This window comes from Streptomyces sp. NPDC029836 (assembly GCF_055574495.1).
Map to the genome: position 1 here is coordinate 1 of NZ_JBVHZI010000028.1, position 48,968 is coordinate 48,968.

The following is a 48,968-nucleotide window of genomic DNA, read 5'->3' on the forward strand; positions in this document are numbered from 1 at the left end:
ACCCTGGCCCAGATCGAACTCTTCACCAAGCCCTCCGAATACCCCACCGACGTCCACGTGCTGCCCAAACACCTCGACGAGAAGGTCGCCCGCCTGCACCTGGACGCCCTCGGCGTCCACCTCACCACCCTGCGCCCCGAACAGGCCGCCTACATCGGCGTCCCCGTCGACGGCCCGTACAAGCCCGACCACTACCGCTACTGACCGCCGTGGAGACCGTTGGCGACGAACGCGACGTACGCGAAGTGCGCGACCCCTGGCTCCCGGACCTGTTGCTGCGCACCGAACGGGACGCGCTGCTGCCGCTGTTGCGCCGCACGCCCGAAGCCTCGTACGGGCTGCGGACGGCCTGTCCCGGCTGGACGGCGCGGGACGTCCTCGCCCACTGCGCGGCGGCCCTCGTACGGATCGTGGAGGGCAGGCTGGAGGAGGGGGTCTTCCTGCCCGCCGCGAACGCCGCCGATGTGGCGGAGCGGGCGGACTGGCCCGTGCCCCGGATCATCGACGAGTTGGAACGCGGGCTCACGGAGGCCGGAGCGGCCATCGCCGCGGGCGACGGCACGCTGGACGCGGTGGCACTGGGGGAGTGGATCCACGCGGGCGACGTCCGCGAGGCGTTCGGGGCGCCCGGGGCGTACGGCGGAGGGAGCCTCGCGCTCGCCCTGCCCCTGCTCCGCACCACCAGCCGGAAGCGGGACACCCCGCGGCTGCTGGCCGACATCGACGGCCACGGGGCACCGCTGGACCTCGGCAGTACCGTGCCCGGCCGTCCTCCGGCCAGGTTCAAGGGCGATGCGGCGACGCTGATCCGGCTCTACTCCGGCCGTCCGCTGGTCGGGACGCGCTACGCGTTGGAGGGTGCGGTGGAGGCGGAACTGCTCATCTACCGGTGACCCGTGACCCGTGACCGACGACGCGCACCGGCCGGGCCGGGCCCCGCTCCGCCCTCGGGCACGAGCGGGGTCCGGCCCGGCCGGTTTCCGGGGTCGGTCCATACGATCAGCAGTCGATCAATCAGCAGTCGATCCGCACGACCTGGAAGGCCTCCGCCATCCGGCCCGAGGGCAGTCCGGCCGCCCGTGCGTGGTCGCCGAGCCAGCTGCGCAGCAGGCCGGACAGGTCGTCGAAGTGGGCGGTTTGCGAGGTGTGGATGCGCAGGGCCTCCACCTTGCGGTCGAAGACGGGCGTGACGTCGACGTACCGGTTCGGCGTGGGGCCCGTCATCAGCCACAGCTCGGGCACGATCCACGGCTCCAGGCCCTCCTCCTTGAGGAGGGACGGGTGCGCGAACGGGTTGCGGGCCTCGGGGTAGATGGCCCGCAGCGCGGCGTCACCGACCGCCCGGTGGTCGGGGTGCAGGTCGGCGATGCGGCCCCAGTTGATCTCCGGGCTCGGTATCACGGCGCGTTGGGGGCGGACCTGTCGGATCACCCGGCACAGGTCGCGGCGCAGCTCCAAGTTCGATTCGACGTAGCTGTCGGGGTAGCCGAGGAAGCGCACGTCGTCGACGCCGCTGCGCTTGGCCGAGTGGACCTGCTCGGCGCGCCGGAGATCGCCCATGGCCTGGCGCGGCAGCTGCTCGTCGTATCCGCCGGCGCCGCCGTCGGTGACGATGCAGTACGTCACCCGGGTGGCGCCCTGTGCGATCCACCGCATGACCGTCCCGCTGACGCAGAACTCGATGTCGTCCGGGTGCGCGGCCACGACCAGCAGGGATTCCGGCGCGCTGAGGTCTGTGCGATCGGTCGCGAAGTGTTCCATGCGATCAGCGTGTTGGGCGGGGACGTGGGCCGCAAGGCGGGTCCTCTGGCGTACTCGCGACATGACATCTCTACGCCATCGCGCAGCCCGGACGACCCGTCGGGCCCTCGGCCGGCCCGGCGTGGGCGGGCCCGGGCCGCCTGGCGTTTCCACGCATGGCGTGAACGCGCAACCCAAAATCAGACCGCTTGGTTCGTTTCTCTGTCACGCTTTGTCCGGGCACCCCGCTCTCCCCGGGTCCTCCCGCGGCGTGCGGAGCGGGGCGGGCCGCCCCCCTTCCGTTCCGAGTCTCGCTGCGTACTTCGCACCACAGCGTCAAGGAGGTCCCATGAGCACCCCCGTATGGATCACCGCGACCCCGCCGGCCACCCACGGCGAACTTCACGTCGGCCATCTCGCAGGACCGTACGTCGCTGCGGATGTGCTGTCCCGGTACCTGCGGGCCGAGGGCGAACCCGTCCTGTTCACCACCGGTACCGCCGACCACACCAGTTCCGTCCACGTCCGCGCGCTCCGCGCCGGCCGCAAGCCGGAGGAGGTCGCCGAGGGCTACCGGGAGGCGATCACGGCCGACTGGCTGCGCTCGGGCGTCGAGTTCGACCACATCGTGCGCCCCCGCCAGGACAAGGGCTACGGACGCTGGCTGGCGGACCTGTTCCGGCGGCTCCACGCGGAGGGCGTCATCGCCGCCCGCACCCGCCTGACGCCGTACTGCGAACCGTGCGGGCGCTGGCTCCACGGAGCGCACGTGACCGGGTCCTGCCCGCACTGCTCGGAGCCCAGCGACGGCGGCATGTGCCACGAGTGCGCCCGCCCCAATGACGGCGGCGACCTGTTGGAGCCGCAGTGCGTCCAATGCGGGTCCCCGGCCACCCCCCGACGTTGCCGCCGCCTGTACATCCCGCTGGAACCGCACCGCGAGGCCCTCGCCGACTACTGGGCCGCCACCGGCCTGCCACCGCGGCTGGCCGCGCTGTGCGAGTCGCTCGCCGAGGACGGCCTGCCCGACGTCGCCGTGTCCCACCCCGCCGGGTGGGGACTGCCGGTGCCGGTCGACGGTTTCCCCGAGCAGCGCATCGACGGCTGCTTCGAGGCCGCCGCGATGCACCTCTTCGGTCACGGCGACCGTCCCATGCCCGAGCGGGCCATCCACTTCTGCGGCTTCGGCCACGCCTTCTGTCACGCGGTCCTGCTGCCCGTCCTGCTGTTCGTCCAGGGGGTCGAGCTGCCGCAGCGCTTCTGCGTGAACGAGGCGTACGTCATCGACGACCAGGCGCTGTCCTGGGGGTCGGGGGAGAAGGCCTGGGCGCTGGACCTGATCACCGAGTACGGCTCGGACACCTTGCGCCGGCACGTCCTGCAGGCCCGTCCCGTGGCCGCCCGCACCGCCTTCCACACCGACCGACTGGCGTCCGCCCGGCGGGAGTTGGACGAGAGCTGGAACAGCTGGTTGGCGCGCCTGTTCGTCGCCGTAAGGGAGGAGTGCGCCGGCCTGGTTCCGCCGGCGCTGCCCGGCGGCGCCGGTTGGGAGGTGCTGGAGCGCCGGCTGCTGCGCGGGGTGGAGGACCTGCGCGAGGCGTACTCGCCCGAGGCGTTCGACCCCCGCAGGGCGATGGCCCTGCTCGACGAGATGGTCCGGTCGGTCTCCGACTTCGGTCACGTCAACGCGCACGAGGCCCACCGCCCCACCGCGGGACGCCGGCACCTGCCCGTACTCGCGGCCCAACTGGCCGTGGCCCGCGCCCTCGGCGCCTGGGCGCGGCCGGTGATGCCAGAGGGCACGGACCGGCTGGCCGCCGCGCTCGGCGTGGAGGCGGGCGGCCCGGTGTCCGCCGCCGTCCTCGTCCCACCCGCGGCGGGCACCAGGCTGGCCCCTCCCTCGGGGCCGGTGTTCGGCTTCTGACCGGGCCGGGGAACCCCGGCCGCGAACGGCACGACGGCAGTACGGCACGACGGCAGTACGGCACGTCGGCAGTACGGCACGACGGCGCACGGCGATACGGACGCCACGACACGACAGCGCCACGGCAATTCGGCACCACCGCACGACGACAGAAATCCCTTCTTCGCCGCGTGAACCCGCGCCGGTCACACGGTGGTACGGGGCGCACGAGGCCCCTGCCCGTAGGAGCTCCACGTGTCCCTGCGCGTCGCCATGCTCAGCGTCCACACCTCGCCGCTGCACCAGCCCGGCACCGGGGACGCGGGCGGCATGAACGTCTACATGGTCCAGCTCTCCCGCGCCCTCGCCGAACTCGGCCTCGAAGTCGACCTGTTCACCCGCTGTCGGGGCGAGGCCATGCCACGCTGGGCCGACCTCGGGCCCGGCGTACGGCTGCGTCACCTGGAGGCCGGTCCGCGGGCCGCGCTGCCCAAGGAGGACATGCCCGCTCTGGTGGTGCCGTTCTCGCTGGCGCTCCTCAAGGAGGAACGGCGCTACGACCTGGTCCACTCCCACTACTGGCTCTCCGGCCAGGCCGGCCGGATCGCCGCCGTCGGCTGGCGGGTGCCGCTGGTGCACACCGCCCACACCCTGGCCCGCGTGAAGAACGCCGCGCTCGCGGACGGCGACACCCCCGAGCCCGCGTCGCGGATCCGCGGCGAACGCCAAGTGATCGGTTCCGCCGACCGCCTCATCGCCAACAGCGCCGACGAGGCGAAGGCGTTGCGGGAACTGTACGGAGCGGAGTCGGCCCGGACGGAGATCGTCCGGCCCGGCGTCGACCTGCGCACGTTCGTCCCCGGCCGGGGGCGGGCGGCGGCGCGGGCCGCGCTCGGCCTGCCGGCCGACGCGTTCGTGCCCCTGTACGCGGGCCGCATCCAACCCCTCAAGGGGCCGGACGTGATGGTGCGCGCCGTCGCCGAACTGCTGCGGCAGGCGCCCGAACTGCGCCGGCGGACCATCGTCCCCGTGGTGGGCGGCAATTCGGGTGCCGGCCCGCGCGGCGACGCCTGGGAACTGGCGCGGGAGTTGGGGGTGGCCGACGTACTGCGCCATCACCCGCCGGTGCCGCCGGCGGAGCTGGCGCAGTGGTACCGGGCGGCGGACGTCCTCCTGGTCCCCTCGCGCAGCGAGTCCTTCGGCCTGGTCGCCCTGGAGGCGCAGGCGTGCGGAACTCCCGTACTGGCCTCGGCCGTCGGCGGACTGCCGACCGCCGTGCGGGACGGGCTGACGGGCATGCTGGTCCACGGCAACGACCCGGTCGAGTACGCCCGGTGGCTGCGCTGGTTCGCCGAACACCCGCAGGCACGCGTCGTCATGGGAAGAGCGGCGACGAGACACGCCCGAACCATGAGCTGGCAGACCGCAGCCGCCCGGACCCTGGACGTCTACCAGGACGTACTGCGCGCCGAACGGTCGGGACCGGCGATGAATGAGGCAGGAGCGACGGCACGCTCCTGCCTCGCCGACGCCTCTCTCCTGGAGGGTCGAGAAGGCCGGAATTCCACACTAGCAGCTCTTTTGAGTTGACCAGGAGTGCGCAAGTGTAACGTCTCCGTGAACCTCTCCCGGAATTAGGGGAATGGGGCGGGGCGTCACTTGCGCATGCCCTTTACGGATTCCCGTGCAAGGACTCCAGATCCGCCTCAGGTGCGCTACAGAAAACTGGTCCGACCGGGGTCGGCATACGACAATGGAGAGGTCTTCGAAGGAATTCCGACGGCACGGAACCGCGAGGACGCAATGGACCTTTCGCATTCCTGGAGGAATCATGTCGGCAGCGCACACCACCGCCCCGCTCGCGAACGCCCGCCACGCCACCCCCGCCCGTCGGGCCTGTACCGCCGCCGCCCGGCCGGCGGCCCGTTCGAACGGCAACGGCTGGGACTGACCCCCCGGACGGGTCCCGGGACGCGTCCGGGACGGGCCCCGCAATCGCCCCCGGTGGCCGCGGGGCTTTTCGTCGGGGCCCGACCGGAGTGTTGCGGCGGTATTTCAGGCGGTGTTCCCGGAAGCGGCCCGTGCGGTCGATGGGTGGTGAATCAATCCAGCCATCCGAGCCGCTGTGCCCGCACTCCGGCCTCGAAACGGCTCGACGCCCCCATTTCCTGCATCAACTCGGACAGCATGCGGCTCACCGTCCGCAGGGAAACCCCCAGGTTCCGGGCGACCTTCTCGTCCTTCATTCCCGAGGCGAGCATCTTGAGCGCCGCCCGCTGCTGCTCGGACAGCCCGTCGCCGCCGAGCTCCGGCGCGACGTCGTCCCCGTACGGCGTGGCCGCGTGCCAACAGTGCTCGTACAGCGCCAGGTAGGAGCGGACCAGCGCCGGCCCGCGGGCGAGGATCGCGCCGGCCGACCGGTCGTCGGGGTGCACGGGCAGTACGGCGAACTGCTGGTCGGCGATGATCATGTTCATCGGCGCCGCGGGCGAGAGCCGGATCTCGACACCCGCCTCGACTCTGCGGCGCAGCATCTCCACCGCCTCCGGCGAGGTGGTGATCCGCTGGTGGTAGAGGGCGCGGATGCGCACCCCGTTGTCGATCTGCCGGCGGTCGCGGCTGAGCACCCGGTCCGCGACCTCCCGGACCAGGGCCGTCACGTGCATCGACGCCAGGTCGTGCCGGATGACGTCCGTGATGTCCTCCAGCACCTGCTGGATCCGCCCGTAGTCGTCGATGATCTCGACCTCGACCTCGGAACCGCTCAGCGATCCCGGGCGCAGGAACTTTCCGACCAGCGTCTCCAGGGCGCTGTACGTGCGGTCGGACTCGTCCAGGTGTTCGCGCAACCGCTCGCGTTCGCGTTGCAGCATCCGCAACAGGGCGATCTCCGGGTCGATCACGGCGACCGCGTCCGGACCCGGCTGCCAGGCTCCCGACTGGAGGTCGGCGCGAGTGGCGTGGGTGGTGCCCGTCGGCACGATGAGGCCGAGCGTGATCAGCTCCGTGCGCCATCGTTCCCGTTCCTCGGGGGTCAGCCCGAGCTCCGCGAAGACCTCGTTGAGGTTGGACACCCCGCGCAGGCGCAGCTGCTGATAGAGGGCCAGCACCCTGTCGGCCGACTGGACGCCGTCCCTGCCATCGCCCGTTGCCATAGCGAAGCGACCCCCTCATCTTACGAATCGACAGTCACACTTTGGCACATGCCCGCGAGGGAGCCCCCGCTCCGCGGAAGGGGATGTGACCGGCGTCACATGACCTGCTCGGGGTGCGCGCCGGCGCCCCGGACCTGCCGGGACGGAGTGGTCCGGGGCGGCCCGATGGGGTGCGTGGGGGCGCAACTCCCGTGCGGGGAGGGGGAGAAGGGGAGGAAGTGGATCCTCGCCGGTGTCAGTCCTGTGACGCGCCGAGGCAGTCGGGGCACAGCCCCTTGAAGGTGACCTCCGCGTCGTCCATCCGCCACGTGCGCAGTTCGCCGCCCGTGGGCTTGGGGACCTCGACGCGGACGTTCTCCACGCGCCCGCACCGCAGGCAGAGCGCGTGCTGGTGCGACGGGCCGGAGACCTCGAAGACGGCCGGCAGCCCCGGGCGGTCGAACTTCGTCGCCAGCCCGGTCTCCAGGAAGTGCCGCAGCATCTCGTAGACGGCCTGGCTGGTCAGGGTGCCCAGCCGTTCGCGGGCGGTGGCCGTGATGGACTCGACGTCCAAGTGCCCGCCCGCGGCCAGCACCTGGAGCACTTCGAGGCGCGGGCCGGTGACGCGCAGCCCCACGTCGCGCAGGCGCTGGATCACCGCCTCGCGACCGGTCGACTCCTCCACGACAGCCATCGCCGCGCCACCCTCCGTCATCTGGTCCACCCAAACCTTTGGGGGCATCGTACCTCTTGCCCGCCCTGGGGGAGGGGGTGAGCGGGGGCGGTCAGGCGCGGGCCCGGCAGACCAGGAGGACGCTGTCGGTCCGCTCGTCGATGCGGTGGTGCCCGCGGTGCTCCACCCGGAGCCCCGCCGCGCGCAGGTCCGCTTCGAGACGCCGCGGGTCCACGATCCACTTCCGGGTGGTCCGGACGACCCGCTCGGTGCTCAACTTGCCGGTGCGCACGCAGTGGTAGGCGATGCCTTCGCTCATGTCGTCCAGGTCGAAGGCCTGACGGGCCACGGCCCACTCCTCGACGCCGTCGAAGCGCGGGACGGGGAACGCCCAGGTCCGCACCGGCTCCTCGGCCAGCCCCCGCGGGCGGTGCGCGGTGAAGTCCAGGGCGAGCATCCCGCCGGGTTCCAGGTGCGCCGCGATCTCGCGCAGCAGCCCGGGCCGGGCGTGCGGCGGCACCGCGGCGATCATCGCGCCGGCCAGCAGGGCCAGCCGGTACGTGCGCCGCAGTCGCAGCTCAGCCAGCTCGGCGCGGGTCGTGACCAGACGGCGCGCGACCTGGGGCCCGATCCGCCGGCCCCAGGCCCGCAGCCGCTCCAGGCCGTCGGCGTCCCGGTCGATCGCCTCGACGGAGAAGCCCTGACGGGCGAACGGGACGGCCAGCCGGCCGGAGCCGCAGCCCAGGTCCAGGACCGGGCCGCCGCAGCGCCGGGCGAGGCTCAGGTAGCGGACGATGTCCGCGCTGTGCGGGCCCAGCAGCGCGTCGTGCAGCCAGACGGCGTCCTCGGTGGCGGGGGAGACCGATTCCAGGCCGGGCAGGAAGTCCGCGGGGGCCGGTACGGCGCCGCCGGCCGGGTACGGGGCGGCCGGGTGAGCGGCCGGCGGGGCCGGGGCGGGCGCCAAGGCTCCCGCGCCCGCTGCGGGCGCGGTCGGCGCGACCGGCATGACGGGCAGGAAAGTGCCGCTCGGTGTGTGCATCGCTCCTCCAGGGGCTCGCTCGGTCCGACCGTCCGAGGGCGGTGGTCCCGTGCCGCCGGGAACGCTCCGCCGCTGGTGAAATCCTGTCCTGCGACGCAGGGTCGGGGCCAGAGCGGCGGGCTGCGTGAACACGCGATGGCGTGGATCTGCCACGCAGGCCGGGAGCGGGGAGAGGCGCTGGTTCAGGCCAATCGGCGGAGCGGGCGGCCGAGCCGGAGCGGGGTGAGCGCGGTGAAGCCGTGGTGGGTGAAGAACGGCAGGGCCGGGGCCTCCTCGACCGGGAGTCCGATCCGCTGGGACAACGCCCCGTGCGCCCGCATCCGCTCGGTGGCCGCAGCCAGCAGGGCCGTACCGACTCCTTCGCGGCGCCGGGTCGGAGTCGTGCACAGGGCGTAGACCTCGCCCTCGGAGGCGACGGGCACACCGCCCGAGACGGCTCCCAGGACGGCGCCGTCCGGACCGGCCGCGACCAGCCAACCGAGCCAGCCGGGCGCCCCGCCCGGAATTCCAATTTCCGCTCTTATGCGGGGCAGGGCGCAATGGTCCGACACCAGCCGACCCACCCGGATTTCACCGAGGGCGCTGCCGTAGTCCTCGCGAATCGCCTCGGCGAGGAGCCGGGATATCGCCGTCGCGTCACCGGGCGCTGCCGTCCGCACATCAGCCAGCAGCATTCGCTCCGCCCCTCTCGCCGCACGGGTCCTGAGCCCGCACGCGCCCAGAATAGCGGGCAATTCGAGTGGTCGGGGGCAAGGGGAAATCTACGAATTGGCTTAGTAAATAGCCGGGTTGGGGAGAACGCGGGTGGAAGCGGCGGACGGGGCCGCTTTCACGAGGTCCAACAACAGGCGACGACCGTGGGAACGATGACCGACATCGCGGCCGTCACCGCGAGCAGCCCGCGCAGGACCGCGTGCCCCGCCCGGTGCGGCGTCAGGATGCGGCGCATCCGCACCGCCGCCGACGGGCCGCCCGCCGCGAACGCCCGGCGGGGCGCGTGCCCGGCCGCCAACGCGTAGAGCGCCCTGGCCAGCGCGTCCCGCGAACAGCCGCGCAGCGCGCGGTCGTCGGCGGCCATCTCCAGCAGCAACGGCACCGCCTGCCCGCCGATCCGGGCCAGGGGCAGCCGGCGGAAGACGGTCGAGTACGCCCCCGCCGCCGCGAGCAACAGGTGGTGCCGGCCCGCGATGTGGGCCCGTTCGTGGGCGAGCGCGGCGGCCAACTCCCGGTCCGTCAGGACGTCCACCGCCCCCGAGGAGATCACGACCCGGCGCGAGCGCCCCGGCAGGCAGTACACCGCCGGGCGCGCGTCGTCCAGTACGGTCACCCCCAGCTCGGCGTCGTACCGGCCGACCAACCGCAGCAGTTCGGCGTGCCTGCCGCGGGCCCGGCGGGCCCGCACGAGTTCCCGTACGAAGCCGGTGCCGGGCAGTGCCAGGACCGCGAGCGCCGCGGTGGCGGCGAGGAACTCGCGCGCCGTCCCGTCCGCCAGCCGTTGGGCGGAGGGCGGGCTCAGGGTCAGGGCGGAGTCGATGAGCCGGTGGCTGGTCTCCGCCGGCAACAGGAGTTGGGCGGGCAGCATCGCCGTGGCGAGCGCGAAGATGGAACCGGACATGATCCACACGGCCAGGCCCAGCCGTGGCACCTGCTGGGCCCAGCGGGCGCGCAGCAGCATCCAGGGGATCAGCAGGCCCGTGATCAGGGCGAGTCCGAGGGGCGGGAGGACGTGGTGGTTCACCGGGTGCCTCCGGTCGGGCCGGCGGGGCGGTCGGGGTGGGCGGCGCGCAGGGCCTCGTCCAGGGCCGCCACGTCCTCGTGGGACATCCGCTCCACGAACCGCAGCAGGGTGGCCCTGCGGTCCTGACTGTCGCCGAGGGCGTCCTGCATGAGCGCGGCCGTGTACTCCTCCCGGCTGCGCACGGCCTCGTACATCCAGGCCCGGCCGGACTTCTCACGGCTCAACCAACCCTTGCGGTACAGGATGTCGGCCACGGTCATCACGGTGGTGTAGGCGACCTTGCGGCCCCGGTTTATGTCGTCGACGATCTCGCGGACCGAGGCGGGACGTTCCCACTGCCACACCCGGTCCATGATCTCGGCCTCCAGCTCTCCCAGCCGGCGTACGCGCATCCCTCTCGGCCCCTCCCGCTCGCGAGCGGCTCATGCTACGGCCCGCCCCCGCACCGGCCCGTACGCCGGCCGCCGGCCGGTACCGGGGGAGGGGACGGACCCCACCGCGCGCACGCCGAGCAGCCCGGTCGGCGGATGTCGCCGACCGGGCTGCTCGGTCATCAGGTGGAGCGCGGGCCCGGAGGGGCCTACGCGCGGACGAGACGGGCGATGGCCTCCGTGGCCTCGCTCACCTTCACCCGCGCGCTGTCCCCGCCCCGGGCGGCGGCCTCGACGACACACTTGCCGAGGTGCTCGTCCAGCAGGGTCACGGCGCAGGCCCGCAGCGCCGCGTTGACCGCGGACACCTGGGTCAGTACGTCGATGCAGTAGGCGTCCTCGTCGACCATCCGCTGTACGCCGCGGATCTGGCCCTCGATCCGCCGCAGACGTCTGATGACGTCTTCCTTCTGTTCTCCGTAACCGGCCACGGGCGTTCCTCAGTTGGCGGCGGCCCGGAAGCCGCGCAGACGCAGGCTGTTGCCGACGACGAAGACCGAGGAGAAGGCCATGGCCGCCCCGGCGATCATCGGGTTGAGCAGTCCCGCCGCGGCGAGCGGCAGCGCGCCCACGTTGTACGCGAACGCCCAGAACAGGTTCGAGCGGATGGTGCCGAGGGTCTTGCGGGCGAGCCGGATGGCGTCGGCCGCCGCCCGCAGGTCGCCCCGCACCAGAGTCAGGTCACCGGCCTCGATCGCGGCGTCGGTACCGGTGCCCATGGCCAGACCCAGATCGGCCTGGGCGAGCGCGGCCGCGTCGTTGACGCCGTCGCCCACCATGGCGACGCTGCGCCCCTCGGCCTGCAGCCGCTTGACGACGTCGACCTTGTCCTGCGGCATGACCTCGGCGATCACCTCGTCGATGCCGACCTCGGCCGCGACGGACTCCGCGACGGCCTTGTTGTCGCCGGTCAGCAGGATCGGGGTGAGACCGAGGGCGCGCAGCCGCCGGATCGCCTCCGCGCTGGTGTCCTTGACGGCGTCGGCGACCTCCAGCACGGCACGCGCCTCGCCGTCCCAGGCCACGGCGATCGCGGTACGGCCGGCGGCCTCCGCCTCGGCCTTGGCCCGCTCCAGGTGCGCGGGCAGCGCCATCGCCCACTCGGCGAGCAGCTTCTCGCGGCCGACGAGGACCGCGTGCCCGTCGACGACGCCCTGCACGCCGAGCCCGGGGACGTTGGCGAAGTCCTCGGGGGTGGGCAGCTTACCGACCCGGGCGCTCGCACCGGCCGCGACGGCCTGGGCGATCGGGTGCTCGGAGGCGTGCTCCAACGCACCCGCCAGGCGCAGGACGTCGCTCTCGGCGACGCCCTCGGCGGTGTGCACCTTGAGCAGGGTCATCCGGCCGGTGGTGACGGTGCCGGTCTTGTCCAGGACGATGGTGTCGACCTTGCGGGTGGTCTCCAGCACCTCGGGGCCCTTGATCAGGATGCCGAGCTGCGCGCCGCGGCCGGTGCCGACCATGAGGGCGGTCGGGGTGGCCAGGCCCAGGGCGCACGGGCAGGCGATGATCAGTACGGCGACCGCGGCGGTGAAGGCCGCCGCGAGGCCCGAGCCGGTGCCCAGCCAGAAGCCGAGGGTGGCGAGCGCGAGAGCGATGACGATCGGTACGAAGACGGCGGAGATCTTGTCGGCGAGGCGCTGTGCTGCGGCCTTGCCGTTCTGGGCGTCCTCCACGAGCCGCGCCATCCGGGCCAGTTGGGTGTCGGAGCCGATCCGGGTGGCCTCCACGACCAGTCGGCCGCCCGCGTTGAGGGTGGCTCCGGTGACGGAGTCCCCCACGGACACCTCGACCGGAACGGACTCGCCGGTGAGCATGGAGGCGTCCACGGCGGAGGAACCCTCGACGACGGTGCCGTCGGTGGCGATCTTCTCGCCGGGCCGGACCAGGAAGCGGTCCCCGACCTGGAGGTCGGAGGTGGGCACGGTGACCTCGCGGCCCCCGCGCAACACGGTGACCTCCTTGGCGCCCAGTTCCAGCAGCGCCTTCAGGGCGGCGCCGGCCTTGCGCTTGGAGCGGGCCTCGAAGTAGCGGCCGGCCAGGATGAAGGCGGTGACTCCGGCCGCCGCCTCCAGGTAGATGTTCCCGGCGCCGTCGGTGCGGGCGATGGTGAACTCGAAGGCGTGGGTCATGCCGGGGGTGCCGGCCGTGCCGAAGAACAGGGCCCACAGCGACCACAGGAACGCGGCCGTGGTGCCCACCGAGATCAGCGTGTCCATGGTGGCCGCGCCGTGCTTGGCGTTGGTCCACGCGGCCCGGTGGAAGGGCCAGGCGGCGTACGTGACGACGGGCGCGGCCAGCGTCAGGGACAGCCACTGCCAGTAGTCGATCTGGAGCGCCGGGACCATGGCCATCGCGATGACGGGCACGGCCAGGACGACGGAGGTGATCAACCGCTGCCGCAGCGGGCGCAGTTCCTCGGAGCCGTCGTCGTCCTCGCCGGAACCGGCGGGGGAATCGGAGCCGGCGTCCGCGCGGGGCGGGGTCGGCTCCTGCGCGGTGTAGCCGGTGGCCTCGACGGTGGCGATCAGGTCCGCGACGGAGATGTCGGCGTCGAAGGTGACCTTGGCCTTCTCGGTGGAGTAGTTGACGGTCGCCTCGACGCCGTCCATGCGGTTGAGCTTCTTCTCGATGCGGGCCGCGCACGAGGCGCAGGTCATGCCGCCGATGGCGAGCTCGACCTGGGCGGCGCCGGGAGTGATGGTGGTCATGAGGGCTGCTCCTCGTTCGAGCGCGGGGTGGGGGCCGGGGCCCGGTGGACGGACCGGATCCCGGCGGCCAAGTGGTTCGGGGTGGGGCCGGAGCGTCAGGCGCGCCCGGTCAGCTCGTAGCCGGCGTCGTCGATCGCGGCGGCGACGGCGGTGTCGTCCGGGTCGCCCGCCGTCGTGACCGTGACCAGGCCCCCGTCGACGTCCACGTCCACGGACAGGACCCCGTCGAGCGCGCCGACCGACGTGGTGATGGCGGTCCTGCAGTGTCCGCAGGTCATGCCGGACACGCGGTAGACGGTCGCGGTGCGGTCGGCGAGGGCCGTGGCGGTGGTGGTCGCTCCGGCGTTCGTGCCGCAGCTGCCGTCGGGGGAGCAGCAGGAAGACATGGATTTCTCCTTGATCGGTTCAAGTACCGGCCCGGATACCCTGCGGGGGTATCCGGTCTGCCTTCAGGTATACCCCCCGGTGGTATTCCGCCGCAAGGGATTCCGCAGCTTGACTTGGTACCCCCCAGGGGTATGGTGAGCTCATGAAACCGCTGGACGCGGCCTTACGTCGTACGGGAGAGCAGCCATGAACACCGGAGTGAAGACCGCCGCCTTTGCCGCCGCGCTCGCCGCGGCCTTCGGCGCCGCGTACGGGATCGGGGCGGGCGTGGGCCCCGTGGGTTCACCCGTCAAGGTGGAGCACGCGAACCACGCGCAGACCTCCGCGCCGAGCCCCCCGCCGACCGGTGCGGACGCCGGTCACGGGGGCCATGAGGAAGCCGCGGCCCAGGCCCCGGCGGCCGGTGGCCTCCAGGTGTCCGAGGGCGGCTACGCGCTGAGCCTGGACACCCCGCGCATCGAGGGGGGCCGCGGCGAGCTCCGGTTCTCGGTGAAGGACGCCGAGGGCCGCAAGGTCACCTCGTACAAGACCGAACACGGCAAGGAACTGCACTTCATCGTCGCCTCGCGCGACCTCACCGTGTACCGCCACCTGCACCCGGCGCGCGCCGCGGACGGCACCTGGTCGACGCCGGTCGACCTGCCGGCGGCCGGCGGCTACAAGGCCTTCGCCGACTTCACCCCCGCCGGCGACGGCGCGAAGGGCGTCACCCTCGGCGCCGACCTGGCGGTGCCCGGCGCGTACGCCCCGAACCCGCTGCCGACGGCGGCGAACACCGCCGACGTGGACGGCTACCAGGTCACCCTGGCCGGCACCCTCGCCCTGGGCAAGGCGGGCGAGCTCAAGCTGACGGTCACCAAGGACGGCAAGCCCGTCACGAACCTGGAGCCGTACCTCGGGGCGTACGGTCACCTCGTCGCCCTGCGCGACGGGGACCTCGCCTACCTGCACGTCCACCCCAACGAGGGCGGCCCCGGCCCCGAGGTCTCCTTCACGGCGACGGCCCCGAGCGCGGGCGCCTACCGGCTCTTCCTGGACTTCCAGCACGAGGGCACGGTCCGCACCGCCGCCTTCACGGTCGACGCGGGTACGGGATCGGCCGCCGCCGGCCCGGCCACCACGCCCGCTCCGGCCCCCGCTCCCGCGTCGGGCGCCCCCGAATCCGGCGAGCCGCACGCCCACTGACCCACCCCCGCCGCGCCGGCACTGGCCGGAGTCGGCCGGCGCGGCGCGGCATCGACGGAGGGAAGGGACCGCCGTGCACGGTTACACCGCACACAAGGACGACGTCCTCAAGCGGCTGCGCCGCATCGAGGGCCAGGTGCGCGGCCTGCAGCGCATGGTCGAGGAGGACACGTACTGCGTCGACGTGCTCACCCAGGTCGGCGCCGCCACCAAGGCCCTCCAGGCCTTCGGCCTGACCATGCTGGAGGACCACCTCCACTCCTGCGTCGCCACCGCCGTCGCCGAGGGCGGCGAGGAGGCCCGCGCCAAGGTCGAGGAAGCCTCCCGCGCCATAGCCCGCCTGACCCGCTCCTGACGGCGCAGCGCCGGGGATCCCGCCGGCCCCGGGCGTCGCACCCCCCGTACGTCCTGCCGCGGGCGGTCCGGTGGCCCCGGCGCGCGGAGTGCGTCCGTCGCGCGCGCCGTGTGGCCGGGTGGGCGCGTCCGCGGCCGGGGACGGATCCGGCCGCGGCGCGGTCAGCCCCTCGTGTGCTGGTTGAGGGTGGCCGCCAGCAGGTGGGAGTCGAGCAGGGAGACGTCCGCCGTCCTGTCCGCCCGTGCGTAGCCGGCCAGCATCCGCTTGGTCAGGACGAGGGCTTCGGGCGAGCGTCGCACGAGGGGCCTGATCCAGGAATCGATCACCTTGTCCAACCGGTCGAGCGGGGCGCTGCGGTGGAGCAGGCCGATCCGGTGGGCCGTGTCGGCGTCGAAGACGTCGCAGGTGAGCATGAGTTCGCGGATCCTGGACGTGCCGGCCTCGGAGACCAGGCGTCCCATCGCCCCGCCCCACGCCGGTGGCAGTCCGACGCCGACCTCGGGCATGCGGAAGCGACTGGTGTCCGCCGCGGCGCGCAGATCGCAGAACGCGGCGAGTGCGAGACCCGCGCCCATGACCCGTCCGTGCAACCGGGCGATGGTGACCGCGTGGGTGTTCTCCAACGCCTGGCACAGGCGGTGCGCCTTGTCGACGACGCGCCGCAGGCCCACTCCCGACGGATCGGCGGCCAACGCCTCCTGGTATTCGGTGCGGTCGGCACCCAGGCAGAAGTCCGCACCCAGCGACGACAGCGTCAGGACCCGGACGTCGGGTCTCTCGTGGAGCTCGTCGAGCAGGGTGATGAGGTCGTCGACGACCGCGGTGTCCAACGTGTCGTCCTGCCCCCAGGGGTTGAGGCGGACATGGAGCACGGGGCCGTCCTGCTCGGCGTGGATCGCCTTGGGGGCGGTCCGGACGTGCGCGGGGAAGGGGACGGGGGAGGGGGAGGAGAGGGGAGCGGGGGTCGAGTCGGTCATGCGACGGCTACGTCCAGGTTCAACAGGCGTCGGAAGGCCACGCGGGGCGCCATCGACGGAGTGCGTACGAGGGTGAGGCGGGGCAGGCGTCGGATCACCTGGTGGAGCAGGGTCTGCGCTTCGAGGCGGGCCAGCGGCGCGCCGAGGCAGTAGTGGATGCCGCCGCTGAACGCGAGGTGGCCGGGGGCGCGTGCGGGGTCGAACCGGTCGGGGTCGCTGTGCCGGGCCGGGTCCCGGTGCGCCGCTCCGACCAGGAGGTGGACCATCTCGTCGCGGCGGACCTCGATGCCTCCCAGCACGGAGTCCTGTGCGGCGATCCGGCTGATCACGTGGGTGGGGGCGTCGTAGCGGAGGGTTTCCTCCACGAACCCGGGGACGAGGTCCGGGTTGTCGGCGATCATGTCCCAGCGTTCCGGGCGCTCGACGAGCCGGAGCGTCATCGTGGAGAGGAGGGTCGCCGTGGTCTCCAGCGCGGCCAACAGGACGAACAACACCAGGTAGTAGACGGCCTCGTCGGCCTTGTCCTGGTCGGTCTCGATCTCGTCCCACGTGCGGATCCACCGGGTGACGGGGTCATCGCCGGGATGTGCGCGCCGCTCGCGCACCAACTCCATGAAATAGGCGCGCAGTTCCCCCGTCGCCGCGTCGGACAGAGCCAGTTGGCTGGCCGAGGGCAGCAACTCCTGGGCGAAGACCTGGTCATGGGTCAACTCACGCAGCCTGGGCCAGTCCGCCTTCGGCAGTCCGAGCCAGTCACCGACGGTGGCCACCGGCAGTTCCTCGCAGACCAGCTCCGAGAAGTCCGCCTCGCCGTCCCGTATTCGCTCGGTGAAGGCGTCCAGCAAATGATCTGTCGCCCGACTCACATCGTGGCCGATGCGCTCCATGGCGGCCCGGTCGAACGTACCCGCCGCCCGTCGCGCCCTGGTGTGGTCCGGGGGGTTGAGCGCGGCGAGCGTGTGGCTCATCTCGCGCGAGGACGGCGCGTTCCAGCGCGTCCCCGGGCCTTGGCGCTCACGCCACTCCCGGTCGGGCTCCAACCATTGCCGGCTGCGCAACACCTGGTCGCAGGCGGCGAAGCCCGTGACGACGGTGCCGCCCCAGGGGGCGGGTATCACCTCTCCCCGCGCGAGGAGTTCGGCGTATATCGGGAAGGGGTCGGCCTGCCCTCCGGCCGTCCGTAGACGGGAGAAGAGGGAGGCGGACGCCCTACGGTCGTACGACGTGGTGGTGGCAACGCCCATGATGGCGGCTCCTTTCTGAGAACCAGCCGCCATGCATACCCACATGATCGTTGACACACCCTTTACCACTGAGTACTCAGGAGGTTGCTTGAACCACAGTCGACTCACTCGATCCATTCAACTCGCCGTACTCACACACTTCGTGCGACTCACTCGCCCCGGGTCCAGGCCAGGAAGCGGCTGAACAGTCCGCCCTTGCCCTGCGACGCGCCCGCGCCGCCCGCACGCGAGGCCGTGGAGCCGGAGGGCGAGGAGGCGGGCGTCTGCTGCTGGGGCGGCCGGCCCGCGTTCGGCGACCCGGCCGACTCGGCCGACTGGGCTACGGGCCTGGGGGTGAACCGGATCGGGAGCGTGACCAACGTGCGGCTCCACGGGCTCGGCGCCCAGGTCAGCGCCTTGAACGGGACCCGCATCTCGACGTCGTGCAGCTGGTTCAGCAGCGTTTCGACGGCCGTCACGGTGATCATGAACGCCGGGTCCTTGGCGGGGCAGGCGTGCGGGCCGGCGCCGAACGCCAAGTGCGCCTTCGCGCTCAGGTGTTCACGGTGTTCGGTCAGCTTCGGATCGGTGTTGGCCGCCGCGAACGAGATCAGGACCGGGTCGTTGGCCCGAACCAGCCGGTCACCGAGCTCGACGTCGTGAGTCGGGTAGTGCGCCGCGTAGTTGGCGATCGGCGCGTAGTTCCAGAGCGTCTGCGAGACCGCGTCCTCGACCGGGAGGCCGAGCTGCCAGTCCTCGCCGAGGTACAGGGCGCTACTGGTGCCGATGGCCGCGGTCAGGGGCGCGGTACCGCCGGAGAGCAGGGTGACCAGCTGGTGCAGCACCTCCTCGTCGGTCAGCTGGGCCGGGTGCTCCATCAGGCGCGTCGTCAGGTCGCTGGTCGGACGGCGCCGCTTGAGGGCGATCAGCTCGTTCAACGCCCCGCCGAGCACCTCGTCGGCGCCGGGCGTTCCCTCGAAGATGCCGCTGATGCCGGCGATCACGCGGTCGCCGATCTCGGGCGGGCAGCCGAACAGGTCGCTGAAGACCAGCAGGGGCAGCGGCTGCGCGTACTCGGACATCAGCTCCGCATGGCCGCGGATGTCGGTACTGAACTGACTGATCAGGTAGTTGGCGGACGCCTGCGTCTGCCGGATGAGCTGGTGCTCGTTGACCGTGGCCAGCGCGTCGGTAACGGCCCGCCGCAGACGTGCGTGTGACGCACCGTCACTGAAGAGCGCGTTGGGTCGGTAGCCCAGCATGGGCAGCGCCGGGCTGTTGGCCGGGACGCGCCCCTCGTTCAGGGCGTTCCAGCGCCGGGAGTCGCGCACGAAGGAGGCGGGGTTCTGCAGGACGTACAGCGCGGCGTCGTAGCTGGTGACGAGCTCGGCCTGGACGTCGGGTGCGATGTCCACGGGCGCGCTGGGGCCGTACGCGCGCAACTGCGCGTAGTGGCTGTCGGGGTCGGCTCCGAACGAGGGACCGTACAACTGGACGTTCCCGTGCGCGGGGCAGCCGGGAGGTATCTCCTGCGAGTCAAGTGGCTGTTGCATTCCTGCGCTCCTAGCCGAGTTGGGACATGAGGTGGGTCACGAGGGTGATGAGGGCCTGCGCCGAGGAGTTCTCGTCCCGTACGTCACACTGCACGACGGGGGTCTCGGCGCTGAGGTTCAGGGCTTCGCGCACCTCGTCGAGCGGGTAGTGCGTGGTGCCCTCGAAGTGGTTGACGGCGATGGCGTACGTCAGGCCGAAACGCTCGACGAGGTCCAGGACGGGGAACGACTCGTGCAGCCGCTCCGGGTCGACCAGGACCAGCGCCCCCAGCGCGCCCCGGGAGAGTTCCTCCCACATCTCCTTGAACCGCTCCTGGCCGGGCGTTCCGAAGAGGTAGAGCACCAGGGTGTCGCTGAGGGTGAGCCGACCGAAGTCCATCGCGACGGTGGTGGTCGTCTTGTCGGGCGTGCCCGACAGGTCATCGAGGCCCACGCTGGCCTCGGTGATCTCCTCCTCGGTGCGCAGGGGCTCGATCTCGGAGAGACTGCCGATACAGGTGGTCTTGCCGACCCCGAAGTGCCCCACTATGAGGATCTTCACCGCGTGGGAGACATCTGGATCCAGGTACACGCGCTACGCTCCGAATCGATTCTTCAGGCCCTCTAGCACGGCACTGACCAGTTCTCTGTCGACACGTTCGGCGCGCGGAATCGGGGTCCTCGCGAGGATGAGGCTGTCCTCCTCCAACTGCGCCAGCAGGATGCGGACGATGCCCAGCGGCAGGTGCGTGTGCCCCGCCACCTCGGCCACGGACAGGAAACCGTTGGCGACCAGGTCCATGACCTGACCCGCCTCCGGGGACAGCGTGCGCGCCGCCACCTGTGCGTTCTCCGCCGCCGTCGCCGTCACGAGCGTGGTGTGCTCGTACTCGTGGTCCGGGGGCAGTGCTCGTCCGTTCGTGATCACGAAGAGGGGGACTAACGGTGACGTCAGTTCCAGCTCCTCATCCTGCTCGGGCACGTCATGCATGACCTGTCCCCTTCCCCCGTGTGCCCGCCCCGGTCAGCCCGGGAACCACCTCGTGCAGGCGCGTGGTGAACTTCTCGATGTCGCAGTCGTGTTCGGCGGCGGCGGCCAGGAAGGCATCGGGACCCGCCGCCATCAGGAAGATCCAGCCGTGCTGGAACTCGATGACCGTCTGACGCCACTGGGCATCCTCGACGGCCCCCGCGAACTGGGAGGTGACCCTGCTGTAGGCGTGGATGCCGGTCATGGCGGCGGAGATCGTGTCCGCGAGATCGCGGTCCATCCCGCTGGTCGCCCCGCGGGGCAGACCGTCCGATCCCAACAGCACGGCGTGACGTGCCCCCTGGACCTCGGACACCACCTGGTCGAGTTCGCCGAGCACGAACCCCGCGTCACGCGTGCCCTGTTGTCGGGGAGCACTCCCGCGCGCACCTCCGGCGTCCTCGGCGCCCACCCTCGGCGGCGAGGTCAGGTTGTTGCCCAACCTGGCGACGAGGCGGTGCATGCGGAAGGAGATCTGCTGCATGTCCACATCGGGCGCCGCCGCGGCGGCGAGGTAGGAACCCTGACCCGCCCCGATCAGAAAGCTCCAGCCGTGCGAGAACTCGATGATGGTCTGGTTCCACCGCCGGTCCTCCTCCGGTCCGGCGAAGTGGGCCGTCGCCCGGCTGAGGGACTGCATTCCGGCCATGGCGGCGGAGATGGTCCGTACGTCCTTCTCGCCCAGGCCCTCCGTCGCGCCGCGAGGAAGGCCGTCCGCGGACAGCAGGACGGCGTGCCGCGCCAGAGGCACGTTGTGCACGATGTCCTCAAGCATCCACGACAGGTCTGCGGTCATGCGTCTTCGGGCCCTTCGAACGAGGTGGCGTCAAGGTTGCGACCGGAGAGCGTGCCGCGCTGGAAGGCCCCCAGCCCGCGCCCGGAGGCACGGCCCGTCTCCTGCGGGGTCCGGGGCGCCGGCGGGGTGCCGTCGGGGTCGGGCACGCTCGCGATGGGCGCCTGACGTGCGCCGCGCTTGGGCAGGCCGTGCATCGTGCGCGACGGGGCGCTCTGCGGCCGGCTCTCGGGGGCACGACGGATGTCCCTGACCGGAGCCTCCTGGGCGGGCGGTATCTCCTCCATGGTCCACAGCTCCTCGGGCAAGAGGACGACGGCCCTGACGCCGCCGTACCGGGAGACGCCGGTGACGTCGACCCTGAAACCGTGCTGACGCGCGATCAGGCCGACGACCGGGAAGCCGAACTTCGGCTGGGTCCCGAGCTGCGACAGACGGGGGGCGATTTCCCCGGAGAGCAGCGCGGTCGCCCGCTGCCGGTCCTCGTCGTTCATGCTGACACCGGCGTCGTCGATGACGATGCACAGGTTGTTCTGGACGCGCTGGAACGTTACTTCAATAGGTGCGTCCTGCTGCGAGAAGCTGGCGGCGTTGTCCAGCAGCTCCGCCACCGCGAGGGCGACGGGCGCGACCGCGGACGCCTTCAGGGCGAGACCGGTCTGCTGCATGATGGCGACCCGGTGGAAGTTGCGGATCTGCCCCTGGGCACTGCGCACCACGTCGTACACGCTGGCCGGCCGGTTGCGCCGACCGAGCGGAGCGCCGCACATGACGGCGATGCCCTGGGCCTTGCGCGCCATCTGGGCGTTGGCGTGGTTGACGTCCAACAGGTCGCTGAGCACGCCGTGTCCGCCGTACTTGCGCTGGATGCCGTCCAGCAGGGTCGTCTGCTCGGCCGCGAGACTCTGCAGGAGACTGGCCGCACCCTTGAGGACGGCCTTGGTGTTCTCCTCCGCCGCCTCCTTGGCCGCGTGGAGCGTGGCGTCCTGCTCGTTGCGGAACCTCTGCAACTCGGCTTGCGACGCGTGCAGGTGACTGTCCATCGTGAGCAGCTGGTGCCTGAGTTCGGCCTCGGTGTGCTCCTTCTTCGCCCCCAGCGCTCTGTTGCGGGCGACGAGTGCCACGACCGCGACAACGGCTATCGCCGCCACCGCAACCAAGCACCACACAAGTGCGTCTCGATTCATGGAAACCTTTCCCGGCGCATGGCATGCGGACGGCTGCAGATACACCTCGCGAGGCCCCGCAACACAGCTGATCGGCGCGGCTCACCTGCGGTTGCGCGGAGAACCTGCCGCCGATCGAAAGTCAGCATCTGCGTCCAAAATGGATCAAGATCACAGATGCCGGGATGCTATCACCCGGAACTTCGCCCTCCCCACGCCGGTCATGGCGCCGCAAACGCCCAACCGGGCTGCAACGAGACCGGGTTGACGAGGCCATTCGACCCTGTGCCCACGATCGACCACCCCACACGTCACCGCCCCGTCAAGCAGTTCTTCACGAGACGGACGGCAATCCCTCACATCGGCCCGAGCCCTCGTCAACCAAACTCCCGGCGACTCGCCTGTGCCACCGACGAAATCGCGCAGGCCACTTCATCGGTGCCGAGCAGGCGTGGGGTTCGGTCCCCACCGCGAAGGAAGACGGGCGTCGCGCCCCTGATCCATCGCTGCGAGAACGACGCGCGACCCCAAAGGCGCTACGACGCCCGCCCATCGACAACGGCGCGAGGCGTACGGGAGGCGGCCAACCCCTGCCGGCGACGAAGGCTCCGGCGAGGACGAGCGTCCCGCGCGCCGGCCCTCCCACATGCGCGGCTCCCCCTGGAAGCGGAATATCCCGTCGACGCATTGCTGCCGGCAGCCGGGATCAGCGGCAGAGCTCCGCGATGACGTCGCCGAAGTCGGGGAATTCCCGGGTGGCAAGCTCGATCACGGCCGCGGCCGACGCACGCCGGTCCGGTGCGAATCGCTCGGCGATGGCCGTCAGCCCCTGCTGGGGACGCGAGTTCCGGTCGGGCCCGTACGGGGCGGCCGCTTCCCAGGGGCCGAAACCGTCGGCCAGCAACCACAGGAAGTCACCCAGGTCGCGGGCGACCACACCGGTCTCCCCCTCGGACCCGAGGAAGACGATGGGCTGCTCGGCCGCCACCCGGCTCGGTCGGACCAGCCAGAACGCCGCGTACCCGCCCGTCCCGTCCTGCCCGAACACGCGGAAGTCGTCGCCGTCGGTCTCGGTGTTGCCGGTCCACGCCTGGATCCAGTCGGTGGTCCACGGCGGACAGGAAGGCAGGAAAGGGCTCGAAGTCGACCCCGTCACCGCCGTCGTAGTCGAACGGGCCGGCCAGCGCGGCGGCGAGAGGGGCGGGGAACTGGCGATCGTAGATCTGCGGCACGTGCACAGGCTAGGCACGTCATCGGACAACGGCGACAGACGGCCGACACCACGGGACGTTCGCGGGAGCCGACCGGTGAGGAACGAGCACGCAGCGACGCACACCCTGTCGCTTGAGCCGATCAGGCGTGTGCGGCGGCCCGCTACAGCCAGTCGCGCTTCTTGAAGATGACGTACAAGCTGACGCAGACCACTGCCATCAGCAGGATCGCGAAGGGGTAGCCGCCCGCCCACTTGAGCTCCGGCATGTCCTCGAAGTTCATGCCGTAGATCGTGCCGACCAGGGTGGGGGCGAAGAGGATGGCAGCCCACGAGGAGATCTTCTTGAAGTCGTCACCCTCGCACCGCTGACCTGCGGAAATAGCTCGGAGGTGCCCTCTGATCTGCGGCGATCAGACTTTCCGGCCCTTTCGCCGTGCTGCCCGTTTGTACGGCCGATCCTCCCCAGCCGCTCCCCAACGGCCTTCATCCTCCCCAGATTCTCCCCAGCGGAGGGTGCCTCCGAAGGAGAGACGCCGCTGGTCGGCGGGGCGACATGGGCTGGGTGAAGGGCTACGGAGCGTTGACGCGCGGGGTCTGCTTCGGCATGGGCTGGCCGTCGGCGGATATGTGCTGGTACAGCTCTTCGGTAAGGAGTTCCTGACCCGGCTCAGTAGTGCCTCACCCTGGCACAGCGACAGGCAGTAGCTTGCCATCCCCGAGGTGCAGCCAGCCGCGACCAGGGGCGATGGTCCAGCCAGTGGTGGAGTCGCCGATTCTGATGCCGATCGCATCGCCCGTGCTCCGCTCCTGCGGGGACAATAGAAGGCCACGGCGGGCCTTCTTCGTCTCCTCGAGCCAGCCGAAGCCGAAAGGGAGTTTATCTTCGCGGCAGCCCACCACCAGGGCCGTACCCTCTTCGAATCCTTGATGCACGACGCTCTTGAGAAGACGCCCGGCATCGCATTTGTCGAGGACCTCCGCGTCGTCCATCACTACCACGACCGGTTCTTCGGGAGACGCCGACGACAGGGCTGCCTCGAGTTCGGCGGTGCCGAGGTCGTCGTGTACGAAGCAGTCCACCACTCCGCTCTGGCCGGCCACTTCTCGCAAGGGTGACGCTTTTGGCGCGACCAGAACGACGCGGGCGTTGGCGGCGAGCAGAGAGCGCGAGATGTTCACCAGTGCTGTGGACCGCCCTGACCCCGGCGGCCCTGCCACGATGAATGCCGGAGCAGTTCCGGCTGCGAGGTCAGGCCCGTACGCACGCCGCTCTTCGCCTGTGATCCCCGCTAGTGCCCACAAGCTTGCTGTCGTCGGATCCCGCATCGACCATGCCTCGTCGAAGCTGATCCGATCCGGTAGATCCTCGAAGCAACGCTGCGCCCTCAACACCTCGTATGCTGCTTCCCAAAGTCCGAGGAGAAGCACGTGGTCCTCGAGCGGCAGGTGGGCTACGTGAGAGAAGGCTACGACCGCCTCACGAGTTGGCAGCTCGTCATGGGTGTACCAACGGATCCAGTCGTCTGACGGAATGCCTGTCTCTTCTCCTAGGTAGGTGAACGACCACTGTCGCTTGACCCTGTGCTCCCGAAGGAGACGGTTCAGCATGACCAACTCATGTCGCGCTGGCGAAGGGGTCACCTCGAACTCTTTGCTTTCGACCCCGTAGAATGTGGCGTTCGCCGGCCTGCTCGCATTTAGAGCGTCCGCCATCTTGACGAACCCTTCACCGCGGCGCACGACACCGAGGAAGACCCTCAGTGCATCCTTGTCGTCCCACAGGGCCTGAGACGCATTGATGATCAATCCCTTCAGAGACTCCTCGGCGTAGTTGACTCCTGTATTCGCTTCATCGGCGTCAAGAGGCTCCTGCTCATCGGCTGATGTCCCTTGCGTACCTTGCTGAGGGGTTTCCTCGGCATCCTGGTCGGACAAATCCGAAGAATCAGTTGGGGTTTCCGCTTCGTCGCTGGCGCCGGAAGCAGCGGCTTCGGTCGGCGCCTGCACGGATGCCTGCGCGACAGTCTCGTCGTATGCCTGCTTCCATAGCTCCTTGAACCGTTTGGCTTCGCCTTCGGGGTCGTCGCGACCCGCGCTCTCGGACAGGACGGCGACGATGAGTTCCAGGCGGCCCAGCTTGGGGAGGTCCGGCCTCTGAAAGGTGTCCAGCACGGCCTGGTGGTTCACGATCCAGTAGTCCTGCGCGTCCTTCCCGATCCGGTCGCGGATGCTTCGTGCAGACGGGAGCCCAGCGTCCAGCCGTAGATCGTGCAGGTCGTGGTTGAGCTTCTTGAGTACGGGGCGTCCGCGTAGGTCCGGCTTCCTCCACGGCTGGACGCCCGCCATGTGATCCCCCTCGTCGGTCTGTGTCAGGTTCTGTCAATCAGATGGACCGCTGGATATGCACGACATCTTCGATTCTCGGCCGAGATCATGTCGAGCGGCGGGGAAATTTGGCCGAAGCTGTCAGGTGGCGTCTCAGGTCGTCAAGGTCTTCCGCGAGGGACACACGCTGGATGCAGATCCCCGTTCTCCCCCGTACGGAAGGCAAGTGTCCATGGAACCCACAAGTGTGCGTGTTGCTTTGCTTCTGCTGGTCGGTGTGCTCGTCACCATCCTGGCTCTGTACGCACCGGAAGCTGGTGCCGCGGTCGTGGGAGCCGCCACGGTTGTGGCCCTCCTCGCCGAGCTCACAGCCCGCAAGTGAATCCCGGCCATTCGATCGGACCGTTCGGTGGTTTCCGTTCCTTGGAGTCCGAAGGTAGACCTGTCGTCAACGTCACGGTGCTCGTAGTCGCGGCGACGTACCTCATTGTTCCGAGTGGGTGGGCGATCACTGTCCCCCGTGTCGGAACGAGCGGCTCAGCCGAGCGCCTCTGCAAGAACAAGTCCGGTCTCGTGTGCGGTCAGGTAGGGGCGGACATCGTGGGCATGCGCGCCGTTGTTGACCGCCAGGTCTTGGACACGGGTTCCGAACGAAGGCGCGAGCTCTTTGATCAGGGCCACGGCATCTCCGCGATCGGCGATGTTGATCCAGCGCTTCACGGGGACAGGCCACCGGGCCGTACCTCCGGTCGGCGCGGGACGTAGCCGGTTGAACACGAGGCCGTGTACGGCGAGGGGAGATCCGAGCGTGATCAGTGTGAGGTCCCGCCACTGGGGGTGGGTACACAACGTCTCGTAGGCGACCACACTGCCCAGGGAGTGGGCGATGATCACCGTCGTCTCATCGGTGACCGAGAGAGTCAGACGTTCTCCGGCAGCCCGACGGACCTCTGGCTCGGTGAAGTAGCGCCGGACCTGGCGGGCACTGCCGATCATCGCGCCCTCGGCGAGGCCGGCGAAGAAGGCCGAGTGGCTGAGGGCGTTGAGTGCTCGCTGGACGACGCGTGGGGTTCGCAGCCGGGCAGGGGCATCCGGCCCGGGTACAGGGGCCTCGGCGTCCGCGGCTGCCTGCCACCACGCGAGGAGCAGCTCGTGTTCGAGTCCGGGTTCCACGTCCGATGCGTCGAGGGGCGGCTCGCCCAAGCCGCGGTGGCCGGGCTGGCGGAACAGGTCACCGTAGAAGGCAACCGAGACGTCTTGGCGCGGCAGCATGTCGGAGCCCGAGATGGCGAGCCCGTCGTTCAGGGACGGAAGCCATGCTTCGGTGATGGTTTCAGGTCCCTTCAACTGCTGTGCGATGCCGTGGACTAAGACGACACGGGTCATCTGGATTCCCCCATAGGCCTACGACTTGCAGGAGTCATGCGGAGTGCTACCAATCCCATGTCGGTCGCCACGCAGATCTGTCCGGTGGTGTCGACGGCTAGTCCGTTGATTCCGCTGCCAACGTTGATCTCCGCGCGGAGAGCACGCGCTTCTAGGTCCCAGACACGCACCAGTCCGTACACGTCGGCAGCAACGAGGGTCGGAGTTCCGTCCACGTTCGCCACACGGATGCGTCTCACCGAGGCAGGGAGTAGGTCCAGCTCGGTGGCGCAGGACGAGGGGCCGTCGATGGGTTCCATGGTGAGTCGGCCGTCACCGGCCCCGATCAGCAGGTGGCTGCGTCCGCCGACGACGACCAGGTCCAGGGCGGTCGCTCCCATCGCGTAGCCGGTCCTGACCTCCCCGTGGGGGCGGCCGGTCCGGAGGTCCCACAGGCGCACGGTTCCGTCGTACGAGGCGCTCGCCAGGATCGGCACCGCCTCCGTGTGCCCGACCCGTAGTGCGCTGACGATGGCGGTGTGTCCCACCATGGGAGGACAGACGGGTGCCTGGGTTTCCAGGTCCCACGCATTGAGGGTGTAGTCCCCGGACGCGGCCAGGACCACGGGCCGTCCGCCGACCGTGCTCACACAGGACAACTGTGTAGCTCCGGCCCGTTTCCACAGCCGCCGGCGGGTGCTGACAGACCACACGTCGACGTCCGTCCAGTTGCTGCGGACCACGATGATCTCGTCGTCCAGGAGCTCCGTGGCGACGCTGTAGGTCGATGGGGACCCGGAGGTCAGATGGGCAGCGACCTGACCGCCATTGTCCAGGTCGTGGACGCGCACCGAACCGTCGAAGTTCCCCGTCACCACAACCGCACGGCTGTCAGCGGCATGCGCGATGTCGGCCGAGAGTAGGTGATGTTCGACGCCGCACAGTGGCTCGCCCATTGGTTCCATGGTCGTCAAGTTCCACAAGCGGACGTGCTGGGAGCCGATCCCGATCAGTACCGGAACGCTGCCGATGCGCCCGATCACAGGAGGAACCTGCGAGCCCGGGGACAGGTTGTTGCAGGTTTCCAGTGGCGGGCCCTCCTCCGTGCCGGATGCCACGTCCCACGTGCGCAAGGTGTTGTCGTATGCGGTAGTGGTGACGACTGTCCTGCTGCCTATCCGGCCCAGTGCGGCCGCTGTAATGAAACCGGTGTGGCCGACAAAGGGACCCGCGATGGCGGCGGAGGTCTCCAGATCCCGGACGTGGACCGCGTTTCCGTCCAGGATCACCACGACGACGGGGCACTCTTGGTGGAACCCGACCCCTACTGTCCGGGCGGCGGGTGTGAGCGCAGGCGCATCGAAGTGGCTGTGGCGTGTTGCGGCCGGTTGGCTCGGCCCGGGGGCGATGCGCCACAGGTACCCGTGGTCCAAAGAAGTACAGAGAGCAACCTCTAGCATGCGTCCGACCTTGCGGACCGATAGGTGCCGAATGCCTCCGATGTGACCGGACAGTGGTGGGCAAAGCGCGGTGCCGTCGCGCGCGTCCCATAGACGCACCGTGCCGTCGTCGCTTCCCGTGAGGAGTACGGTCCGCTCGTCGAGGTCTCCGAAGACGGCGCATCGAACGGCATTCGTGTGGCCGAGAAGGGGAGTGGCCGAGTTGCTGGCGCGGAGTGGCTCCCACAACCGGACAGTGGTGTCGGACCCGCCCGTGGCGACGACGAGTGAACCACCCACTTCTCCGACCGCGACAGCCATGACCTGTCCGGTGTGAGCTTCCAGTGGGGAAGCGCACTCCTGGCCGGTGGCCAGGTCCCACAGGCGAGCCGATCCGTCCTCACTCCCGGTGACAGCCAGGTCCCGGCCCTGGTACGAGTGGTAGGCCGCAGCCAGTACCGGTCGGGCGTGGCCTTCTGAGGGCTGGTCTGCAGTCAGGTCCCAGATTCGAGCCGTCCGGTCCTGGCTCACCGTTACGGCGAGGGCGGTGTCGTCCCGGTCGAACAGTGCTGCCGCCGTTATGTCGCCGACGTGACCGCGCAGCGGCGGACCGACCTGTTGGAGGGTGCGGACGTCCCAGAGCCGTGCCTCCATGCGGCCGCTCGTCACGGCCACCGGGCGTCCTTCGAAGTGGCCGGCGGCAGCCGAGGTCACTCCACTGCGGGTGTAGTAGACGTGGGCGCTGACCGGCTCCCCGACCTGACGCCGATCGTGTAGATCCCAGCGACTCAGCATGCCTGCTTGGTCGCCGACCAGAGCGATGGTCCGGCCGTCGACTTCGGTTACGCACACTGCCGAGACTCCCATCGCCGGGCCGATGAGTGGGCTGCCGTCCACGCGAGCGCTCCCACCGTCGATCACCTCGGATAGGTCCCAGACGTACACAGCCTTGTCGTCACCGCCGGTGACCGCGATCGGCCGCCCATCGAGTTCTCCGAAGCTTGCGGCGAGCACGGAACGACGGTGCTCGGTCAAGTCGTTCCCCAGCTGGCACCGATCCTGCAGGTCCCACAACCGTGCCGTGCCGTCGGCACTGGCGGTCAGTACCACCGGTCGGCCGTGGAGAGCCCCCATCGCGATGCTCGCCACCCGGTTGGTGTGCCCGCGCAGAGGAGTTCCGTGTTCCTGGCCGGCCGAAAGGTCCCAAACCCTGACCGTGCCGTCCTCGCCCCCGGTGAGAGCCACGGTGTAGTCGCCCAGATCTCCGATGGCTACGGCGCTGACGGCGATGCCGACGGACAGGGGGTCGCCGATCTGTTGCTGAGCGGTCAGGTCCCAGATACGTGCCGTGCCGTCGATGCTGCCGGTGACGGTGATGGGACGACCGTCCAGCGCGCCCACGGCAACACAGCTCACGTTCCGGGTATGGCCGGCCAGCAGCCGGTGGACACCGCTCGTGGACCACCAGGCCCAGTTCGCGGCCCATGGACGTTCCAGCGACAGGTCCTCGATGCGGTCGGCCAACGGATCGGCCTCGCACCGTCGGGCAGAGAGCTGCAGGTCCGCGGCACGGGCGCCGAGCGGACGATCAGGAGTGAGCCGGTGCGCCACTTGCTCGTACGCGCTTCGGATGCGCCGCGCTGTATCGCCCTCAATGGAGGAGAAGGCCGTGAGGAGCGCTCGTGGATCGCTGGCCAGCAGGAAACCGGGATCCTCGATCAGGTCGGTCAACACGCCGCCCGCGGCTGCGTGGGTGGCCAGATGATGACGGACGTACCCGACGGCACCGAACCAGCCCAGCGGCCCGTCGATCGGTTTGGCGACGAGCGAGCGCAGGGCTCGTACGATCGACCGTTGGACCTGCTCTGCCGACCGGTCGGCAGTGGTACGCAGATGCTCGGCGAGCGCCTTGTGGTACAGGCGGTACGCGGACCTTCGGTCATCGTCGATGACTTCGGCGACGTACGCCGCTGCCACGTCCAGGACCCAAGTGATGTCCGCCTCTGTGCAGGAAACCCCCGAGATCACTGAGCTCAGCGTGGTCCACACGTGGCCCCGGGGCAGCCCCTTCCCCTCCGAGAAGGCCAGCGCGAGCAGCATGCGTCGCACCCGGGGCTCGTCCGGTCCGAAGCGAGCCAGATAGTCATCGAAGGCTTCACCCACCTCGCTGGGCAGGTCCTCGGCCCAACCCTGCCGGCCGGTGTCGACGGTGGATCCGTCGGAGCGCAGGGTGCGTGCCGTTGTCCTCGCGTAGAGGTAGACGCCGGCCGCCTTGGCGGCCACCGCGTCGGCGACCGTACGGGCGCGATCGGCTTGATGTCGGTACGGCGTCGGAATCTCGGGTTCGTCGCTGGCGAGGAGCATCCGTGCGACATAGCCGGATACGTCCCCCTGAGTCGCCCGGTAGCCTTCCTGACCAAGGTCCATGACGGTGAAGGTGCGCCCCAGTGGGCCCACGAGTTCGTGGCGGGCTCCGACGAGCAGCCTCACGCCCGGAATCTCTGACATGGGTCGCAGCAGTTCGCGAGTGATCCGACGGGGCTCGCCGTGGCCGCCGGCGTCCGCCGCAGTGTCCGAACCCGCTTCGTCCACGGCATCCACCACAACGACGATGGGTGCCCCGTGACGCCCGCGCCGTGTCAGCTCCTGCAGCAGGGCGGCGGGGCCTTCGGTACGGGTGTCCAACGCGGTCGCGATCCGGTCGACCACCTCCTCCAGCCGTTTGTGGCGGGCGTGGACCGCTGCCGACACGCATCCGGCGGGAAGCACAGTCGAAGTGTCGACATCGGAGAGGTCCAGACGAGCCCGGTACCCGGAGTCCGAAAGGGCGACGATCCGTCCGAGCACCGCGGACTTCCCGCACCCGGGGCTGCCGGTGACGACCCTGCCGCGACCGTCGCCTCGGGGCGAAGTGATCCAGGCCACGAGTTCGGACAGCACCCGGATCCGCCCGCTGAAGTACAGGCCCTGTTCGGACTCGAACTCCACGCCCCGGGAGCGGGGGCCGAAGTGCTCGTCGAGGTCCCGATCGGCCACGCGCCGTTGGACCTGTAGATCAGTTCCCTGAGGCGGAAGCTCCTCCCGGTAGTTCGAGTTGGCCAGGAACGGTGCGAGACCGGTTACCAGTCCACTGGCGAGCTCGGCTCGCTGGCCATGGCCTCCGGTGTCGAACTGTTCGTTGACCGCCTTGACGAGTTCGGTCAGGTCCAGGTACTGCTGGCGCTGTCCGGTCCTGTCTGCAGTGGTTTCGACGGCCGCGATCAGGGCCGTGACGAACATGCCGTCCTCCGCGATGTCCTTGTGCCGGGCCGAGCCCAGGAACCACAGGCCAGTCGAGGTGTGACCGGAGGTGCTCCGGTAGGCGATCGTCTGGAGAGCGACGGCAGCGGCATCCGCGCTGCCCGCTCCTGCGGAGCAAGTGTCGAGGATGAGCAGTAGGTGGCGCAGCTCGCCGCGGCAGAGGATGCGTACGAGGTCTTCGGTCGCCAGGGCGCTGGAGACGAGGTCGTCCTCCTGTGAGTCCCAGCACAGCAGGTAGTGCCGGTCCCGTTCCTCCACGGAGCCGTGGCCCGCGAAGTACACGACGACGACGTCATCGGCCGTCAGATCGGCATCGGAAGACCAATGGGTCAGCTTCCGACGTATCTGGTCGGCGCTTTCGTAGTCCCCCAGCCCCGGTAACACAGCCGTGTAGCCGAACGCCTGGAACAGCTCGGTCGTCGCCCGTACGTCCCCGGGTACGGAGGCCAGCTGCTCTTCCTTCGGAAGGTGGCGGTACTTGCCGCTCCCCAAGGCGATGAAGAATTGCCTTCCCACCCCACCACCCGACGACGTCGTGGACCGTTGGCCCCGAATTTTACCCAGGCGGATGGCGTTTTGGTGCGGGTTGCCACTGAGTCGAAGTGGCACGACCACTTCCGGTCAACATCATCCGTGCGCCGATGCCGCCCGCCGGATCGGCGTACAACTCGGGGGCTGATGTGTACCGATGCGGGCGTGACGGGGAGGCGACGAGTGCTGTCCGATGAAGTCTGGCGCGACCTGCGCAGTCAAGGTGTGAGCAGGATGTACTCCGAGCGCAGTGTGATGCTGCGGCAGGGATCCCCGGGGACACACCTCCTCGCTCTCACCTCCGGTTTGGCCAAGGTGGTTTGCCGAGAACCGAATGGCGCCAAGACGTGGCTCGCGTTTCGAGGGCCAGGGGACCTCCTCGGAGAAGTTTCGGTCTTCAATGGGACCTCGCGGACGGCGGACGTCGTTGCCCTGACGCCCTGCGCTGCAGTCGTTCTGGACGCACAGCGCTTCGTCCAGTTTGTCGAGGAGCGCGGACTGGTCATGCATCTGATGCGCCAGGCACTCGCCAGGATGCGCGAGTCCGACATCCACCGAGCCGAACTGCAGACCTTGCCACTGGTCGTGCGGCTGGCTCGCACACTGCTGAGGTTGGCCGTGCTCACCGATCAGATGGCGGAGAGCAACGCCGTCCGGCTGACGGGGCTGAACCAGGAAGAGGTCGCGCAGGCGATCGGCGTCACACGCAATGCGGTCATCAGCGGGTTGGGGCAGCTGCGGGCCGTCGGATTGGTCGAAACGGCGCGGCGGGTGATCGTCATCAGGGACGTGGAGGCCCTGCAGCGCTGGGCAACGGCCGACTGAGGTCGGCGATCTGTGACCCGGGACACATCCTGTGCGCCCAGCGCTGTGCACTCGGCGGAGCGGCGCGGATGGAACCTCGAAGCAGCCCGACCGCGGCTGCTTACCAGACCATCCGTGAGGAGATCCCGCATGTCTGTACCCGTGCCTGTTCCGTACGCCGAAAGCCGGCCGCTCCCGCCCTACCGCGCCCTGTTCGCCGTTGACGCGAAGGACTTCACCGGCCTGCCGGCTGCTCAACACGGCCCGGTCAGCCAGCTCATCCCCCAGCTGGTGGACCAGGCCCTGGAGCGGGCAGGCCTGCACCAGCTGCGCGATGCCCAGCGTTTTCCCGCCAATACGGGAGACGGCGTCGTCTTCGGTTTCGATCCGGTGCACTTGCCCTTCGTGCTCTGGCCATTCCTGGGCGTTCTGGACGACGTGCTCGGTTCGTACAACCGGCAGGCCGTTGGTCCGCGGATCAGGCTCCGGGCCAGCGTCCACGTCGGCCCGCTGCCCGACGGGGGCGAGCCCGGGGACGGCAACGGCACGGCCCGCAACGACATGCACCGGCTCCTGGATTCGCGTCCGGTCAAGGCGATCCTTGCCGCGGCGAGCGAGGAGGTGACCCACCTCGCTGCGATTGTCTCGGAGCGGGTCTACGAAGACGTCGTGTTGGGTGCCTACACGGGGCTCCACCCTGACCGGTGCGTCGAAGTGTCGGCCAGCGTCGAGGGCAAGAACTTCTCGCAGCGGGCCTGGCTGTACGTTCCTTCGCCCTCCGGGAACCTCGTGCGGGCGGGCATCCGGCCGCGTGAGGAACCCGTAGCTGCGGTGCCGGCGGAGCCTGCCGTGGCGCCGGACAAGGGTTCCGGAACGGAGTACCGCCGTAACTCCCAGCACGTCGGGGAAGGCGCCGCAGTGATGGGCAACGTCGGTCGTGACTTCACCTATACCGCGCCCGCGACCACGTACCGTGGCACCAACCAGCACTGGGGCAGCGGAGACAACGTTGCGGGTGACAAGCGGACCGGTGACGGGGACCACCGGTGAACGCCGGATCTGGACCGGCCGCCGAGCCGGACGACCAGCCGAACGCCGATCAGTCCGATCCGTCGGTTGGACCGGAGACCTGGCAACAGACTTCCCTCCGTGAGAGCCACCAACGGGTGGACAGCGGAGTTGCGTTCATGGGGAACGTCGGAGGCGACTTCAACTTCCTGCACATCGCCGCGTCGAACGACGAAGCCATCGAAGGAATCCTCAAACCGCGCCTGCGCGAGGGCCCTTATCCGGCGGAAGAGGTGCGCGACCGGCTGCGCGGATTCGTCGAACCGCCTTCGTACGTACGCTGCCGGAAGGCGTTGGACAGCCGGATCCTGCTGCTCAGGGCCAAGGCCGGAACGGGCGCCAGCACGGCGGCGTTCGCTCTTCTTGCTGAAAGGCACGGTGAGGACGGTGTCACGGGCCTGGATGCGATGGCGGATCTGTCGGCATGGCGGCCGAAGGCCGGCCGCGGGTACCTCCTGCAGGGGTTGCCGGCGGCTTCGGCCCGGGCCCTCGACGAAGTGCGGCTGACGGGCCTGGCCGAAGCTTTGCACGACGCCGGGGCTCACCTGGTCGTCACCATGGCGCAGGATGCCCGGTTGCCGCCAGATGCCAGCCGGTGGGAAGAGGCACATGCCGCACCCGGACCGCACGAGGTCGCAGAGAGACGACTACGGCTCGTGGCTGCCAAAGGGAGGCTCGATAGCCCGCAACTCGACGCCGCACTGCGGCACCTGGCCGCCCCCGAGTCCACTGACTACCTCTCGACCCATCCACTGCCCGGTGATGCCGTCGACCTGGCGGAGGGGTTGCGGCAGTCCGCGGAGACGTCGGCACCGATCGGGTCCGTGATCGAGGACCTCCTGACCGGCACCGAGGCCGCCGCCCGGTCCGCGCTCGCTCAGGCTCGGCACAGTGCCGACAAGGTCTCCTTGATGGCGGCCGTCGCTCTGCTCCCTGGACAGGACCGCACGGTGATCGAGCAGTTCGCCACCGAGATGCGGCCATTGCTCGGTGCACGTGCTGCAAAGACGGGGCAGACCCAGGCCCCGGACGATCAGTTGCCGGATGTCCTCGGCCTCTCGTTCGAAGACCGCCTCGAAGCCATCGGTGCACGCCTGGAGACACCACGCAGTTCTCCCGCGGACCGGTTTCGATACCCCGTGCAGCCGATCGTCTTCTCGGGCAGGCACCGTGCGGCGACACTTCTTCGCCACCTTTGGCTGGACTTCGAAGGCATGCCGGCGGCGCTGTGGGGAGCTCTGGAGCAGCTGAACTATCAGCCGGGCCTCGATCTGGCAGCTGGAAAGGCGATCGGCCGGGTGCTCGCGCATGCCACCGGCCCCGGCGTGCTGACTCAGCTGGACCGGTTCGCCTCATCGGAGGACCGCTGGCGCCGACGGCTGGTCGCGGTGGCGTTGGGAGAGCTCGTCCAATACCCCCTGGTTTCCGGTGCGGTCAAGGAGCAGATGCGTCGGTGGAGCAGCCGGTCATCCGTAGTTCTCCGCTGCACGGTCGCCGAGACCTGCGGGGGCAGCTACGGGCTCGCCCGGCCGGCCGCCGCCCTCAAACTCCTGGACAACGTCCTCGGTGGCTCCTCTCCGGAGTTGGACGCGAAACTGCGTTCCGCCGTCTCCTTCGCGCTGGGCGCCCTCCTCACCGAGCAGGCGAACCACGTCGAGGTCCTGGAGGCGGTGACGAGGTGGCTGGGAGACGGCCGGGGAACACCACGTCACACGCTGGCGGTGCACGTGATCCACTCCATGTCCCTCTCGACGTTCCCTCAGCCAGGTACACCGGGTGCGGTCCGGATGAGCCTGGCCCGCATTCTGGAGTGCCACCCGGCTCAGGGTTTTGCGCTCGCTGTGCTGGGTCTTGACGACCCGGCCACGTACGAAGCGGTGGCCCAAGGGCTTGGGCGGGTCGAAGCCGACCCCGACATGTTCCAGAGGACGGCCTTCGATCTCGTGGTGAGCGAGCTCTCCCGTACCGCTCGCCATCGTCGGGGAGTCATCCGCTTCCTACTGGGGCGCCACCGAGATCAAACGAACACATCGCGAAGGAGGAGTGCGTCATGAGCAGGCCACTGTTTACGTCGGTCAATTCTTCACCGGTTCGGCAGCTGCTGCGGCAACGGTTCGGATCGTCTTCGGATCGCGCGCTCGTCTTCCTCTCGGATCAGGAAGCGGACCGCGTCGAGCCGCCCCGGGGCGGAGACATCTGGGGATACCCCCGACCGTCGATCGGGGCGGCCTTCCGACGGGAGTTCGACTCGATCGGGTGGGTCTCGCTGGCAGAGCGCCGGACCGTGGTGGAGGTGCCACGCCGGGGTCCTGTGACATCAACGCCTTCGCGAGCACGCTACGAAGTAGCCTGGAACGTCAGCAATCCGGTGGTCGCGGCACGCAGCGGCCTGACGGAGGACGCCGCGTGCCGGCTGATCGACCAGGCCATCCGTGGAAGTGCCGGATTGCCGGGTGCTTCTGATCCCCTTCGACAGCCGCCGACCCTGTACGGGACAGCTCAGGTCGAGCCCCCCGGTCAGCCGCGGAACATCGACAGGGCGGGCCTGACCTACTGGTTCCTGGACCCTCCAGCCGGCCTCCTACCGGCTTCAAGCCATCCTGCCGAGCTCCTCCTTCCGCCGGGCTTCGGCGAGGCCCACCGCGAGGCGTACCGGTTCTACCGCGAGGTGGTGGCCGGCGGGCCGGTCGGTCTGGCGGCGCTCTGGCTGCTCCACCATCCCGACCAGGCCAGAGAGGTGCTCGACTGGACGGTCGCACACGGCGACCTGCTCACCGAGCGGGACGGATGGGAGCGGACGCTGGCGGCAACGCTGCAAGGACTGACGAAGGAGGAGCGGGGCTTCATCGGGGTGAGGCTGGCAAGCCTCCTTAGCGAAGTCGGCGTACCTCAGGGCGATGAGGTCTTGCGCAGGATAGGTGACGCAGGTGTACCGCACAGCAGCATGAACGGCTTCCATGGAGGGGCTCCGTGATGTGGGCTCTACCGTCTCGCCTCGCCCATTTGGGAACCCGGCCCGAACACCCTGGCTCGGACGCGGACCACGTGGTGGTTCTTTCGCGCGAACTCATCGCACAGAACTATCTGGAGATCGGCCGGGCCGACGGCAAGGCAGCCATCCTTCTGGCTACTGGGGGAACACTCTTCGGGCTCCTTCTTGTACGACGTCCCCTCGATGCCTTGTGGGCCGTCCCGTTGTGGTGGACGGCAGCGGCCACCACGACCGGGGCGTTGGTCTTCCTGCTCCTGGCTCTCGCCCCGCGCCGTGGGGCACGAGCCAGCGAGAGGCACGGCCTCCTCGCATACTACGAAGACGTGGTGCGTGCAGAGACGCGCGCCGACTTGTCGGCTGGGCTCAGGCGGGACGGCTCAGATCCCCAGCCCCGGCTACTCCGTGCGCTGAGGGAGACGAGCAGGATCGCCCGAGCCAAGAACCGCTGCGTGCGGTACGCCATTGTCATGTTGCTACCGGCGATCACCGCGGCCTTCCTGGCCGTTGCGCTCGGTCGCTGAGCAGGATCGAGCGAGAGGTTCGGGGCTGGCCCGAGAGGGGGAGGGTGAGTGCGCCCAATACCCCCTGCACTGCGCGGTATCTGCGGTACCGTCCGGCGCAGGCGCGCGTCTGACGCAGCCTTCTGGGGCGTGGAGGGGAGTAACGGTGGCACCGCGGCCTGGGGGCGAGACGGACAAGTTCGGCAACCGCTACGAGGGTGCCTGGACCGTCAGACATGCCCTGTACGTGCTGCTGGACAGAGGCACATCGATCACTCTGGAACCGGGTTCCCCCTCGGGCGACGAAATCGAGTTCGCGTACCGGTATGACGGGGGGACGCAGGTCCACCAGGCCAAGCGCCAGAACCGGAACGCCAACAGTTGGAATGTTGCTTCCCTCCGAGGCAAACAGGTCTGGAACAGTCTGCGATCCCACGCCGACGCGGGCCGCGCATTTCACTTCGTTTCTCTGCTTCCTGCCCGTGAGCTTGACGAGCTGGCCGACCGCGCCCGACGCTCCGACGGCTTTCCGTCCTTCGAAATCGAGTGGCTGACGGATGGGCTCAGAGGGCCCTTCCAGGCATTGGCCGCGCCCGATGTCTATGGCTCGGCCGAAACGGCCTGGCGCATGCTGAGAAGCCTCTGGGTGGAATGGCACAACGAGCGGGACATCGTGAACATCAATGCGGTCCTGGCCGAACAGGTCCTTGCTGGGGCTCCAGGGCGCCTTGCCGCCGCCGGACTCGGCGACCTCTTGCTGAACAATCTGGGGACCACGCTCGATGCCCCGGGCATCATCGCCCGACTGGGGGAGTACGGGCTGAGGCAGGTCAGAGGGACGGGCGGGGACAAGGCGGGGGACGAGGCCGGCGAGGCGACGCGTCGGTGGGCAGCGGGCGTCGAACGTGAGCTGCTCCGCCCCGAGATCCCCCGTGAAGCGGCTGATCAGCTCGTGGAGGTCCTTGCGAGTGACGTACGGCAGACCGTAGTTCTCACGGGTGCCGCAGGCAGCGGAAAGAGTGCAGTGCTGCACCAGGCTTTCACTGCCCTGACCAAGCTGGGTACCCCCGTGCTCGGGTTCCGTCTCGACCGCCTGGCTCCCTTTACTACGACCCATGAGCTGGGCCGAGGCATCGGTCTGGTCACATCACCGGTCAATGCGCTCGGAGCCGCGGCGAACGGGCGCCTGTGTGTGCTGATCGTGGACCAGCTCGACGCGGTCAGCCTGGCCTCGGGGCGCATTCCGGACACGTTTGACGTGGTGGCCGACCTGATCGGTGAGGCGATGGCGCACCCTGCCATGCGCGTCGTCCTCGTGTGCCGGACATTCGATGCCCACGCCGATCACAGGATCCGTCAACTCACGGCATCGGACCGTTCCACACGCATTTCAGTCGATCGGCTCTCCGATGCACAGGTCGATGCCGCGATCGTGAGCATGGGCCTCGGTGCTTCTCCTTTGACGCCTTCGCAGCGCGGCTTGCTGCGATCTCCGCTGCATCTGGTCCTTCTGGCTCAGATCGCCGGCCAGGGGGAAGCCCTTTCCTTCCGCACTACCCGGCAGCTGTTCGACGCCTTTTGGAACAGCAAACGGAAGGAGTGCATGCGTCGTCAGCCGTCCGTGCGGTTCCACGAGGCGGTGTCGGCCGTAATGACGGCCATGAGCACGAGGCAGCGGCTCTTCGTACCGGACAGTGTGCTTGATGCGGACGACCTTGCCGTGAGCGGGGACGTGTTGGTGTCGGAGCACGTGTGTGTGCGAGACGGCAGACAACTGGCTTTCTTCCATGAGAGCTTCTTCGATTACGCCTTTGCCCGCGACTGGCTCCGGCGCGATGAGAGCCTGGTCGCATTTCTCGTCGATGGGGAGCAGGAGCTCTTCCGCCGGGGACAGGTGAGGCAGGTTCTCGACCATCTGCGGGACCTGGACCCGGAGCGGTTCGCCGAGGAGGTGGAGGCGTTGCTGACCAGTCCGGAGATCCGTTATCACCTCAAAGACCTGACTTTGGCAGTGCTTCACGGCTTGGAGGACCCCACCGCCAGTGAGTGGGGGGCTGTCTCACGTGTCCTGGACTCTCGCCCTCTTTTCCATTTGCAGCTTGTGAACGCGGTCAGCAAGGCAGCATGGTTCCGCCGCGCGGATGATGAGTCCGTGTTCGATGACTGGCTGATCAGTGCCGATGCAAGGGAGCGCGACTGGGCCGTGCGGATGATGGCCGCGGGCGCTGAGGCTGCTCCCGACCGAGTGGCTCGCCTGCTGGAACCGCACACGTCGCATCATCAGTTCCCGGACTGGCTGGCGTGGGTCGTGCGCTTCGGCCGCTTCGCTGACAGCAGGAGGCTTTTCGATCTCCTACTGGTCGGCGTACGAACCGGGCTTCTCTCCGGACACGAGCACCTCATCTGGATCTCAGCGAGTGATCTGGTCGAAGAGCAACCTGCTTGGGCAGTAGAGCTGATCGGTGCTCTGGTGTCGGATCGTCCGGACGCCCTCCAACTCGATCACGACGGCAGAGTCACCGTCCTACGCAACCGGGACCACTCGGCGATCCGTGTGGTCAAGGCTGCCGCTCTGGGGGCTCCCGAGGATTTCTGCGTCCGATTCCTTCCGTTGCTCCTGGACGTCATGGCTGCAACGGCCATTCCGCCGCGCGCGTGTTGTCCGGTCTACGACAAACACTTCGGCTTCCGTAACCCAGATGACGACCCCAGCGAGTTGGGCGACGCCCTGTTCCAGAGCACGGAAACGGCTCTGCGAATCCTGGGGGACCAAGACCCTGCTCGCGTTCGGGAGCTTGTAGCGGGGCTCACGGTCCTGCCATTCGATGCGGCACAGTGGCTCTTTTATCATGCCCTGATCGGGGCAGGCCCCGCCCTGGCTGAGTGGGCTGCGGAGATCCTGCTACAGGGCAGACATCGATTCCTGTCCGGCCATCTGTCCAATGTTGCATGGGGCGCCCGAGAAGTCCTGCGCGCCATTGGCGACGCCTTGTCCGACGCCACTCTCGCGCAGCTGGAGCGTGCGCTCCTCCATCTGCGTCTTCCTCCAGACGACGAGCTCGCGCCCTGGCATGAGTTCACTCTGCTGACGGCGCTTCCCGAGGGCCGGCTTTCCGATCGGGCGGCCCGTAGGCTCGGAGAACTCCGAAGGCTCCACGATGACAAGCGGGAGCCTGAGGCACCGCGTGGGGCGACGGCAGGGTTCACCGGGCCGCCGATCTCGTCGGAGTCGGCCCAGTGCATGACCAACGACCAGTGGCTGGGCGCCATGAGGAAGCACAGTCAGGACCGCACGGACTGGACGACCTTCACAGGCGGGGCCCGGGAGCTGTCACACGTGCTGCAGAGCATGACGGCGGCGGACCCCGGCCGTTTCGCGCGCCTCGCTTTGCGGATGGATGCCGGGCTGCACCCTGCGTACGGAGCGGCGTTACTGCTTGGTCTCGGTGACGCGGAGCCCCATGCCGATACGGACACCGTCTTCGCGGCGATCCGTCATCTCGCACGCCAAGGTCGGCCGGCACACGACCGTTGGCTCGGATGGGCCGTACGGAAGTATCTGGCCGGTCTGCCCCTCGATCTCTTCGAGGCACTGCTGGATCGCGCGCTCGGTTCCGAGGACGCCGGTGACACGGTCGGCGAGGACGAAGACGATGTGGAGCGGGACCTGCTGACCGCTGGGATCAATACCGTGCGCGGCAGCGCTGCCGAAAGCCTGGGCGACCTGTTGGTCCACGATGCGGACGGCTCCCGGGCAGCCTTGGTGGTACCTCGTCTGAGCAGGCTGGCCGCAGACCCCTCGCTCGCCGTCCGAGCATGCGTGGCTCACGTGCTGCACGCGGCAATGAGGTACGACCGCACTGCGGTGGCCGAGGCCTTCACCGAGCTCATCCGAGCCCCGGATCAGCTTTTGGCTTCACCACACGTGTTCCGTCTCTTCGTGGCGTTGTGCCATGGGGACCCAGTGGCGGCCAGGCCGGTGATGGAAAGGATGCTGGACTCCTCGGTGGCAGCGGTGCGTCGGATCGGTGGAAAGGTCGCCGCGCTGGCAGCCATGGAGTGGGAGACGCCGGATCTGCTGGCCAGGGTGCTGGCCGGAAACGACGGCGCGCAGCGACAGGGTGCCGCGGACGTGTGCGCTCAGCGCCTCATGAGCACCGGGGACGCGGCCCTGGCGCATCACGTACTCGTCCGGTTCTTCCACGATCCGGACGAGGACGTGCGGGGAGCCGCCGCGGCTGTGGCAATCGCATTGCGGGGCCGGCGGCTGGGGCCCGTCCGCCGGACGGTGACCGCGCTCATTGATTCTGGAGCTTTCGAGCCGGCCCTGCCCCAGTTGCTGATCACACTTGAGCAGGCCCCTGACAGGGTCGATGAGCTGGTACTGGCATGTGTGCGGCGATTCCTCGACGTGTTCGGTGCGGCATCGGCCGACATGAGGACCGGTGCCGCGGCTGACGCGCACCACGTCGGGGAGCTACTGGTGCGCGCCCACACCCAGGCGGGCTCAGCTGCGCGGCGGTCCGAGATCCTGGACCTGCTGGACCAGCTGCTGCTCCGGGGATCCTATGGCGTGGCCCAAGCGATCGGCAGCGCCGACCGGGGCTGAGCTCCTTCACGAGGAGAATGGTGCGTGCTCCGGCCGTGCGCCGCCGTGCGCCCCGGAGTGCGTTCGGTGTACCTCTGGCCCGAGCGGAAATGCGGACCACCGCGCCGACGGCGTGCTCTGCTGTGCACATGATGCACGGCTCGAACATGTATGGTCGCGCGCCGTTTCTCGACACCTTGACGGATGGGGCGCGCACGGCCTTCGCGCTGCTTGGGACCCGGAGCACCTTCGCCGTGGGGGATGTGCTGATCAGTGAAGGCGACCGCGCGCAGGAGTTGATGCTGCTCCACCAGGGGGTGGTCAAGGTGACTGGTCGTCTGGACGGTGACGGGGCAGCCCTCATGGACATCAGGGTCGAAGGGGAGGTGGTGGGTGAGGTAGCAGCCATGGATTTCGGGCCGAGATCGGCGACGGTCACCGCCTGTGGTGACGTGGTCGCCACCGTGGTCCCCAGGTGCGAACTGCTGCCTTTCCTCCGGGCCAACCCCGAAGCGGAATTGGCCCTCAAGAGGGTGATCGGCAGCCGATTGCGCCGCTCCGACCGCTGGCGCCTGGATTTCGGTAGGCACCCGGTCCTGGTCCGGCTGGCCCGGGTGCTGGTCGAACTGGCCTTGGCGCAGGGGAAGCCGGGCCGAAATTCGGTGCGGATCGAGGTGAACTTGTCCCAGTCCGAATTCGCCGCGCTCGCCGGTGCCAAAACGGACACCGTGCAGAAGACGCTTCGCCAGCTTCGTGAGGACGGGCTCATCACCACCGGCGAACGGCGAACTCAGGTGCGGGACCTGGCCCGACTGCAGGAAGTAGCGCTGCTCAGCATGCCAGTCACGTAGCACCACAGCCACAAACCCGTATTAATGCGGGTTTGTGGACTGCTCCACCTCCTTCCTCGCACAGTTGGCTGCACCGCACCCAACAAGCATTGGAAGGTGGCGAGTTGTCATGAACGAACCCTCCTCCCCTCCGCTCCCGGACGTCATCCCGCACCGTCGGCTGTGCCTGGCGGCGGACGTGGAAAAGTACAGCCGTCTCGACACCCGGACCCAGTCGGCCACTCAGGCCGACCTGGTCCGGTTGCTGGACGAGGCGGCGACGTTGACCGGACTGGACCGCGCGGCTTGGGCCCGCCAACCGCAAGGCGACATGGAGTTCGCCGTACTCCCCGCGGACACCCCGGAAGCCACCGCGCTGGGGCCCTTCGTGCACCACCTGTCGGCCTGCCTGAGCACGCTCAACGCCCGTCCGGAGACCCCGCGGATCAGGCTGCGGCTGGCCATCGACGCTGGTGTCGCCACGGACGCCACTCTTGGTCACGCCGGACCTGCGCCGGTCGCCGTGGCACGCTACGTGAACGCCCCCCAGTTGAAGGCCGTGCTGGCCGCCCTCACCTCGGCCGACCTCGCCGTCATTGTGTCGGATCGGCTGTACCAGGACGTTGTACGGTTCGGGCACCCCGGCCTCGACCCGGCGCAGTACGTCCGTGCCCATGTGCAGGTCAAGGAGTTCGGAGGCTACGGCTGGATCCGTGTGCCGGGGCACGGCCCCGACGGCATCAGGCCGGTCGTGGAAGAAGTGACCGAGCCGCTGCCGTTGCCGCAAGCGCCCGTCCAGAGCCGGGCGAACCTCTCCCAGCACGTTCACCAAGGTGTTGCCGTCGGCGGGGACGTGAGCGGCGGTGTGAACGTCGGCGTGCCCATGATGCCCCCGTCAGCCAGCCCCTGGCGCGTGTGGTGACCGATTCGGGCAAGGCCGCGCTCCGCCTTGCTGGGGACAGCACCCAGTGGGCGGACTACGGGGTGAACGTCGGCCACGACGTGCATGGCGTCATCAATGTCTACCTGCCGTCCACCGCCGCGCGAACGCCCTGGTGCCGGACCCAAGGAGCGAGCCCGATCTCGGGGAAGCGCCACGCCGCTGCGCGGTCGGCGCTGACTGCCCTGGGGAGTGCCTGCGAGCTGGCTGCCGCGGCGCTGTCGTATGCCGGCCTGATGGGGTCGGAGAAGGAGAAGCCATGATCAGGACTGACCCGGCCGGAGCGTTCTCCCTGATCGAGGGAGCCCTCCGCAAGGAACCCGTGGGTGCACCGTGGCTCCTGGTCGTGAGTGTCGGCCACAGCTCGGTACGGCTGTCCCCGGAGGAATGCAGGAATGCTCTGTACGGACCGCGACGCGACGAGGGACTGCGGGCGACGATTTGGCGACAGGCTGTCGCGGAGGCCAGGCAAGAACCAGCGGGTGGGGCCGGCACGGGACGCTTACTTGTCGTCTGGCTGGCGATTCCCGGCCTGTACCGCAACCTGCGTCGGATCCTGCGCCAGCTGCGGGTCGAGCGCGCCGATCTCGAGGCGGAGGCCGTATTGGCCGTACTCGGTGCCCTCGACACCGCGCATCCAGACAGCCCGGACCTGGGCGGTCACATGATCAAGGAGGCGGTGAACCGGATGTGGTCCTATGCCGACCGCGTCAGGAGGGAGGTTCCCGTTGTCGACGTAGCGCGCTTCGCCGAGGCCCGCTGCGTCACGGCACTGCGAGGGGAGCCACAACAGCCGACTGATGAGTGGGAACTGCAACTCACGCCCCCGCCACGCCGTGACGGGCTGGCCGCGACACTCCGTTTCACGGATTCGCGCACCCGACGAGAAGGGGAGCGGATCGGGGCACTGGCACACTGCGCAGGCTTGCCCGACCTGGTATTCCGGGCCCGTCGCCACGAGGACTCGGAACTCATCGGCACCTTGGCGCTGAGCCCTCTAGGGGCTCGGCGGTGAGCGCCCGGTCCGGCCCGCCCCTGGGCTTCGCGGAGGCCTTCGACCTTCCCCTGAGTGTCGACCTCCGGACCGCTGCCCGAGCCTTCGGAGTTTGTCCCGGCACGGCGTACAAACTGATCCGCCGCGGGACCTTCCCTTGCCCGGTTCTGCGCGTCGGCGGCCAGTACCGCATCCCGACCGCGTACCTGTTGCGCGCCCTCGGTATCGAGGAACGGCCGGTGTATGCCGTCGACCTGGAAGCCGGCGCCGCGTACGCGGCCCGGCTCGACGAAACCCACTCTCGCGAGAAGGAGGACCTCGTATGAACGCGTTGCAGGCACTTCGGTCGGAACCCGACCGACCTCGGATGTGTTTCGTCGTCGGCCCCATCGGCGACCAGTACGCCGCGCACGGCAGCCCCGAGCGGGAGGCCTACGAGTACCACCTGGGGATCTTCGAACAGGTGATTGCGCCTGCCTGCGAGAAGTACGAGATCGCCGCTGTGCGCGCGGACGGCATCGCGCACGCCGGTGACATCAACGAGCAGATCTGCCGGCATGTCATCGAGTCCGACCTCGTCATCGCGGACGTCAGCGGTGGCAACCCCAACGTGATGTACGAGCTGGGGCTGCGCCACATCACCGGTAAACCGACGATTCACATCGGGGAGGCTGGGCAGTTGCCCTTCGACATTGCCTCGATTAGGACGATCCGGTACCAACGGGCGCGCAGTCATCTGGCCGGTGCGCGGCGCGAGATCGAGAGCGCACTGGAGGTCGGGATCAGGGACGGCTTCGAGCTCCTCACTCCTGCACGGGTGGTGCGGGCGCTCCAGACCGTCGACGGGCAGTCGCCCCCTGAACAGAGCGGAAACGCAGGGGACACGACCGAAGAGGACCCGCCCGGCCTGCTCGACGACTTCGCCGCGATCGAAGACGGGCTGGATGAGATGACCGCTCACTTGGAGGCGATCACAAAGGCGATCGAGACGATTGGAACCCTGACCGAACAGGGCAACATCGAGATCCTCGACCTCACCCAGGCCAACGCCCCGGCGAGCGCACGGCTCGCGGCTGTGGCCCGGTATGCGGGGTCGCTCAGTGCGCCGGCCGGGGAAATGAACGCCGTCTCCGCGGCCTTCGCGGAGCAGATGACAACTCTGGACAGCGGTGTGAGGGCCGCGTTGAGCCTCATCGAGACGACGCCGCTCGACGAGCGTGGAGAGGGAACGGACGAGTTCCTGGAACAGCTCATTGCGTTGGACGAGTCGGCTCAGGAGGGACTGGCACAGATCGGCTTCCTGGGCACATCTGCCGGCGGCCTGATCCGTGTGAGCCGACACCTCCGCAAGCCGGTGAAGGACATCTCCACCGCGGTGAAGCAGATGACGTCTGCCATCACGTGCATGGGAGAGTGGGCGGGCAAAGCCCGAGATCTGGTGCAGGGCACCCCTGAATGAACCTGCCTGGCAGGGACCCGGGCCTCTTGGGCCCGGGTCTCATTGCGCTCTGGCTTCCCGAGCAGTGGTCGACGATGTGGCGCTGCCGAGACGGCCTGCCGCCTCGCATTCTCTACAACAGTCGCGCTTCTTGAAGATGACGTACAGGCTGACGCGGACGACTGCCATCAGCAGGATCGCGAGGGGCGCGCGGCACTCGACGCGTTGCTCGGCGTGGTCCCCAAGTTCTTCCCGGCGAGCCTTCACCTTGGCGTGAGTGAACGGGGGCTTAGCACGTGCTGGGACCCCGACCTAGATGCCGTATTGATCCTGGTATTTGGCAAGGATCGCGTGCGCTTGTCCGTTCATTCGATCTCCGGCGCGGGATCGGGCGATTTCGCTGATCTCGGCGGGTGTGCGCCCAAGCCAACGCATTGTGTTGAGGGCGATACTGATGATGTCGGCGACCTCACGTGCGGCGGCTTCCCGATCGCCGCGCGCGAGGTGACCTTCAAGCTCGTCGAACTGGATATCCGTGGCACGGCGGAAGTGTGACAGCGGCTTGCGTGCGAGCTCGTCACCCGCTTCCTCCCAGGCGTCCCACATTTTTTGGAACGGGCCGAGTTCGTTCTCCACCGGCGCACTCTCCTAGTTGCCGTTACGGGTTGGGTCCTTTACGGGGTGTGGGTGGGAGATCCGGGCGCCGCCGTCGCTGCGGTCGGGGAGGTTATCTGGTCGACCATGACTCCCACTCCGATGAAGAACAGTCCGGCGAAGACGAGCGCGATCATCCGGCGGCGCGACAGGCGCGGGACCTCCACTTCGTTGATCCTTAGACCACCACCCACGATCGCGATGGCGACACAGAGCGCACCCACGATGTGCAGAGTCACAGAGTCCTCCCCGTCAAGCACCGATGCTTCTCTGTGTAATTTTGCATGTTCCTGGATGGATGTCTACGTGCTTCATAGTGTCAATCTCCGTAGACCGTCCAGGCTGTGGAGCGTGAGCCGGCGCCGCCCCGTGCTGACTAGGCCTTCTTCGCGCAGCTGTCGCAGAGCGATTGCCACGGCATCGCGCGATGCTCCGATCCGGTTGGCTAGGTCGTGCTGGCTGATCGGCACCGACAGGATGCAGTCGTTGCCCTCCGGCTCACCGAACTCGGCGGCAAGTTCGAGCAGCCATCGCGCGAGGCGGCTTTTGACGCCCAGTCGGGCCAGAATGGCCTGCTGGTCTGACTGGCGCCGCCGCCAGACAGCCGCCTTGTACATCACTGGCCAGAGGTGTTCTTCCTCGATGAAGGACAGCAGTGTGTTGGCGGCGATATCTATTCCGGTCACATCGGTGATGGTGGTGACTGTGGCGGATCGATCTTCCCCCATGAGGACACCTTCGTCGCCCATGACTTCACCCGGCCCGCGGATGGCGAGGATCACCTCTGTGCCGTCGGTCGCGCGCTGGGTCACCTTGACGTGCCCCTGCTCGATGACAAGGACGGAGCGGGAGGGCTGCCCCTCCCTGAAGATGGTCTGCTCCGCGGGGAACTGCACCCTACTGCCATGAGCCCGCAAGGCGTTGCGCTGCTCTTCCTGTAGCACCTCAATGATGGAATGTGCTTCGTTCGCCATGACGTTAACCGTACTATTCGGCAGTCCTGAGTGGAATCCTCCATGGAGATGCCATCGTGTTCGTGCGCTCTCTCCTCTCTTCGGCTCGTGTTGGGCGCCGAGGAAGGGCCAGGCGTTGGTAGCTGGCGAGCGCTGTCTGTGTCCTAATCGTTGGGTGTGTTGCGCTGATCTGACGCGAAGGCGCACGCCCGGAAGGCGTTGCGGATGCTTGTGAGTGGCTCGCGGTCACGGTTGTAGCGGAGTTTGTTCGTGAGGAGGACGGCCCAGCGGTCCTGGGCTGGGCTGATCCACATACCCGTGCCGGTGAAGCCGTAGTGGACCCAGAGGTCCTCAGTCGGGGTGGTGCCGGGGGCGGGGTGGCAGAAGAGGCCGCGGGCGGGGGTTAGGTCGCCAGTTTCGATGCGGAGGGATCCCTTGATCCAGGCTGGGCCGAAGGCGGCCTGGGTGTGGGCGAGCATGTGGCGGAGGAAGCGGGCCAGGTCGTCGAGGGCCGAGAAGGTGCCGGCGATGCCGCAGACGCCGTCGAGGAGGCGGGCGGAGAAGTCGTGGGCGGTGCCCTTGAGGTGCGTGCCCTTGGTCTCGTCGTACTCGGTGGGGGCGCAGCGGGCCGTCTCGGCATCGGGGAGAGGGCCGAAGCGGGTCTGCGTCATGCCCAGGGGGTGCCAGATGCGGTCGGTGGCGAGCTGGTCCAGGGGCTGGCCCGAGAGGTGTTCGGCGAGGTAGCCGAGGACAAGGGCGGCTCGGTCGGTGTACTCGACGGTTTCGCCCGGCGGGCGGTGGAGGGCCTCGTGGAGGACGCCGTCGCGGATGTCCTGGGGGTCGGTGCCGTAGAGGTTCTTCAGGTTGGCGCGCAGCGGCAGGCCGGCGGTGTGCGTGAGCAGGTGATGGGCCGTGGCCCGGGCTAGGCAGTGTCTGACAAATGATCACGGACTGGTTTCGCGGAGCCAGAGGATCAGCGAGGCCAGGACGACTCCGGCGCGGTAGCGGTCGGCGAGC

42 protein-coding genes and 3 pseudogenes are annotated in these 48,968 nt (G+C 69.1%); 19 read left to right on the forward strand and 26 right to left on the reverse strand.

Features of this window, described 5'->3' with window-relative positions; genetic code table 11:
- On the forward strand, positions 1 to 204 hold a 204-nt coding region (locus ACZ4XJ_RS36400; RefSeq protein ID WP_468498740.1), incomplete at its 5' end, for an adenosylhomocysteinase.
- Positions 205 to 209: 5 nt separating this feature from the next.
- The gene (locus ACZ4XJ_RS36405) at positions 210 to 893 is read left to right on the forward strand and encodes a maleylpyruvate isomerase family mycothiol-dependent enzyme (protein ID WP_468498741.1); all 684 of its coding nucleotides are present in this window, start codon (positions 210 to 212) and stop codon (positions 891 to 893) included.
- Between the two features lie 121 nt (positions 894 to 1,014).
- Here the strand turns inward: ACZ4XJ_RS36405 and ACZ4XJ_RS36410 are convergent, their stop codons facing one another.
- Positions 1,015 to 1,761, reverse strand: coding sequence for a PIG-L deacetylase family protein (locus ACZ4XJ_RS36410; protein WP_362876439.1), 747 nt, complete (start codon positions 1,759 to 1,761; stop codon positions 1,015 to 1,017).
- Positions 1,762 to 2,089: 328 nt separating this feature from the next.
- Between ACZ4XJ_RS36410 and ACZ4XJ_RS36415 the strand changes: the two genes are divergently transcribed.
- Entirely contained in the window at positions 2,090 to 3,664 is a 1,575-nt protein-coding gene (locus ACZ4XJ_RS36415; protein WP_468498742.1) for a class I tRNA ligase family protein, read from the forward strand.
- A 252-nt stretch (positions 3,665 to 3,916) separates the two neighbouring features.
- Positions 3,917 to 5,233: a D-inositol-3-phosphate glycosyltransferase gene (mshA, locus tag ACZ4XJ_RS36420; protein ID WP_468498761.1), complete on the forward strand. Its 1,317-nt coding sequence runs from the start codon at positions 3,917 to 3,919 to the stop codon at positions 5,231 to 5,233.
- A 512-nt stretch (positions 5,234 to 5,745) separates the two neighbouring features.
- Here the strand turns inward: mshA and ACZ4XJ_RS36425 are convergent.
- From ACZ4XJ_RS36425 to ACZ4XJ_RS36465, 9 genes are all read right to left on the reverse strand, one after another.
- Entirely contained in the window at positions 5,746 to 6,798 is a 1,053-nt protein-coding gene (locus ACZ4XJ_RS36425; protein WP_362876437.1) for a helix-turn-helix transcriptional regulator, read from the reverse strand.
- 235 nt (positions 6,799 to 7,033) lie between these two features.
- Positions 7,034 to 7,492 carry a Fur family transcriptional regulator gene (locus tag ACZ4XJ_RS36430; RefSeq protein ID WP_468498762.1) on the reverse strand — a complete coding sequence of 153 codons (459 nt, stop codon included), beginning with the start codon at positions 7,490 to 7,492 and terminating at the stop codon, positions 7,034 to 7,036.
- 70 nt (positions 7,493 to 7,562) lie between these two features.
- Positions 7,563 to 8,489 (reverse strand): class I SAM-dependent methyltransferase, encoded by a 927-nt coding sequence (locus ACZ4XJ_RS36435; RefSeq protein WP_468498743.1) that lies wholly within the window; start codon positions 8,487 to 8,489, stop codon positions 7,563 to 7,565.
- A 182-nt stretch (positions 8,490 to 8,671) separates the two neighbouring features.
- Positions 8,672 to 9,163 carry a GNAT family N-acetyltransferase gene (locus ACZ4XJ_RS36440; protein WP_362876435.1) on the reverse strand — a complete coding sequence of 164 codons (492 nt, stop codon included), beginning with the start codon at positions 9,161 to 9,163 and terminating at the stop codon, positions 8,672 to 8,674.
- Positions 9,164 to 9,318: 155 nt separating this feature from the next.
- Positions 9,319 to 10,227 (reverse strand): M56 family metallopeptidase, encoded by a 909-nt coding sequence (locus tag ACZ4XJ_RS36445; RefSeq protein WP_468498744.1) that lies wholly within the window; start codon positions 10,225 to 10,227, stop codon positions 9,319 to 9,321.
- Positions 10,224 to 10,619, reverse strand: coding sequence for a BlaI/MecI/CopY family transcriptional regulator (locus ACZ4XJ_RS36450; protein ID WP_362876433.1), 396 nt, complete (start codon positions 10,617 to 10,619; stop codon positions 10,224 to 10,226). Before ACZ4XJ_RS36450 ends, ACZ4XJ_RS36445 begins: the two co-directional genes overlap by 4 nt.
- 188 nt (positions 10,620 to 10,807) lie before the next feature.
- Complete coding sequence (locus tag ACZ4XJ_RS36455) at positions 10,808 to 11,089, reverse strand: metal-sensitive transcriptional regulator (RefSeq protein WP_362876432.1); 282 nt, start codon at positions 11,087 to 11,089, stop codon at positions 10,808 to 10,810.
- A gap of 9 nt (positions 11,090 to 11,098) precedes the next feature.
- A complete protein-coding gene (locus ACZ4XJ_RS36460; RefSeq protein WP_468498745.1) occupies positions 11,099 to 13,369 on the reverse strand; it encodes a heavy metal translocating P-type ATPase in 2,271 nt (756 codons plus the stop codon).
- 95 nt (positions 13,370 to 13,464) lie between these two features.
- Positions 13,465 to 13,755, reverse strand: a complete 291-nt coding sequence (locus ACZ4XJ_RS36465; protein WP_388902592.1) for a heavy-metal-associated domain-containing protein — start codon at positions 13,753 to 13,755, stop codon at positions 13,465 to 13,467.
- Between the two features lie 187 nt (positions 13,756 to 13,942).
- Between ACZ4XJ_RS36465 and ACZ4XJ_RS36470 the strand changes: the two genes are divergently transcribed.
- Together ACZ4XJ_RS36470 and ACZ4XJ_RS36475 are read left to right on the forward strand one after the other, a co-directional pair.
- Positions 13,943 to 14,941, forward strand: coding sequence for a hypothetical protein (locus ACZ4XJ_RS36470; RefSeq protein WP_468498746.1), 999 nt, complete (start codon positions 13,943 to 13,945; stop codon positions 14,939 to 14,941).
- A gap of 73 nt (positions 14,942 to 15,014) precedes the next feature.
- The gene (locus ACZ4XJ_RS36475) at positions 15,015 to 15,296 is read left to right on the forward strand and encodes a metal-sensitive transcriptional regulator (RefSeq protein WP_362876428.1); all 282 of its coding nucleotides are present in this window, start codon (positions 15,015 to 15,017) and stop codon (positions 15,294 to 15,296) included.
- A gap of 161 nt (positions 15,297 to 15,457) precedes the next feature.
- Here the strand turns inward: ACZ4XJ_RS36475 and ACZ4XJ_RS36480 are convergent, their stop codons facing one another.
- From ACZ4XJ_RS36480 to ACZ4XJ_RS36525, 10 genes and pseudogenes are all read right to left on the reverse strand, one after another.
- Positions 15,458 to 16,273, reverse strand: coding sequence for an enoyl-CoA hydratase/isomerase family protein (locus ACZ4XJ_RS36480; protein ID WP_468498747.1), 816 nt, complete (start codon positions 16,271 to 16,273; stop codon positions 15,458 to 15,460).
- Positions 16,270 to 17,517: a cytochrome P450 gene (locus ACZ4XJ_RS36485; protein WP_468498748.1), complete on the reverse strand. Its 1,248-nt coding sequence runs from the start codon at positions 17,515 to 17,517 to the stop codon at positions 16,270 to 16,272. Before ACZ4XJ_RS36485 ends, ACZ4XJ_RS36480 begins: the two co-directional genes overlap by 4 nt.
- A gap of 149 nt (positions 17,518 to 17,666) precedes the next feature.
- The gene (locus tag ACZ4XJ_RS36490) at positions 17,667 to 19,049 is read right to left on the reverse strand and encodes a cytochrome P450 family protein (RefSeq protein ID WP_468498749.1); all 1,383 of its coding nucleotides are present in this window, start codon (positions 19,047 to 19,049) and stop codon (positions 17,667 to 17,669) included.
- A gap of 10 nt (positions 19,050 to 19,059) precedes the next feature.
- Entirely contained in the window at positions 19,060 to 19,620 is a 561-nt protein-coding gene (locus tag ACZ4XJ_RS36495; protein WP_362876424.1) for a GTP-binding protein, read from the reverse strand.
- 3 nt (positions 19,621 to 19,623) lie between these two features.
- Complete coding sequence (locus ACZ4XJ_RS36500) at positions 19,624 to 20,019, reverse strand: DUF742 domain-containing protein (protein WP_362876423.1); 396 nt, start codon at positions 20,017 to 20,019, stop codon at positions 19,624 to 19,626.
- Positions 20,012 to 20,854, reverse strand: a complete 843-nt coding sequence (locus ACZ4XJ_RS36505) for a roadblock/LC7 domain-containing protein (protein ID WP_468498750.1) — start codon at positions 20,852 to 20,854, stop codon at positions 20,012 to 20,014. The genes ACZ4XJ_RS36500 and ACZ4XJ_RS36505 overlap by 8 nt, the downstream gene beginning before the upstream one ends.
- Complete coding sequence (locus ACZ4XJ_RS36510) at positions 20,851 to 22,038, reverse strand: ATP-binding protein (protein ID WP_468498751.1); 1,188 nt, start codon at positions 22,036 to 22,038, stop codon at positions 20,851 to 20,853. The genes ACZ4XJ_RS36505 and ACZ4XJ_RS36510 overlap by 4 nt, the downstream gene beginning before the upstream one ends.
- Before the next feature lie 685 nt (positions 22,039 to 22,723).
- Positions 22,724 to 23,249 (reverse strand): annotated as a pseudogene (locus ACZ4XJ_RS36515) (SMI1/KNR4 family protein).
- Between the two features lie 142 nt (positions 23,250 to 23,391).
- Positions 23,392 to 23,577: pseudogene (locus ACZ4XJ_RS36520) on the reverse strand (CorA family divalent cation transporter); the annotation flags it as partial.
- A gap of 331 nt (positions 23,578 to 23,908) precedes the next feature.
- Positions 23,909 to 25,576: a P-loop NTPase family protein gene (locus ACZ4XJ_RS36525; RefSeq protein WP_468498752.1), complete on the reverse strand. Its 1,668-nt coding sequence runs from the start codon at positions 25,574 to 25,576 to the stop codon at positions 23,909 to 23,911.
- Between the two features lie 205 nt (positions 25,577 to 25,781).
- Here ACZ4XJ_RS36525 and ACZ4XJ_RS36530 point away from each other — a divergent pair, with 205 nt between their 5' ends.
- Positions 25,782 to 25,937 (forward strand): hypothetical protein, encoded by a 156-nt coding sequence (locus tag ACZ4XJ_RS36530; protein ID WP_468498753.1) that lies wholly within the window; start codon positions 25,782 to 25,784, stop codon positions 25,935 to 25,937.
- A 155-nt stretch (positions 25,938 to 26,092) separates the two neighbouring features.
- On the opposite strand, the gene ACZ4XJ_RS36535 is transcribed toward ACZ4XJ_RS36530, so the two are convergent.
- Together ACZ4XJ_RS36535 and ACZ4XJ_RS36540 are read right to left on the reverse strand one after the other, a co-directional pair.
- Positions 26,093 to 26,941 carry a hypothetical protein gene (locus ACZ4XJ_RS36535; RefSeq protein WP_362731418.1) on the reverse strand — a complete coding sequence of 283 codons (849 nt, stop codon included), beginning with the start codon at positions 26,939 to 26,941 and terminating at the stop codon, positions 26,093 to 26,095.
- Positions 26,938 to 32,175 (reverse strand): caspase family protein, encoded by a 5,238-nt coding sequence (locus tag ACZ4XJ_RS36540; RefSeq protein ID WP_468498754.1) that lies wholly within the window; start codon positions 32,173 to 32,175, stop codon positions 26,938 to 26,940. Before ACZ4XJ_RS36540 ends, ACZ4XJ_RS36535 begins: the two co-directional genes overlap by 4 nt.
- A 198-nt stretch (positions 32,176 to 32,373) precedes the next feature.
- On the opposite strand from ACZ4XJ_RS36540, the gene ACZ4XJ_RS36545 reads away from it, so the two are divergent.
- The 12 genes from ACZ4XJ_RS36545 (at position 32,374) to ACZ4XJ_RS36600 (ending at position 46,365) form a co-directional block, all read left to right on the forward strand.
- Positions 32,374 to 33,015 carry a Crp/Fnr family transcriptional regulator gene (locus ACZ4XJ_RS36545; RefSeq protein ID WP_362731414.1) on the forward strand — a complete coding sequence of 214 codons (642 nt, stop codon included), beginning with the start codon at positions 32,374 to 32,376 and terminating at the stop codon, positions 33,013 to 33,015.
- A 129-nt stretch (positions 33,016 to 33,144) separates the two neighbouring features.
- The gene (locus ACZ4XJ_RS36550) at positions 33,145 to 34,044 is read left to right on the forward strand and encodes a hypothetical protein (RefSeq protein WP_362731412.1); all 900 of its coding nucleotides are present in this window, start codon (positions 33,145 to 33,147) and stop codon (positions 34,042 to 34,044) included.
- A complete protein-coding gene (locus ACZ4XJ_RS36555) occupies positions 34,041 to 36,116 on the forward strand; it encodes a hypothetical protein (RefSeq protein ID WP_468498755.1) in 2,076 nt (691 codons plus the stop codon). Before ACZ4XJ_RS36550 ends, ACZ4XJ_RS36555 begins: the two co-directional genes overlap by 4 nt.
- Positions 36,113 to 37,036, forward strand: coding sequence for a hypothetical protein (locus tag ACZ4XJ_RS36560; RefSeq protein ID WP_468498756.1), 924 nt, complete (start codon positions 36,113 to 36,115; stop codon positions 37,034 to 37,036). Before ACZ4XJ_RS36555 ends, ACZ4XJ_RS36560 begins: the two co-directional genes overlap by 4 nt.
- Positions 37,037 to 37,107: 71 nt before the next feature.
- On the forward strand, positions 37,108 to 37,575 hold the full coding sequence (locus ACZ4XJ_RS36565; protein WP_468498757.1) for a Pycsar system effector family protein: 468 nt from the start codon (positions 37,108 to 37,110) through the stop codon (positions 37,573 to 37,575).
- A 145-nt stretch (positions 37,576 to 37,720) separates the two neighbouring features.
- Positions 37,721 to 42,163 (forward strand): NACHT domain-containing protein, encoded by a 4,443-nt coding sequence (locus tag ACZ4XJ_RS36570; protein WP_468498758.1) that lies wholly within the window; start codon positions 37,721 to 37,723, stop codon positions 42,161 to 42,163.
- A 128-nt stretch (positions 42,164 to 42,291) separates the two neighbouring features.
- Positions 42,292 to 42,993 (forward strand): Crp/Fnr family transcriptional regulator, encoded by a 702-nt coding sequence (locus tag ACZ4XJ_RS36575; protein ID WP_362731402.1) that lies wholly within the window; start codon positions 42,292 to 42,294, stop codon positions 42,991 to 42,993.
- Between the two features lie 109 nt (positions 42,994 to 43,102).
- Entirely contained in the window at positions 43,103 to 43,894 is a 792-nt protein-coding gene (locus tag ACZ4XJ_RS36580; RefSeq protein ID WP_362731400.1) for a hypothetical protein, read from the forward strand.
- Positions 43,888 to 44,175, forward strand: coding sequence for a hypothetical protein (locus ACZ4XJ_RS36585; RefSeq protein ID WP_362731398.1), 288 nt, complete (start codon positions 43,888 to 43,890; stop codon positions 44,173 to 44,175). The genes ACZ4XJ_RS36580 and ACZ4XJ_RS36585 overlap by 7 nt, the downstream gene beginning before the upstream one ends.
- The gene (locus ACZ4XJ_RS36590; RefSeq protein WP_468498759.1) at positions 44,172 to 44,927 is read left to right on the forward strand and encodes a hypothetical protein; all 756 of its coding nucleotides are present in this window, start codon (positions 44,172 to 44,174) and stop codon (positions 44,925 to 44,927) included. The genes ACZ4XJ_RS36585 and ACZ4XJ_RS36590 overlap by 4 nt, the downstream gene beginning before the upstream one ends.
- On the forward strand, positions 44,924 to 45,232 hold the full coding sequence (locus ACZ4XJ_RS36595; RefSeq protein ID WP_331447422.1) for a helix-turn-helix domain-containing protein: 309 nt from the start codon (positions 44,924 to 44,926) through the stop codon (positions 45,230 to 45,232). Before ACZ4XJ_RS36590 ends, ACZ4XJ_RS36595 begins: the two co-directional genes overlap by 4 nt.
- Positions 45,229 to 46,365, forward strand: a complete 1,137-nt coding sequence (locus tag ACZ4XJ_RS36600) for a hypothetical protein (RefSeq protein ID WP_285548647.1) — start codon at positions 45,229 to 45,231, stop codon at positions 46,363 to 46,365. The genes ACZ4XJ_RS36595 and ACZ4XJ_RS36600 overlap by 4 nt, the downstream gene beginning before the upstream one ends.
- A 291-nt stretch (positions 46,366 to 46,656) precedes the next feature.
- Here ACZ4XJ_RS36600 and ACZ4XJ_RS36605 read toward each other — a convergent pair whose 3' ends face one another.
- The 4 genes and pseudogenes from ACZ4XJ_RS36605 to ACZ4XJ_RS36620 all read right to left on the reverse strand — a co-directional run.
- The gene (locus ACZ4XJ_RS36605; protein WP_285548649.1) at positions 46,657 to 46,980 is read right to left on the reverse strand and encodes a hypothetical protein; all 324 of its coding nucleotides are present in this window, start codon (positions 46,978 to 46,980) and stop codon (positions 46,657 to 46,659) included.
- 38 nt (positions 46,981 to 47,018) lie between these two features.
- Positions 47,019 to 47,165, reverse strand: coding sequence for a hypothetical protein (locus tag ACZ4XJ_RS36610; RefSeq protein WP_468498760.1), 147 nt, complete (start codon positions 47,163 to 47,165; stop codon positions 47,019 to 47,021).
- A 144-nt stretch (positions 47,166 to 47,309) separates the two neighbouring features.
- Positions 47,310 to 47,972, reverse strand: coding sequence for a Crp/Fnr family transcriptional regulator (locus ACZ4XJ_RS36615; protein ID WP_356652635.1), 663 nt, complete (start codon positions 47,970 to 47,972; stop codon positions 47,310 to 47,312).
- A gap of 143 nt (positions 47,973 to 48,115) precedes the next feature.
- Positions 48,116 to 48,883 (reverse strand): annotated as a pseudogene (locus ACZ4XJ_RS36620) (serine hydrolase domain-containing protein); the annotation flags it as partial.
- Positions 48,884 to 48,968 lie beyond the last annotated feature (85 nt).

Bases quoted from the DNA above. Each gene is read 5' to 3' on its own strand.
- ACZ4XJ_RS36410 (WP_362876439.1), bottom strand. From the start codon at position 1,761: ATGGAACACTTCGCGACCGATCGCACAGACCTCAGCGCGCCGGAATCC.
- ACZ4XJ_RS36415 (WP_468498742.1), top strand. From the start codon at position 2,090: ATGAGCACCCCCGTATGGATCACCGCGACCCCGCCGGCCACCCACGGC.
- mshA (WP_468498761.1), top strand. From the start codon at position 3,917: ATGCTCAGCGTCCACACCTCGCCGCTGCACCAGCCCGGCACCGGGGAC.
- ACZ4XJ_RS36425 (WP_362876437.1), bottom strand. From the start codon at position 6,798: ATGGCAACGGGCGATGGCAGGGACGGCGTCCAGTCGGCCGACAGGGTG.
- ACZ4XJ_RS36430 (WP_468498762.1), bottom strand. From the start codon at position 7,492: ATGACGGAGGGTGGCGCGGCGATGGCTGTCGTGGAGGAGTCGACCGGT.
- ACZ4XJ_RS36435 (WP_468498743.1), bottom strand. From the start codon at position 8,489: ATGCACACACCGAGCGGCACTTTCCTGCCCGTCATGCCGGTCGCGCCG.
- ACZ4XJ_RS36440 (WP_362876435.1), bottom strand. From the start codon at position 9,163: ATGCTGCTGGCTGATGTGCGGACGGCAGCGCCCGGTGACGCGACGGCG.
- ACZ4XJ_RS36450 (WP_362876433.1), bottom strand. From the start codon at position 10,619: ATGCGCGTACGCCGGCTGGGAGAGCTGGAGGCCGAGATCATGGACCGG.
- ACZ4XJ_RS36460 (WP_468498745.1), bottom strand. From the start codon at position 13,369: ATGACCACCATCACTCCCGGCGCCGCCCAGGTCGAGCTCGCCATCGGC.
- ACZ4XJ_RS36465 (WP_388902592.1), bottom strand. From the start codon at position 13,755: ATGTCTTCCTGCTGCTCCCCCGACGGCAGCTGCGGCACGAACGCCGGA.
- ACZ4XJ_RS36470 (WP_468498746.1), top strand. From the start codon at position 13,943: ATGAACACCGGAGTGAAGACCGCCGCCTTTGCCGCCGCGCTCGCCGCG.
- ACZ4XJ_RS36480 (WP_468498747.1), bottom strand. From the start codon at position 16,273: ATGACCGACTCGACCCCCGCTCCCCTCTCCTCCCCCTCCCCCGTCCCC.
- ACZ4XJ_RS36485 (WP_468498748.1), bottom strand. From the start codon at position 17,517: ATGGGCGTTGCCACCACCACGTCGTACGACCGTAGGGCGTCCGCCTCC.
- ACZ4XJ_RS36490 (WP_468498749.1), bottom strand. From the start codon at position 19,049: ATGCAACAGCCACTTGACTCGCAGGAGATACCTCCCGGCTGCCCCGCG.
- ACZ4XJ_RS36500 (WP_362876423.1), bottom strand. From the start codon at position 20,019: ATGCATGACGTGCCCGAGCAGGATGAGGAGCTGGAACTGACGTCACCG.
- ACZ4XJ_RS36505 (WP_468498750.1), bottom strand. From the start codon at position 20,854: ATGACCGCAGACCTGTCGTGGATGCTTGAGGACATCGTGCACAACGTG.
- ACZ4XJ_RS36510 (WP_468498751.1), bottom strand. From the start codon at position 22,038: ATGAATCGAGACGCACTTGTGTGGTGCTTGGTTGCGGTGGCGGCGATA.
- ACZ4XJ_RS36525 (WP_468498752.1), bottom strand. From the start codon at position 25,576: ATGGCGGGCGTCCAGCCGTGGAGGAAGCCGGACCTACGCGGACGCCCC.
- ACZ4XJ_RS36535 (WP_362731418.1), bottom strand. From the start codon at position 26,941: ATGACCCGTGTCGTCTTAGTCCACGGCATCGCACAGCAGTTGAAGGGA.
- ACZ4XJ_RS36550 (WP_362731412.1), top strand. From the start codon at position 33,145: ATGTCTGTACCCGTGCCTGTTCCGTACGCCGAAAGCCGGCCGCTCCCG.
- ACZ4XJ_RS36560 (WP_468498756.1), top strand. From the start codon at position 36,113: ATGAGCAGGCCACTGTTTACGTCGGTCAATTCTTCACCGGTTCGGCAG.
- ACZ4XJ_RS36575 (WP_362731402.1), top strand. From the start codon at position 42,292: ATGATGCACGGCTCGAACATGTATGGTCGCGCGCCGTTTCTCGACACC.
- ACZ4XJ_RS36580 (WP_362731400.1), top strand. From the start codon at position 43,103: ATGAACGAACCCTCCTCCCCTCCGCTCCCGGACGTCATCCCGCACCGT.
- ACZ4XJ_RS36590 (WP_468498759.1), top strand. From the start codon at position 44,172: ATGATCAGGACTGACCCGGCCGGAGCGTTCTCCCTGATCGAGGGAGCC.
- ACZ4XJ_RS36600 (WP_285548647.1), top strand. From the start codon at position 45,229: ATGAACGCGTTGCAGGCACTTCGGTCGGAACCCGACCGACCTCGGATG.
- ACZ4XJ_RS36615 (WP_356652635.1), bottom strand. From the start codon at position 47,972: ATGGCGAACGAAGCACATTCCATCATTGAGGTGCTACAGGAAGAGCAG.